We start from the raw sequence: 52,392 nt of genomic DNA on the forward strand, positions 1-52,392 counted from the left end.
CAGCTTAAGTTAACGCTAATGCCCATGGGGAAGGGGCAAAACAAAAAAATCATTTATTATGGGCGACTACAGTAAATTGATACTTGACTGATTAGTAACAAAGATAGTTTTAGTAAAAACACTTTCCATGATGAAAAAAGGTATAAAAACATTTCTTACTATCAGCTTAAGCTTTATTCTTCTACTTACTATTTCGGCATTTATCATCAGTGAGCCCAAACCTGATTTCAACATAAAGAATACGAAACAGATAGAAGCCATCTCCATATCAAAAATAGAAACAGAAAATACAGCATTGGGAAGTTTCAAGAGTGTTATGAATTTTCAGCAAAGCTCCACAAGAAATACCAATAAGGAGTTTTATGGGCAAGAAATTAGAATTAAAGACAATTCCAATATTGATCAGATATTAATTGGAATTTGTAATAACCTCATCTCTAGAATTGAAGTTTTGAATAAGGGTAAGCTTATTGAAACCAAAGAGCTAGGATTCATGAATAAAATGACTTGGGGCGAAATCCAAACCATGAACATTATATTTTATGACCAAAGAGATTCTAAACACCAAGGCAAGAGCAAAATTACAATGCGCTTTTATTCAGGCACAGGCTTCCTTGGTGATATCGGAACTATCAATCTCGATTTAACAAAATATGGAGATGTAAGTGGTGATAAAACAATATCTATATTCTCAAAACCTTTAGATATTGAAACCATTAAAAGCGAACCAGAGTTTTCCAATTTAAGTATTTGGAAAAACTATCAATCTTTCGATTAATAATTCTCTAAAAATACTTGGTCTTAAACCTCAAGGCCACATTCACCAAAGCAATCATTATGGGCACTTCAATGAGTGGTCCAATAACTGCGGCAAAAGCCTCCCCTGAATTCATTCCAAAAATAGCAATCGCCACCGCAATGGCCAATTCGAAATTATTACTGGCTGCAGTAAAAGATAGCGTAGTACTTTTTTCATAATCAGCTCCTACTTTCTTACTCATAAAGAAAGAGAGAAAGAACATGATTAAGAAATAAATGACCAAAGGAATGGCTATCAATACCACATCGAAAGGGATGCTAATGATGAGCTCTCCTTTTAGAGAAAACATCACAAATATGGTGAAAAGAAGGAAGACTAAAGTCAAAGGACTTATTTTGGGAATAAACTTACGCTCATACCAGTCTTTTCCTTTCCAAGAAGTCAATATTTTTCTACTCAAAAAGCCGGCAATAAATGGTATTCCTAAGTAAATAAACACAGATTCCGCAATTTGCAACATGGTGATATTCTCTACGATATCGTTGGTAGGAACTCCAAACCATCCGGGAAGAATCGCAATGAATACATAAGCATAAATAGCAAAGAAGAAGACCTGAAAGATGGAATTAAAAGCTACTAATCCAGCTGCATATTGTCGATCTCCTTTGGCTAAATCATTCCATACGATGACCATAGCAATACAACGGGCTAATCCTATCATAATGATACCATACATATAAGGCAGATTGGAATTGTTTTCTCCGGGAAAAGCTTTAAAAAAGAGGATGGCCAGAACAAACATCAGCACTGGACCAATAATCCAGTTTTGCACTAATGACAAGCCAAGGACTTTATAATCTCTGAAAACATCCCCCAATTCATCATATCGAACTTTTGCTAATGGAGGATACATCATTAGGATGAGCCCGATGGCAATGGGTAAATTGGTAGTGCTATCTTCAGATGGCTTTAAAGACTCCCAAAAGTCAGCTAATCCTGGAAATAAATAACCCGATAATACTCCTATTCCCATGGCTAGAAATATCCAAAGGGTTAGGTAACGGTCTAAAAATTTTAATCTTGATTTTGATGGCATAATGTTTATTTTTTTGTTCAAAGTTAAAGTTCAAGGTTCGAGGTTCAAGGTTCAAGGTTCAAAAATCACAATAACTATTCACTGTGAGTTGTTATCTCATCAGTTTTGCACCAGCCCTAAAGGGAGCCTGATGAGCGATTTTCTCCAATTAATAAATTAACTGTTCACTATTAACTATTAACTGTTAGTTGTTCACTGTTAGTTTCTAACTATTAACTATTTCCTCCTGATAAAACTTTTGGAAACCCACTCTAATCTCTTCTCTTACTCGTTCGAACTCGCTCCAGATAAATTCTTCGCTACCTTCGGCATGACTAGGATCGTCGAAGCCAATATGAAGACGGTGCTTTACTTTTCCAATAAAAGCTGGACAATTTTCGTTGGCCCCACCACAAACGGTGATAACATAATCCCACTCTTGCCCAATAAATTTATCTACTGAGTCAGATGTATGATGACTAATGTCAATACCAATTTCCTTCATGGCCTTTACCGCTTTCTCGTTTAATTTTCCTGAAGCTTCAGTTCCTGCAGAATATACTTCAAGGTTTTTGTCGAATGATTGTAAAAAGCCGTGAGCCATTTGGCTTCTACAGCTGTTTCCTGTACATAAAATTAAAATTCTCATATCAATCACATTTATTATTGTGAGCATCGAAATCCATTAAAAATTCTTGCATGATTTTCTTCAACTCGATTATACTTTCATTATTTAGGCAATATTTAGTATTAACTCCCTCTATATGACCTTGTATTAAACCTGCCTTTTTTAATTCTTTAATGTGCTGGTTAACGGTGGTTCTACTGAGTGGTAAATCATCAGAAATATCTCCACTCACACAAGTATTGGTTTCGGCTAGAAACTGTAAAATCTGTAAGCGAGCAGGATGAGCCAAGGCTTTAAATAGATCTGCCTTTTTCCTTAAATCCTTGCCGAATAATTCTGATTTCTTCTGTACCATTTCAAATGATTTGATGCAAATATATATAATATTCCAAAACGTGACGTATATTTACGTCATAATAATGATTAATTAACATTGGGTGGTGATTTTAATCCTAAATATATATTCTTTTGAATTGAAAAAATCCTAATTGATAATAATTTTATCGTAAGCCCTCTGACCATCACATTCTATTTCAAGGACATAAATGCCTTTTGTGAAATTTGAGGTATTCAGTGAATAAGCCTTCTGAAAAGAGGTTTCCAAAACTATTTTCCCAAGAGGATTGATTAGCTTAATCTTCATTTTTGATGGATACTGCTCAGAAACTTCAATATTTAAAAAATCGGAGCTTGGGTTGGGATAGACTGATACATGCTCTTTCAATAATTGGCTATTTACTCCATTGGCATCACAAGAATCTTTTAGTATTTGATGCTGTTGTAATACTGAATCTATAAAAACAGGTGTGATAGGCTGTATATTTGATATCAATATTTTTTCTGGATTTATCAAAACCAATTGCGGCCAATATTGTATTTGCCAATCGCTATAAACCTCTTCACCTCCTCCGTTTTTTCCACTCACGGCAGGATATATTCCACCATATTCTTCCTCAAAAGCCTGTACTTGTCCATCATAATGTAAAAGGTCGATGGCGAGAACTACCAATTGACTCTCGTTACACCCATACGACTTGTATACCTCACTAATTATAGGAACCAGCTCCCTACATTGGTCGCATGTTGTTCCATAGAAGTCGATACAAACATATTTACCCTCCTCTAAATAGGAATATAGATGATGGGAATTTCCATGAACATCAACCACATTAAAATCTGGAACAGTATCGTTAACTGCAGGTTGAGCAAATGAACTTGCTACGACGAAACAAAAAAGAACAAGGAGATATTGTCTCATAATATTGATTTATGGCAGTTTAAAGAATTTACCAGATTTCAGAATGTTTCCTTCTGAACTTATTGAATAAATATAAGTTCCTCCATACAGTCCCTCAATATCCATTTTTAAAATAGTTTGGCCTTGCCCAAAAACCTTTTCTTGGATTTTCCTTCCAGTTAAATCAAAAACTTTTAGTTTGTATTTATCTGAAGAAGCTTCTTTAATATCAATAGAGATGGTATTGATGCTTGGGTTTGGAAAGACATCTGAGAATAGATTTTCTGCCTGATGGTTTTCTACAATATAACTAGCTTCGTCCATGCTATATTCCACTGTTACAGTAGCAGAATCATTGGGATTCAGCTCATCAAAAAAGGTATATGCTACCATTATATTTCCAAGCTGACCTTTGGGTTTATAATGGGCAGAATAAATATCAATAATTTCGTTACCTGAAATTTCAATGGCATGAACGGATTCAAAAGTGTAGGGTGCATAGCAGGTTTCCCAGCAAAAATAATTCTCAGTACCAGCTATGATTTTCAAGTGTGTTTTCTTGGTATGAACACCCATTGGAGCGTTAGACATATTTTTTACATCGATATCAATATCCACCTCATAAGCATAATAATAGGTAGTGTCGCCTTGAAAAACATAAGTATGCAAACTATCGGCTATCACATCACCTTCCATTAGAATAGTATCATTGTTCACCAAGATATCATTATGGTATAATTCTAAGCTTTGTGAATGGGCTGTTTTGGAAATCAATAAAATCAAAACAGAAAAAATAAATAGATAGTATTTAGTTGAATTTGTCATGATCAATGATTTTTTTGGTGTATTTATTAAAATTAAAGCTTTTTGTTATTCTTAAGGATACAGAAAATTTATTGGCAATTTGAATGCCATTCATATATCGATAAACGGGGATATATCCATTTACTGAAACCGCCAAATCTTGCATTAATGTGTAATTTACTTGAGGAATTAAATATACAACTTGACCTCCTGAGGATTCGACAATTTGGCTATTTTCTCTCTTAGCCTTATCTCTAGATTCGTATTGAATTTGAATCATTGTGTTTAACTTTCTAGAAATATTATAAGAGCCATAAATAGATAATACATAAAGGTTGCCATATTTATAATCAAAGTTTTCCGACTGTATTCTATTGGCATATTCAGCAAATACCTTAGCTGAAAGGGAGTATTTCTCAAACCTCTTCGACATAAATACACTGGCATTATACTTTAGACTTCCTGAGGAGGGTTGTAAGGAAATAGGGAGTTTCACATCGTCAACCTCCTGGTCAAAAACACCAACAGGAAGTTTAATTCCAATACTTGGTGTCACTTCAATCTTTTTGATGACATTTTTTATAGCAGAATATCTTAAGTTAAATTCTGCATCGCCTAATCCATAGCCCGTCATGTCGTTCCATCCCTCCACATTATAAAGCTTAGTTTTATTGATGAAATAACCTATCTGCCCATGAATACTCATTCTATTGGAAAGACCGTATGCCATGTCTATACTCACAAAATTATAAAACATTTGATCTGGAGAAACATCCGCTTTTTTGGAGCCTTCGTAATATTGATCAGAATAGCTATATTTATAGAACGGACTTATTTGAAACATTTTCCTTTGAATACCGGAAACATCACCAAATCCATTGAGGGGATTCCCAGCACCACAGCATTGTGCCTTTACTTCTGAATTGAAAAATATTGGAAGTAATAATGCTAATAATATATAAGGTTTCATAGCGTTTTATTTGAAGGGTAAGATGAGTAGCTTTATCTGCTTTGAATCGCTGTTTTCGCTATTAGAAACTGTACAAGTGATGGTATTGGTTCCGGTACAACAAGTTCCCGCCATATACTCAATTTGCGCTCCAGAACCATTGATTTCTCCATGGTCTGCTTCCCAATTATAAATTAAACTTTGTCCTTCTGCAGTGGCAAATACCTTAGTTACTTGCCATGCATTTAATACAGTATCGTTAGCCATTAAGCTAATCAATTTAACAGCCCCAACCCCTTCAGAAGAGGAATCATCCTTTTCACAAGCCAGAAGAGAACCTATGAACAGAACAAGTAGTAATACTATTTGTCTATTTTTCATTTGTTTGTGTTTTATGCAGAATTTATCACTTTTTTTGCCCTAAAATGATAAATATCAACTCTTTAATGTGCGATCAAATCTTATGAACTAACTCTATATGTAAAGGTTCTTTTTTGTTACTAATCTATTATCAAATTACAATAAACATTGATTTTTTTTGTTTTGCCCCTTCCCCGTGGGGAGCCAAAAAAATCAGATCTCAGTTTTTAAGAACAAATACTTTAGAAAACCTTCTTTTAAATCTAATAATATAATCTTTTTACTGAAACCCCTTGGGGCTGGGGTAATCAGGAAAAATCCAAACAAGCCATTTCCTACTATATAATTTCGTTTTAATTAATTCTATTCAATACCTTGTTTTTAATTTCATTTACAGAGAGATATCCAGCATGTCTGAAAATCTCTTCTCCCTTTTCATTGAGAAATATCTGAGTTGGAATAGAAGCTATTCCATAATACTTCATGAGTTCTAAGTTTTCATTTTCCGATACATTTCGGAATACCACTTGAACTTGATTAGGATATTCTTTTTGAATAGTTTGCATGACGCTTTCCATTCTTCTACATGCTGAACATCCCGTAGAACCAAATTCGAGAAAGGTCATTTGATAATCCAAATTGGACTGGGTATAATTATATAGCGAATCAATAAGATTTTTCCCTGAATGAATGGTTGCGGCAGAGGCTTGCTTTTGCATCATAGAAGAGGCATATTTATTCATTTCATCTTTCGAAGAAAATCCAATAATTAGCAATACAAATAATGCCACAAATACCATCCAAGGAAAAATCTTCTTTATCATCACATTAAATAATTAAAAATAAATCCAACAATCACAATTCCCATGGCTACTACACCCACAAAAACAGCTATCAGTTGCCATTTTAATACTTTCTTTAAGATAATGATTTCTGGTAATGAAAGTGCAATGACCGACATCATAAAAGCCAATGCCGTGCCCAGTGAAACGCCTTTTTCTATCAATACACTTACAATGGGAATAATTCCTGCCGCATTTGAATACATAGGAATCCCCATAAGAATAGCAACTGGTACAGCATACCATTTATCTTTTCCCAAAAGACTTCCTAAGAAATCCTCTGGAACATATCCATGGGCAGCAGCGCCTACTCCAATTCCTATGATGATGTAAATCCAAATTTTGCCAACAATATCTTTTACCGAAGTAAAACCACTCTGTATGCGATCGTTAAATGTCAGCTGCTCTTCCTCTTGTGCTTGCTGATTGGTTTTTACCTTAAAAACCCAATCGGCTACATATTTCTCTAGGCCGAGAGCTCCAATAATCCAACCCGCAAAAATGGCAATTAACAATCCAGTACCCACATATATCACAGCTACCTTCCAACCAAACAAGCCGGCCAAAAGCACTAATGCTACTTCATTAATCATGGGTGCGGCAATCAGGAAACTAAATGTAACACCAAGAGGTACACCTGCTTCCACGAACCCCAAGAATAGAGGAATAGCAGAACAAGAGCAAAAAGGAGTAACAATTCCCAATACCGAAGCCATAATATTCCCTGTGAATAATGACCTACCAGCAAGCATTTTCTTGGTTTTCTCTGCTGAAAAATAGGAGCGCATGATTCCAACCAAAAAGATGATCAAAACCAATAATAACATTACCTTAGGAACTTCGAATATGAAGAACCGAATGGTTTCGGTGAGGTGTTTTCCTGTTTCTAAACCAAATAATTGCTCCGTAATGAAATCTGAAATATTTTGCAGATTTATATAGAGGAGGATCCAAAGTGGCAATAGTACTAAAGGAAGCAACCAGCCATTTGATTTGTTTTGGAGTTGAAGGAGTTTTGCTTTCATTCTAATCAATTAAAAAAGTAAGATAATGCTATAATAAATTCCTATGGCAATAAAAATAACGGCCACGACGCGGCGAAACCAAGTCTCGAAGATTTTTATATTCTTATAGAAACTCCCAAGAGAACCCACGCTAAAGGCAATAAGCCAAGCAAAAATAATGACAGGGATTCCTGTGGCAATGGCAAATATTAAAGGAAGATACAAACCACTGGCGCTACTTATGGTCATTGGAATGAGTAGGCCAAAATACAAGACTCCACTATAAGGGCAAAATGCCAAGGCGAATAAAATCCCTAGAAGTAAAACGCCCCAATAGCTATTTTTAGCTTTTTCTCCAACTTTCTCGTTAAGAGAGCTTAAACCTGGAATATTCAACTTTATTAATCCCAACATAAAAACACCAATTAGTATCATTAATGGGCCTAAAAGTTTCTCTCCCCATTCCTGTAACCAACCCGCTATTTCGAACTGACTGGCTCCAAAGAAAAATACCAATCCAATAGCAAAATAGGAAATCCCTCTCCCTAAAGTATAAACCAAGCCATTGATAAATACTTTTCGCCTGTTTTCGATATCCTTACTAATAAAACCAATGGCTGTTATATTGGTGGCCAAAGGGCAAGGACTTATTGCAGTCATCAAACCTAAAATAAAGGCTGATAATAAAGGGATTTGTGAGTTTTCAAGTATACTATTGAGCAATTCCATGATTACTTAAGCATTTTGTCAACAGTGGACTTAATTTTCTTCTCCAATTTTTCAGGATTTGTTCTTGCATTTAGGAATGCATTTGAAGTTAAATCTACAATGTCATCACCTTTTACAAAAATTAAAGTCTGCGCATTGATTTTATATTTTTCTACCATGGCTTTGTTTTCATCTTCCTCACGGTTGATACTTACGAAACTTACTTTGTCACCATAAGTGTTTTTTAGGGTTTCCCTAGTTGTTTTCTCCACAGCTTCACAAGTGGCACAACGGCGAGTGGCATGGAAATAATAAGCCATCACTTCTGTTTCTCCAACCTTCTGTGTATTGCAATCTTTTTTCTCACCAGTGCTTGCTTTTGAGCAACAAGATGTTTTACTGCTAGCTAAAATATCATTTTTTTTGTCACATTGTGCTGAAATACTCGTGACTCCAACAATAAATAATACGATTAATGTACTTACGATTCTTTTCATTTTTCTAATTTTTGTTTTTTTAAGGAATGTGTTATAAGCTGTCTCTAACGATAATCAGATACATTCGATTTTCAACAAATCTAAGTTTGATTTATACTTTCGACGGCTTCTTGTTTGTTTCAATATTCGTTTAAATCAAGGTTTTAATATTTATTACCACCTAAGCTTTAAGGCGCTGATTATCAAATGATGAAGAAATACCATCTTGCTTCGTGATATCTTTGTGACTTTCTGTCTTAGTGGCTGGTATTTAATATATTGGCTTCCCAAGCCTTCATTCACATTATTTGTTTAATAGTTCTATAATTTCTTTTTTTGAGGGAAGTTTCCCACTCATCACCACTTGCTTGTCTACTACCAATCCTGGAGTTGACATCACTCCATATTGCATAATTTCTACAATATCTTCAACTTTGGATACTTGAGCATCTATGCCCTCCTCGGCTACTACTTCGCGAGTTAGTTTCTCTAGGGTTTTGCATTTTGCACAGCCTGTCCCTAAAATTAAAATTTCTTTATTGGCTGGTTTAATTGTGTTAAAATCCATGATTATATATTTAAAAATCCTTTGAATAATTCTTGTGCTTCTGCCCAGTTTTCTTTGTTTACACAGTATTTTACTTTAGGCGCTTCTATTTTTCCTTGAATGAGTCCTGCATCTTTCAATTCCTTTAAATGCTGTGATAAAGTAGATTTGGCAATGGGTAAATCTTCAGATAAATCTCCACTATAGCAGCAACTTTGTTGCCCAAGCAAACTCATAATATATACCCTAATGGGATGACTGATTGCTTTGGCATATCGTGCTAATTTTCTTTGATCGTCGGTAATAATATCTATTGTCATAAATGGTATTTATTCGTTGTTCGCAAAACTACGAACATAATTTTAAAATCCTAATGGTTTTTGAATAAAAACTATTGTTGTTTAGAATTGGGAAGCATAACTGACTTATTGAGATTCATCATAAAACAAGGAAGTGATAATTTTGATAGAGAAAAACTTGCTCCTTTACTTATTGACCAAAAAAAGCCCGAGTTAAAAAACTCGAGCCCCATTAACACATAATCCCCATCTTCAATTAGGTAAATATAATTTGAGTTCTGTCGCCATCTGCCATCTCATAAAACTGGCCTATGGTAATAATATCTTTTACTTCTTCGTGGAAATCTTCTTTTGTCAGTTTGAACATTTCTACTGCCAATTTGCAAGCAAATATCTCACCTCCACCAGCTGCAATCATCTCCAAAAACTCACTTGGAGGAGGCATATCTAAGGCATCCATCTGCTTTCGCATCATACTCGAAACACCTGCCTCTACTCCTGGTAAGCCTCCCAACATGGTAGGAAGTTTCAAGCCGCCTGGCATTCGCATCGCGGGGTTTCCGGTTGTTCCGGTATAGAGCTTGTCCATATATTTCTTGGTAATACCATCTAAACCAAAAAAGGTGAAAAACATTTTGGTTTCTATTCCTTCCATCACTGCACCATTGGCCATCACCAAACTGGCATATACATCTTCTAATGAGCCTTTAGCACAAATGATTAAGACTTTCTCCAATGGCTTTTTTTCTTGCTTCTCCATTTCTCGTTCTTTTAAATATTAAACACAACTTGTTGGCTTTGGTATTCCAGCATATTTAGAGGACAGCTTTAATGGGCCTCCAGGAAATAGCTTATATAATCCTTTGATATCAACGATTCCAGATTTTCCAACTTTTCTAATGGTTAGTGGTGCTCCTGCCGCATGTTCGTTGCGCAGATATTCCAATACTGCGTAATGGTCATCACTTAAAATAATACCATCTTCTTTGGCTATTTCAGCTGCTATTTCTCTATTCCACTGGGAGGCATCTGCAAAAAAACCATCCTCAGAAAACATTATATCTACTCCTGCTATATTCTTCTTTTCCATTTTAATATATTTTAGTTTGATTCATTTTTATACATATTCTTTGAGATGGAAACCACTAAACCTAAGCTCTTTTGCATGCTAGGATTATTCAGGCTTTTCATTAAACTCCATATTCCCATTTCCGGAGGATTTTCTATATCCACACTATCCACTGCATCTAATGCACGATTCACCAACTTCAATGTTTTTTTATCTGATATCTTCCTAATGATCTGAACCATCTCTGGCAAGTTTCTCTTCACTTCTTCCAAATCTTCAAGGGTCACTTGAGTCACCAGTTCATCTCCTATTTCAGCTATTTTTGTAAAGAATTCGAAATATCCTTTGGCCTCAAAATCGGCTAATAGTTTAGAAAAATCGAGTATGGATTCGGTAAGAATAGGCGTCAGATCTTTTGATAAATCTATAACGGATTCAAAGCCACCCATCATCACATTGAAACTGTTAATATTTCTTAGAAAACTGACCGCTAACTCAGTGAGCTCCTCCGGTCTAATTTCCACTTGGCGCTTGTCCAACTCCAACACGGTGCTATCATACACATCTTTTCCAATGATGGAAACATCACTGATGAGATCTTGTATTGCTTGAGAACTTAGCCTTTGCTGATTTACATAATCGAGCAGAACATCCACTTTCTTATTGAGATCTGTTATTTGTTGATTGATTTCTATATTTGTCATGATGTCCTCCTTGTTAAACCCTATGTTTGCCGGCCATAGTCATATGAGCTTCTATGGGCATTTCTTTTCCTCTCAAAAGAATATGCCAGTAAATCCAACGGAATAATACTTTTCCATAGTGATTGATTTTTGTGTTTTTAAGTAAGCCAAAAGGCCCGATTCCGGGCAAAGGGAAAGTACCAGGCAAGGGTTCTGTATCATAATTAAAGTCTATTAAAGCTCCTTTTCCGTAACCTGTTTCGATATAACAATTGGCATGTCCATCAAACTTAGCCATCAATGGTCTTCCCTCCATAGCGCTCATGAGATTATCAAATAAGATTTCGGCAGCAAAATGAGCAACAGAACCTGCTTTTGAAGTGGGTAAATTGGCAGCATCGCCGAGCACAAAAATATTTTCATGTTTTACAGATTGAAGCGTCTCTTTATTTGTAAGTACAAAATTCATATCATCGCCCAAACCACTACGCTCAATCATCTCGCTTCCCATATTCACTGGGACAATGGTCAACAAATCGAAGTCAATTTCCTTATCATCATAGCTGATGAGTTTCTTGTTCTCATTATCCACTTTTTCTAGATAAAAATCAGGAATGACCTTTATGTTTTTCTCCTCCAATAAATCGCCTAGCATTTTACTGGCAACCGGCTTAGTGAAGGCCCCAGACATAGGAGTAACATAGGTGATATCGACTTCATCACGAATACCTTTTTGGGCAAAAAAAGCTTCCGCCAAACAAACGAATTCTATGGGTGCTACAGGACATTTATAGGGCAGCTCTGAAATACACATGACCAATTTCCCACCTTCCCAATACTTAAGGTGCTTTTGCAAAGCCACTGCTCCTTCTATGGTATAGAAATCGAATATGTCCTTATACCAAAGCTTGTCTTTAAGTCCAGGTGTTTCTTCAGGATAGGTTTGCGTTCCTGTTGCAATAATCAAGAAATCGTAGTTCAGTTGTTTCCCATCTTTTAACAAGACCTTATTCTCCTCACCTATTACTTTATCAACTTCTGAAAAGATAACCTCAATACCTGTTGGGAAGAAATCATATTTAGGTTTTATTACATCGTGTTTATTATAAATATCGAAAGGAATAAATAAAAATCCAGGCTGATAATAATGGGTTTTGTGTTGATCAACAATGGTAATTTTCCATTCATCCCCATCTAATGCCTTCTTCATTTTGTTGGCCATCATGGTTCCCGCTGTTCCTGCACCCAATATAAGTAGTTTCTTCATTTTCTTAGCTTTGTTATTGTGCTAACAAATGTAGGTCGTCCATCACAGGGAAAGTGTCCTATTCATATGATAATTATCATATACTGATATTTATCATAGTTTATATATCTTTGGTTCTTAAACAGAAACCATGGTTTGTCAATGTGAATATTGTGATTTAAAAATGCTTTTCTTCAATTGTATCGATAAGGATCAGGTAGAGCACTACTGCGATTCACGTACAGAAACAGCATATAAAGAAGGGGAGTCTATCATTGTTCAAGATCAGAATATTTCTGATTTTTTATATTTGAAAGAAGGCCTCGTTAAATTATTCAGAACTAATGAACATGGAGATGAGCAGATCATTAGCTTTGGAAAACCCTATGATTTCGTGAGCATACTATCTGTATTTTCAAGTTCAAAGTATAATTATTCGGTTACGGCGCTTCGTCCAAGTGTTATTTGCAGCTTCAAGCTGACTCAAATTACCGATTTAATTCAAAGCAATGGATTATTTGCCATGCACCTGATTCAAACCTTAACCAAATCTTCCGATAGAATCATCATCAACTCCTTAAACCTCCTCCAAAAAAGGCTATATGGGCGCATTGCTCATTTATTACTTTACTTTTCTGATGATATCTTTTTCCAAGATCAATTCGATCTCCCTCTAAGTAGAAAAGAGATTTCTCAATATATTGGTTTGACACAAGAAAATGTAATACGAGCCTTATCTGCCTTGCGCAAAGATGGTACCATACAGGTTTATGGAAAATCGATTTCAATTATTGATAAGGAACGCTTGCTAAGGATGCGAGAGCTGAGTTAATGTCAAGTTTTTATCATAAGTCAAAACCCATCGGGGAAATCACCTAAGCCCATTTACCGGCTAAATATAGAGAGAACCTTTAGTGACAGACTACAGAGAGGCAATATATTTGCCCTGTTTGTTTCGTAACAAGCATTGGAGCTCTTGAGGAAACCAATATTAATTAACCAAAGAATATATTGTTCAAGATTATCTTTGAAACTTCTAAAAGGGTTCCTTTTTTCGTTCTTAATACTTTAATATATATTTGTAAGAATAATATGAAGTATGCCTTTTAGTTTTAATAGAAAAATATGGGTCCTTATAATGTTTCCGCTAATGCTTGGCGGAAGCATTAAAGCCCAGCTTCCTTTGCCCGAAGATTTCTGCCATCATGCCAAATCAGGGTTTAACTATTCACGCACTACTCAGATAGACTATTCTAAACACGATCTTTTTGACATACATTTCTATTATCTAAATCTTGCGCTAGAAACCAATGATACTTATGTTGATGGAAAAACCATCATTCAAGCCACAAGCCTTTCCAATATAGATACTATTCACCTTGAACTCACTCATGAACTCGAAATTTCTAAAATCCTCGTCAACCAATTACCTGCCCAATTTATTCATCAAAATACGGATATCGTAGAGATTATTTGTCCTATTGAGATTCCTCAGGAAAACAACTTTGAAATAGAAATACAATATAACGGCACCGCCATTTCTGATAGAGGAAGAGGATATAACACTGCGAATTCTTATCATGGGACACGAGTAAACTGGACTTTATCGGAGCCCTTTTACTCTAAAGATTGGTGGCCTTGCAAACAAGATTTGGAAGACAAAGCCGATTCGGTTTGGGTATTTGTCACTACCTCGAATAAAAATAAAGTTGGAAGCAATGGATTGCTCACCAATACAGTAGCATTAGAAAATGAGAAAGTAAGATATGAATGGAAAAGTCGTTATCCCATAGCCTATTACCTCATCAGCATTGCTTTGGCTGAGTATATGGAATATAGCTTCTACAGTCCATCACCAGAAGGAAAAGAGGTTTGGATGCTGAATTATCTTTATCCCGATTCTGCCATGTATAAAGCTCAAAAAACGCTGATTGATTGCACCCATGTTCAAATGAACCTTCTGCAAGAAAAGTACGGAAGCTATCCATTCATTGACGAGAAATATGGTCATTGCATTAGTCCAATTGGAGGAGGAATGGAACATCAAACCATGACCACACAAAGGGATTTTCAATTCCACTTAACCATTCACGAAATGGGACATTCTTGGTTTGGGAATCAGGTAACCTGTGCCCAATGGAACGACATCTGGATTAATGAAGGATTTGCCACTTATACCCAATACCTAGGTTTAGAAAATCTTGTAGACCAACAATCTGCTGATGCCTTTAATGCCGCCATGCAATCGGTAGTGATGCGAGAACCAGATGGAAGCGTTTATGTTCCTGATGAATATTTGGAGGATCGTGATCGGATATTTTCAGGTAGATTATCCTATTACAAAGGCGCTGTCATCATACAAATGATCAGGTACCTGTTAGAGGATGATGAGTTGTTTTTTTACGTGCTTCAGGAATTTCAAACTCGTTTTGCTTATCAAACCGCCACTGGAGAAGATTTCAAAGAAGTATTAGAAGAGCTGAGTCAACAAAACTTTGAGGAGTTTTTCAATATTTGGTATTACGGAGAGGGCTATCCCATTTATAATTTCAATTGGCAACAAATTGTTTCAGGGAAACTCAAAATAGAATCTCAGCAAGAAAGCAGCACCCCTAAGACGGAATTCTTCCCCATGAAATACGATATACTCCTCTTTTTTGAGGATGGCACAAATAAAGAAATCCAGGTCAGCCAAGAAAAGCCATTTGAGTCATTTGAGTTTGATTTTGTAAAACGAGTAAGCAATATTCTCCCCAACCCAAGAAGCCAGAATTTAATGGATGTGAAATCGGTAAATACGGGTATGCTTTTGCCAGAAGAGGTTTCGATAGAACCCAATCCCGCCACTTCGGCATTTATTCTTCGCTTTGCCAATGCCAATTTAGAAAGGGAAATAGAAATCTATAATTCCTCCTTGCAAATAATAGAAACGCAAGAGGCACCTCATCAAAACCAATATATAGAATGCCACACTTGGGCCAGAGGAATATATTTTATCAAAGTGAAAAATGATAAAAAAGAAAACCTGAAAAAGTTGGTGAAGTTTTAATATTTACTCTTGAGCAGACTCCTATTCAGAGACTTTAAAAATAAGAAAATCATCGGTTTGTAATTGCGACGAACCTAGAAGCACCTTTGTTTTTTCAGGTAATTCAAAAACCAATGGCTTTCCAAAATTAATGAGCACATGAACTCTGGAACCATTATACATTCTTACAAAATGAATGCAATCCTCCTGAATAGTTAATTTCTCGTAGTCGCCGTATTGCAATGTTGCTTCAGTATTTCTTAAGGCAATTAGTTTTTTATACTTAGAAAGCATGGATTCCTCATCGGTTTCTTGCTGTGCTACATTCAGAGTTTTATAATCTGGATTTATGGGAATCCAACTTTGAGTAGCTGAAAATCCTGCTAGTGTGTCAGTACTCCATTGCATGGGACTGCGCGATTTATCCCGATTGTGTGTATTCGCGATTTCAAGAGCTTCTTCCCTTGTTTTTCCTTCCTGAATGGCCAAGTGATAATGAGTGATTCCTTGCACATCTCTAATTTCTTCAAAAGAATGGGCAATATGGTTTTTCATCCCAATCTCTTCACCAAAGTAAATAAAGGGCACACCTTTGGCAGTCAGCATCAAAACAGCAAGAGCATAAGCTCTTTCGGGATTGCTTTTTGCCAGCCTGCTCTGCATGCGGGGCATATCGTGACTACCAAAAAACAAAGTTGGATCATTGCTCATATTGCTTTCCATACTTTGCAATTCCTCAAAAAGCTTTTGTGCCGAAAACTCGGGGATGCTTCCAAAATTGAAATTAAACACCACATCCAATAATTCTTCTCCTTGATATTGCTTAAGGACTTCTATTTTATCACTTCCTATCTCTCCCACAATAAAGCGATTATCGTATTCATTGACGGTTTCTTTTATGGTCTTCATGGCTTGTTTTACCCCTTTCTGATCGAGATCATAAATATGTCTTTGATTTCCATTTTCATCTATTGGGTTATCGAGGGTAATGCCTTCTGTGCTAAGAAAGTTGATCACATCGAGTCTAAAACCATCCACTCCTAAATCCAACCAAAAACGAAAAACATACTGTACTTCTTCCATCACTTTTGGATTTTGCCAATTCAGATCAGCCATTTCCTTAGCAAACTTATGATAATAGTACTGCTGAGTGATAGAATCGTATTCCCAAGCCTTTCCACCAAAAAAGGATTCCCAATTATTGGGTGAGTCTTTCCAAATATAATAATCACGATAGGGATTGTCTTTGGATTTCCTAGATTCCTGAAACCAATAATGTTCCGTAGAAGTATGATTGACAACAATGTCGATGATGACTTTGATATCACGCTTATGGGCCTCCGCTATAAAAACATTAAAATCGTCTAGATTCCCGTATGTGGTGTCTACTTTTAAATAATCACTGATATCGTATCCATTATCCACTTTTGGTGATTGAAAAAAAGGAGTCAACCAGATGCCTCTTACTCCTAATGAGGCTATATAATCCAATTGAGAAGTCATACCTTTAAAATCGCTGTAGCCATCCTCATCACTATCCTTGAAGCTAGGCATATAGATTTCGTAAAAGACCGTTTCTTTCCACCACTGTTTTTCAATATTGGATTCAGGTGGAGCATGACAAGAGCTCATGATAATCAAGAGTAAAAAACTGGGGATAAGCGTTTTCATTTTAATATTTATTGAATTAGAGTATAATCCTTATCATTCATAACGATAATCAATCACCACAGCATCTGCATAAAGCTTAGTGTCTTTAGCTTCAATTTTTGCATTTATAGGAACCAAAACCAAAACGGCAGCCTCTTCTTTCTTCATGGTAAATGCAAATTCCCCTATGGCACCATTTGAGATAAATGCTCTTTTGGTGGCGTCATAGACTTTCACTTTTTGAGTTCCAACAGAAATGATGACTTCTTTGGCCTCAGCATTTGGATTATAATACAAATAACTTGGGTAGGCTGCTGCCTTATAAAAATCCGTTGCCAATAAATCCAGTTGAAGGATATTTTCAATATTGGTTCTTGAAATAATGGATCCTGCAATTCCCACATGACCACTTCCATAAACACTAAACTGAGAAACCTTTGGGTTCTTATTATTCCAATGCATACCATCACCTATGGCAACAGGAGGTTCAATATGTTCATATTGCTTGTAATGTGCTTTTTTGATGAGGCCTTCGTAAGCTATCACCCCTTTGGTAAACTCTTTTTCTTCAGGAATAGTTTGATGTTCATCAGGAATCTCGTAAGGATAAAATAAGCGAGACGCATTTGCTGCATTTAATATCCACTTCCCAATAGCCTGAGCATAACGCTGATCGTAGCGTACCAGAGGAACCAATGGCCACATCACATCATAGGTATTCATTAAAAATCCAAAACCTCCTTGATCTTCTGTACTACCCACTAAACCAGAAACATCGTATCCATTCCAATTGTCATCTAAAACACCCCAACCTTTACGACAAACTGCTGTACCGTCGAAAGTCCAGTCTAGGATATTGCTAAAATCATAATGAGTACCCTGTTCTGCGTTCATCCTTGCAGCAACATAAGCACCAAAAGGCATTAGTATTTCATAAAAATAATTTTCTTCCTGATTTAAAAGAGATTCCAGGGCGGACTTTGCTCCCTTTAAATACTTAGGATCTTCAAATTTCTGATAAGCAGAATAAAGAACAAAAGCATGACCCGCCGCGGCATCTTGTTGGGTGCAAATCCAATTTTTTGTGGGTTGCATGGTAGAATAATCGAAGAATGAATAGGCGTAATTTCCGTTTAGTGTGGAATCGGCCAGATAAAACTGATTAGCTACAGAGCGGAGAATGGTTTCGAAATCTTGCTGCTCCGGATAGAAATTAGCAACAGCATAAAACATCACATTTGGATATACATCGTACCACCAATCTCTGGCATAGCCACCGCCCAATTGAGCGACTTCAGGACAAGTATTGTTCATCATGATATTCCATTGGGTTTCGCTATTGAAGTAATTCTTCAACATAGCTACATAGTTTTCTCCATTTTGATTGGACTTATCAATGCCCACCAAACTTGCTCCTAATACTGAACCCATACTGGCCAAGGATTCATGGAAAATTCCCTCATAGTTTTCAGGACCTTGTCTCACATCTCCCATAGCGGTATAAATGCCAAAGGTTTCTTGGTCGAAGTTTTTCCTTGAATTGTCTTTCCATACCAAGGGCCAATATTTTCCTGTTTGATTGGTATCATATACTTTAGCGTCGTAATCCTTAGCTAGCTGATTAAAGTCTATTATTTTAAAGGGCAATGGAAGATTAGGCATCTGCTCAATCCGTAAAATAGATTTTTGTGCAACAGGATGAGCTTCCTCAAATGTTGTTACGGTATTACAAGAGCTGAGGAATAAAGCCATTAACATAAACACACTAGTTATTCTGTTCATTCTCATCTTCAAATTGTTTTTGTTGGGTTAGAAGTTGTTTTGCAATAAATATGGAAAGCAGTTGAAGTGTACCAATAATGAGGAGGGCATACCTTAAAGCAATGTCAGCATTGATGTAAAAAGCGAGAACTAAAAAGGTGCCGGCACCAAAAAAGCGCCCTACAAATAGTCCAAATTCATGATTCAAAATATAGGCAAACTCATTTCTGTTCTCGTGTTTTGAAAGTAAGTCAATCACTTTTAGCTGGATAGGGAAATAAGCGATATCAAGGACTGGGCGTGCTATTAAGAGCAAAAACATAAAAATGATAACTCCAAGCTGATTGAATAGAAGGCCGTTGATAAAAGAAGCTAGGAAGAAGAAGATAAGTCCAAAGCTAAAAATGATCAGGCGATGTTTGGGCTGTGAAATTTTACCTAAAATCAACATGACAAAGGCAGCGATTAGAGCCCCAATGGATTGAGCGGTTCCTAAAGCACCCTCCGAAGCGAAAAATTTCATCATAAGCATAGCAGGGGCCGTAACGATAAAGCCTTGAGCTAATCCTTTTAAAACGGCCAACTGCAGCATTTTATTCCAGAGCTTATGAAATTTGAAGAAAAGGAATTTCTCACTTCGTGGTTTCTCGTATTTCCCAAAATGAAATATGATGGAGGCTAAAATGGTAATAGCAAATACCACACCCGTTACCACTCTGTATCCTGTATTTATTCCTTCGTTAGTCGCTTCATTTCCTTTCATTAAATACCAACCAATCATGATGGGCACAATGGATGCGATGATTGTATAAAAAAAAGTTTCTAAACCATAATAGTAATTTCTGGTTTTGTCTTTCGTTGTGGCCAAAACCAGATAATCTCGATTAGCCCAATACAATCCAAATGACATGCCCATTATTAAGCCTGCCCCAACCAAACCAAAATAATTGATTTCATTTAAGGACATCATAAACACCATGGAAACACCACTCAGTAACATCCCAGCAGAGAAAAGCCTTTTGATGTTTATTCGATTCAGTAAAAACCCATTTAAATAGAAAGTGATGGGAATACCTGTGTAAATAGCCAATTGATAGAACATCACCTTAGCCGGGTCATTGGAGTTCCTCATGATATAAGAAGCCACGAAAATATCTATAACGGGTAGCACAAAGGCATAAATCACATTAGTGAGGATTAATATTTTTGTACTCCTCGAAAAATCTCTAAAACCTACTGCTTTTATTTTGATCATTATATATCTAGTTTGGATAATATTTCTTGGATTGAAAAGTTGGCTTTGCATACATATTCATCTGAAGCGCCATAATACATTTGAATGGTATCGCCCTGTGTGATATGACCATTGGTAAAAACTACATTACCAAAAAATCCTGTTTGTTCATATTCTGCCATGGGCTCCATAATGGCTTCTTCAGATCGTGCCAATACAATAGAAGGATCTTGAAGATCTAAAAGAATAGCACCTAAACAATATCTATTATCTTCAGTAGCTCCGTGGTATATTTCCAACCAACCTTTCTCAGTTTTAATAGGTGCTGCTCCAGCTCCTAAACGATGGCTATCGAATTTACCAGCTCGGGTTTTGGCAATACATTTATGATTTCCCCAATGTATTCCATCGGGAGACTGAGCTAACCACATATAATTACCTCCCAATTCTGGGCTGCTTGGACGATGGAGTGCATAGTATTTACCGTCGATTTTTTCTTCGAAAATGGCACAATCTTTATTATGAGGACTAAAAATCATTCCTCTCTTCTCAAAATGCTTCCAATCCTTGGTCGTTCTTAGTCCAACACCCACTCCATTGGCCGAAACCATAGTATAGCTAAGATGATAGGTGTCCTCTATTTTAACCACCCGGCAATCTTCTATTCCATAGGATTCATATTCGCCTTCACCAAAAAGAGAAGCATATCCTTCTGGCTCATAGAAATGAATGCCATCTTTGCTACAAACCAATCGCAGATGAGAGATGGTGGTTAGATAATCTACTCCATCGTAATTTATCACTCTGGCGTCGCTTGCATTTAGCTTGGGGTCTTTAAGATCGAAATGAATGATCTCCACTTTACCCTCCTCGTTGTATATAGGAACAGATAAAACGCCACCTTTTTGAATTGTTCGTTCTGCTACACGAATGAGCAGCCAGGTTTTACCGTCATATTCAAAAACACCTGGATTGAGTAAGCACTCAATGTCCATATTTACTTCGCTTGCTTTTAAATCGCCCGGTGATAAAATTGGATTTTTCTCGTATCGTTTTGCTATGTCGGCCATGTCTTGTTATTTTGAAATGATTATTTTTTTGACTTTAGATAATTCACCTATTTGAATTTTTAATAAATACAGTCCTGATTCCATCTGTTTGGTGTTCAATTGGAATAGCGTTTTATGATTAGTCCATATTCCCTTTAGTAGGGTTCTTCCGGAAAGGTCTATAAACTCATAATTGATTTCTGATTCAGCTAAAGAATGAAGCTCTATATATAAAGCCTCTTTTGCTGGATTTGGAAACACCTTTACATTTTCTAAAACATTCCCCAAATCCCATGTTGATGATACATTATCATAAATATCCATAATATGAGTAGGAGATAGAGGATGATCGAAAAGATAGATTTCATCAAGTCTTCCTCTATAATAAAAATCCTGATCGGGACGGGCTTTCCCAAGGACTAAATCATAGGAAGTGCTGGAGATTTCTCCAGAAAAAGGAATAAAGGAATCCAGTTCACCATTGATATAAATCTCCAAATCAGTTCCACTATACACCATGGCCATATGATACCAGCTATCGTTGTTTAATAGTATTTTGGCATCCAGATCTTTGACCCCATAATTGGTTTTTACCGTAAATCGAAGGATATGATTTGCGATGGATACTTTCCATCGATCGTCCCAATTGCCATGTGAAATGGGATAAGCTTCACCCGCATTTATATTTTGAGCATAAATCCAGGCTGTCAAGGTCAATCCTGCTTTAAAGTTAAGCTGTTCATTGTTGGTAATACGGATGTATGAGGAGGAGCCATTAAAGGCAGCCGCATTTTCAGAGAGGCTATAAACATCTTCTTCATATTGAATATTAAAGGCTGTAGTTTCCTGATGGAATGGACTTTCATCATTTACATTTCCGCTAAATGGCAGATACAGAATAGGCTCTCCTATTTCCAGACTCGATATATCGCGAACCATCACTATTATACTGTCTCTTACTCCTCCATCGCTATCAGAAACCTTGCAATATATTTTATAATCACCAATCATCATGGGAGCTGTCCATTGTATTTCTTCTCCGCTACCCAAAATGCTTCCCTCCTCTGTTATCCATTCAAACACTATTTCATCCCCGTTTTCCTCGTATACTTGGCAATTAATCATGCTGCTTTCTCCTAAATCAATTTTTCCGGGGGAGGCTTTTAAGGATTTAATCTCTGGAATAAATGGAATCCTGTCCTTAACTTCAATAGTTATAGTGGACGAGTCGCTTAATCCTGATTCTGAAACCAGCACACATTTTATATTGTAAAAGCCTGGTACGATTGGGGCTTTTATCGCCAGTATGGATTCTCCATCAATCGACTGGTCATCTATGCTCCAATGATAGCTCAGTTCTGAGGGGTTTTCATCTTGAACCGAACAAAATATCTTTATAGAATCACTAATGACAATAGGGTTTTTTAATGCTTTTAGTGCCTTTATCCTTGGAGGAACATCCGTAATTATTTCCCCATTGTCAAAGTCGATAACAAGCGAATTTGCTAAAGTTTTTTTGCCATCATTTGTCAAGTCAGCATTATTGGGCACATAGACCAAAATAACTGACTTATTTGCTGGAATCGAGATGTCAACAGTTCCAGAAACATTATTTAGCATAAAGGCATTATCTATGCTATTATAAATATCAATGGTTTCTTCTCCCACATCTAGGCTAATTAGGGTGTCATTATCGTAAGGATTCCATATCAAAAAGCTAGGGTAAGCATTGGAGTAAAAATCTGTTTTGCATAAATTTAATTTTAAAACAGCCTCCACATTAGTCAAAGAAACCATGCCGCCTAAATAGCCAACATGAGATGCTCCGTAGAGCGCTAAATTAGTAGGAGCCCATCCGTTTCTCACGGCATCACCAGTAGCAAAAGGGCTCTTATCATTTAGTATTTCTTTCAGGGCCTCATGGGCGATGGAATTATGGGGATCGTTGGCTAGTGCCCACTCTTCACTGTCCTGTTGGTCTGCAGGTAAAAACCCAGGATAAAACAGCCTGCTGGCATTGGCCAGATTGAGTATCCATTTACCGATAGCATCAGCATAATGCTCATCATATCTAACTAAAGGAACCAAGGCCGCTGCATGCTGAAAGCCATTCATGATAAAAGCATAATCGTTTCCGCCATCGTTGGCTTCACCTATGAGTCCTGAGCAATCATAATCGCCCCACTGACCAATAATAGTTCCCCATCCCCTCAGGTTTCCACGGTCAAAACTCCAATTCAGCATTTTTTCAATATCGTAATTCGTTCCTATTTCGGCATTCATTCGCGCCGCAATATAGGTTCCATAGGGGAGTTGGATTTCATAGGAAGGATTCTCGTTCCAGTTATTCAGGAATTCCAGCGCCCATTCGGCACCGATTAAATAGTCTTCGTTTTGCGTTTTCACATAGGCATTATACAGGATCCAAGCAATGGCCCCTGCCGCCTCAGGTTGTTTCACGCCTTCAGTGAGCGGAATCATCTGTTCTAAATTCCAAGCTCTATAATTCATATAGGGGATTTGCCAAGGACTTGAGTTTCCTCCCATTTCTCTAACAGCCTCTAACCACCGATTGGCGATGGTTTCAAACTGATAGTTGAAGGCTCCTGTATTTGGATATAAATCATTTAATTGATAGAAGAAGATATTGGGCATGGTTTCGTACCACCAATCGTTACCACTACTTGCTGAATAGTTGTTTAAATATACATTTTCGTCAGAGCCGAGATTAAAAAAATCTTCGCTCATGAGTACCCAGTTTTTTTCAAACTGATTGCTTTTATCTATTCCAGCTAATGTAGCTCCGATGATAGCAGGCAAATAATTGATTCCTTCGGCTGAGGTTCCCAAGGGTTGACCCACATAAGTCACCATGGCGGCATTCTCATGATTAGGGTAATTAATTCCACTAGCATTAATTCCTACTAGAGGTAAATATTCTCCTGATAAGCTCCTATCAAAAACCAAGGAATCATAGCTCTGTGCCACCTGTTTCCAGTCTCGCATAAGATAAGGCTGAGGAAGGTTTGGCATTTGTTCTATTCTAGGAATAATGATTTGCTGAGCGGCCATATTGCCTACTCCCCAAAAGATAAAAAATAGGAATATGAAGCGTTTTAATAACATGATTATCAGATTTAATTGACATAAAAAGGGTATCTGAAAGATTAATTAACTGATAATAATCATCATACAATCAGATACCCTTTTATTGAAAATTGATTTTTTAAAGTCTAATGAACAGTGAAATAAAAGTTCAAACTTTAAAATATAACAAGCTATCTATTAAGGCTTTTCTAGATTATAGATAGAAGATACCTCAGCACCAGTTAATACTCTGTTGTATAATCTGATATCATCTAATTTACCATTAAAATAACCACCCCAGGCTGCAGGGATAATATGATCATTATCGTAATTAGAATCATCATCGGCATATTTACTTGAACCACATCCAATAGCTAGGTCATGGTCTTCCACTTTAACTAATCCACCAGTAACATCAGTGTATTCTTGTTGTTTAGCTCCATTTACATAAAATATCATGCTTCCTGATTCATAGGTTACAGTAAGATGATACCAAGTTAATACTTCTAATACAGGATCGGTGTCTTTGTCATAAATGCCATCGTCAGTAGAAGCAGTAAAGAAAGATTTATTTACTGATTGAAGTTGATATTTAAATCCATTCCAAGATTGTAATCCCATAAAACGATTGTTTTCTCTAATCTCTGTAGCATTTACCCATAATGAAATGGAGATATTTGCAGGATTTAAAGCTAGGGTATAAGGCACATTAATAAAACCACCTTCATTAAAATAATAGGCATTGTTTTCGTTGCCAAATCTGTCAGTGGTTAGTGCAGGCATTCCTCCACCAAATGCTGCATGGCCAGCACTTAAAACTCCATCATTACCATTACCAGTAAAATCAGTAGCATCGCCATCGAATAACCAATATGCAACAAGTCCATCGGTAGAAACATTCTGTATAAATTTACCTTCAAAAATTGTTTTAGCAGCTTCTAAATTCACTTCAGCGGCATCCATTACGCTTTGAGCAGAAGCACTTGGAACTGCGTTAGCTGCATCTATAGCTGTTTTAAACACCTCTTTTGATCCTACTTCGTAGAAACCTACTGATGTTCCCTCTTGAGCTCCATCATACAAAGCTTCACAATCCACTATTAAAGCAGTTAAAGCAGTCTTATCTCCTGCTGGAGTAACTGGATCGTCATCTTCACTACACCCTGTTACAAAAACGCTAATTGCCATCATTAGAGAAAATAGCATTAAGAAATTCATTGATTTTTTCATAATATACTTGTTTATTAATAAATAATTAATTGAAATTGATTTCAAATTAGTAACCAAAATTTTGAGTTATATTTTTGTTGGTTTCCATTTCTGATTGGGGAATTGGAAACACTTTATGTATTTCATATACGAAATTGTCTTTTTCAGAGAATACGCTTTCTGAGTACTCTTTTCCATATCTAATCACATCAAAATAGCGCATGCATTCAAAGCCTAGCTCCACGCGTCTTTCGTGGCGAATGGCATTACGTAAAGCAATCTGCTCTGTTGTGACTACATCTGGCAATAAACCTTCTGGAATGTTGCCGTAATCTGTAAGTTTATTGTCATACAAATAACTCTCTCTCGCTCTCTTTCTCACCATATTCAATGGGATAAGAGCCTCTGCACAGCGGTTTAATTCACATAAAGCTTCTGCCTGAATAAGCAAAACTTCGGCATAACGAATCACGGTAAAGTTTAAATCAGCATCACTTTTAGAACTTGTAGGTATTTCAGAGAGTGGTTGTAATGATTTCTTCTGGTTATATCCAGTTGATGACCAGGAAGAACTATAGGGTTCCTCGTCAAACCAAAGCTGACCATCTCTACCTAAAGTGTAATCTAATCGAGGATCATAAATACTATCCGCTGTGAGTTCAAATTCATCCACGAAATCCTGAGTAGGTTCGTCGAAACCATATCCATTTTGCTCTCGAGGTGCTAGCCATTGATTCAATCTGTTTCCTAATACAGGATCATAGCCCGATAAATGCTGAATTTGAAATATTTGCTCTTGATTATTATCATACAACACATTGAAGTTATGCTGATAAATAGGCATTAAAGAAAAGCCATAAGCTATAACACTTTTGCTTGCAGTAACAGCCTCCTCCCATTTTTTATTGAATAAATAGGTCTTTGCTAATAAAGCCTTAACAGCTGCAGGATTAGCCCTGCCACGCTCGCTAGAAGGATATACATCTGGATTTTGTATTAATGCAGTCTCCATGTAATTAAAAGCGGTTATAAAATTAGATTCTATATGATTGTATACCAGCTCTTGACTGATATTTGCAACCTGCATGTCTTCAGGTTCTAAGGGCTCTAAAATGAGGGGGATATTACCAAATATATTACATAGATTAAAATAGAAATAAGCTCTAAGAAAGTGTGCTTCTCCTAATATTCTGTTTTTCAGTGCTACATTCATGTCTATAGCAGGAACATACTTGAGGACCATATTACAACGAGAAACGCCTTCATAATAAACACTCCAAATGGTTTCCAGATTTCCATTATCTTCAAAAATTCGGAACTCATCAATAAGCTCTATATCAGCTTGGTCGCCGGGGAATCCTCCTTTTACAGCATCGTCTGAAACCACGTCGGAGAGCACCCATAGGCGATTATCAGAATTGGCAAAAGACAAAGGTTCGTAACAAGCGTTAATAGCCAATTTCGCATGGCTTTCCGTTTGGTAAAACTCTGCAGTGGTATAAAGTCCTTGAGGTTTTTCATCTAAAAACTTATTACAGGATGTCATCATTAAAAAACAAAGTGTGATTATGGTATATATAAATGTTTTCATCTGTGTATCTTTTTAATTAAAAACTCATATTAAATCCTAATGTATAAACTCGTGCCATGGGGTAGGTTCCCCAATCTATGCCTTTAGCCAAATCACCTTCTCCAACAGCATTATCACTGGTTTGCATCTCTGGATCTAACCCGGGGTATTTAGTGAATGTGAATAAATTCTGGACGCTGAGATAAATTCTTAGAGATTTGATAATGGTTTTATTCTTACCTATATCGCTAATGGTATATCCGAGATTTACATTCTTAATTCGCACATAGGAAGCATCAAAAAGGAATCGGGTGGAAGGTTTCTTATTATTTGCAGCTCCTTGCCAAGAGACTCTAGGTTGTGTATCACTAGTTCCTGAGCCTGTCCATCGGTCATCATATACCCTAGTTGTCACATTAAAAGCTCTATAAAATCCTTCTATATCATGTGCCGCCTGCCAGTACACTTCATTTCCAAACACGCCTTCAACAAAAAGGGTAAAATCCCATTTCTTATAGTTTAAACCCATATTAAAGCCCAAAGTATAATCAGGAATTGGGCTTCCTACATGTGCTCTATCATAAGAATCTATAATACCATCGGGGCTACCAGTGGGTCCACTAATATCTTTATATTTAACATCCCCCGGCTTTATATCACTACCTTGATAGGCATGAGTAAAAATATCTGTTTCATCTTGAAAGATGCCTTCCATTTCGTATAAATAAAAAGAGCCCACAGGATGTCCTTCTTCAGTGAGTGTTGCAAATACTCCATTATCAATTCTTCCTGCAGGAATAGGGTTTCCATCGTATAACTCCAGTACTTCATTATTTACATGAGAGAATACAAATGCTAAATCATATTTTACTTTTCCTAGTTGATCTTTATAACTTAATTCAAGTTCTATCCCGTTATTCTTAATTTTGGCAGCATTAACCACTGGAGGAGATGCTTCACCACTGCTAGGAGGAAGTGGTGCATTAATCAGCACATCATCTGATATTTTGTCGAAATAATCAAAGACTACAAATAGTTTATTTCCAAAGAGTCCCAAATCTAAACCAATATCTACTTGAGTTTGACTTTCCCAACGAATATTCTCATTACCATGTTGCGATAAATAATAACCTGACATGGCCGTGGTACCAAAGGGATAATAAGAACCTGATGAAATGATGGATGCATAACTGTAATTTCCAATTTTCTGATTTCCTAAAACCCCTGCACTCATACGGAGTTTTAAGTAGGACAGCATGTCGACATCCTTTAAGAAAGATTCCTTATCCACTCGCCATCCAATAGCAGCAGCAGGGAAAAAGGACCAAGGATAATTAGAACCGAAACGAGAAGAGCCATCCTCACGAACCACGATTTCTGCATAGTATTTCTTTTCATAATCATAAGAGATTCTACCAAAGAAGGACAATAATGCCCAGCTTTCTTGCCAGCCATCAACACGCTGATTGGTGGTGCCATTAGAGAGATATCGCAAACTAGGAATTTGATCTGGAAAATTTTGAGCAGAACCTTGCTGCCCAACAGAGGTGTTTTTTATGGCCTCCATTCCTACCAGTATATTCAAATTATGCTTTTCATTGAATACTTTATCATAAGTTAATGTATTTTTCCAAGTTTGTTCACTGGTTATGAGCGATTGCTGCACCAATGTGTTTGGATTATTAATTCGCCCATCATAACCCCAGTTTTCGTTAAATCTCTTGTCTCCCAAAGACAAATAATCCAAGCCAAAATCTGTTCTGAATGTAAAATGATCATTTATCTTCCAATTGAGAAAAATATTACCCAAGAGACGATGTTCTTTCAATCTCCAATCGTATTTATTGGCAAATCCAACCGGATTATAACCATCTCCCATAAACTGAGCTGCTTCAGGGTAATAATCTACATATTCACCATTATCGTCGTAAATGGAATATAAAGGCGCTCTAAAAAAAGCATAACGAACAACAGAGCCCCCATTTCCGCCATATCCATCTCCAGAACTGCCAACTTTATCAGTGATGGCACTAGATAAGTTAATATTGGTTCCTATTTGTACCTTATCAGACAAATTGCTATTCATGGATGTTCTGAAGGAATACTTATCATATCCTGAATTAATAATAATTCCATCCTGATGAAAATAATTACCCGAAACAATATAATTCATCTTCTCATTACCGCCGCTTACACTTAAACTTGTTGAGGTAATGACCGCAGGCCTAAATATTTCATCCCAATAATTTACATTAGACATGGTGTCAGCCATTTCGGAGCTAATAATAGCTCTTCCGTCATTATTAGCCGCTTCGTTATATAATTCGATATATTGATCCTTATCACACATCTCCGTTAAATTAGTAGCGGTTTGAATACCAGTATAAGAGTCGAAATTTATTCTCATGCCGCCTTCTTTTCCTTTTTTAGTGGTGATCAGTACCACCCCTCCTGAAGCACGAGAGCCATATATGGAAGCAGCGGCCGCATCTTTTAAAATAGATATGGACTCAATTTCACTAGGGATAACAGCGTTGCCGTCAGTGGTTGGGATTCCATCAATAATATACAAAGGCGAATTATCGTTGAATGTACCTGTTCCTCTAATTCTGATAGAGGTTCCGGCACCAGGAGCACCAGAGTTTTGAGTAACACTTACACCTGTGGCCTTTCCTTGTAAGGCCTGTCCAACATCAGCCACCGGGAGGTTGGAGATTTCTTTAGATTTAACAACAGAGACGGCACCAATAATATCTGTTTGTTTCTTTATGCCATAGCCAATGGCGACGGCCTCATCCAAAGTAAAAACAGCCATTTCTAGTATCACATTTATCTCCGTATGACCTGCAATTCCAACAATCTGCTTTTCGAAGCCTATATATGTAAAAACCAGCGTGTCATCAAGACTTGGGACTTCAAGTTCGTAACGTCCATCAATGTCACTAACTGCACCTTGAAAGGTGCCTTTCAATACAACACTTACGCCAATTAAAGTCTCTCCAAGATCATCAGTGATGAGTCCTTTTATAATTGTTTTTTTGGTTTTCTGAACATCCTCCACTTTTGGCATAATCACAATATGGTTATCCAAAATTTCGAAGGATAATCCAGTCCCTTTCAAACCTTGACTTAGAAGTGTGCTTATATCAGATTCTTCTTTGTTAACAGATATATCCTTATTAAGGTCTACCTGGTCGTTTTGATAGAATATTTTATATGTTCCTTTATTTTCAATAAATCGAAATAAATCATTAAGTGTCTGATTATCTGTATCTTTATCATTTTGTGCTAGAGCACTTATAGAGAAGCTAGTTAAATAAACAGTAAAACATAATAACAAAAACCATTTAATGCTCAGGTTTTTAAAAGAATAGAATTTTCTCATAATCAATCATTTAAAAAACAACTTATTTTATAATCACTGTATCGTTATGTATCTCATATTCAAACGGTGTAGGCAATTTGATAACCGCCAGAATGCTATTGATATCGTCTTCGGTAGTAAAGCAACCCGTATAATTGCACTTTCCTACATTTTTATTCTGCAGAATGAAAGTTAGGTTATGGGTTCGCTCAAGTATTTTAAGTATTTCGGTGAATTTTTGGTTCTTGAACACGATTTCTCCATCTTTCCATGCAGAATAGATTTCAATATTGTCTGTTTCTACAAGTTTGATTTCTTGCGTGTTCTTATGGAGAATATATGTTTGATTTACCTTTAATTCTATTTCTGCACCATGATGATACGACAAAGAAATACTACCACGTTCGAGAGAAGTTCTAAAAACATTCTCGTTTGGATAAGCATATACATTAAAGGCTGTCCCCAAAACTCTGATGTCATTTTCTTGGGTATGGACAATAAAAGGTTTGTTGGCATTATGGCTCACATCGAACCAAGCTTCTCCTTCAAGAAAAACTTCACGACTAGCGCCTTCAAAATTTTCTTCGTATTTTAATTTCGAATCGGAGTTAATGAAGACCACAGTTCCATCTGGCAAAATGATGTTTTTAGACGCTCCCTTTGCTACACAAAGTTCTTGATAAATAGGCTCAGCATCACGAATAGAGGAGTTTGAAAAATAATAGATGGCGCTGGCTAAAAATAGCAGGATGCTTGCAGCTGCTGCGTATCTACCTATCTTTTTTAGGAAAATAGTTTTGCCCTTATTCTTTCGCTTGATTTCATTTAAATGTAACCTAGTACTTAATTTATGCCATTCTTCGCTAATAAATTCCTTTGGAAGCTCCTGTTTATGGAATCGTAATTTATGGATCAGCATTTTGGCATCAAGCGCAATCTTCAAATTCTTCGGATTCTGAGAAAACCATTCTTCCCACTTTGCAATATCAGCTTGATTTTTGTTGGTGGCATAATTGACAAAAGAATCATCTAAAATGAAGTCCTCTAATTTATAGTCCATGATGGGCATATTTTTACTAATCATACCCTTTAGAGTCGAAATCTGACGCTTTATACTCACTTAAAAATAAATAAATATTTAAATTACTACAATAGGCCGGATATCAGTATGTTAACAAAGTTAATGTTATTTTGTTTTTGATGTTTCCTTAAAGTTTTTATTGTTCTAGCCAGTAAGTTGGCTACAGATTGTTGCTTGATTGATAAAATCTCACTTATTTCTATATTGGAATAATTACCATAGAATTTCAGATAAATGATCTCTTTCTGGTTTGGACAAAGTTTCGCCAATAGTTCTTTGATGATTTGCTCATTCTCTATTTGAGATTCATGTTCTAAATATATTTCTTCAGGGGAGATATCAAACTGGTGATGGCTAATCTTATTCTCATCCGAATAACAATCGTTTAATAAATCCTTTGGGGAATTTTTTAAAATATTATTTCTTAAAGAAGTAAAGAGATAGGCTTTTACATAAGTCACCTCTTTATTACTCGTTCTCTTTTCCCAAATGTTGGCGAATAAATCTTGAATAGTATCGGCAGCGCTATGATGCTTACTTTCTAATTTTGAACCATAAAAAAACAAATCATCATAGTATTTGTCAAATAGTGTCTTTAAAGCAATCGGATCCCCAAGTTTTATGGCATTCCACAGCTGTTGATCCTCATCAAGTTGAAAATTGACAGTTTTGCCATTTTCGCTTTTTTGGCGTTTGGGTTGCTTCATGATTCAAAGTAGGCCAAAAGATTCATATTTGAGTAAAATATATTTAATGTCAAAATTACACTTTTATCATCAGTAGTCAATGACTCGGTATCTATTAGTTTAAGAAAAATGCGAATTCACTTCAAGATAACCCAGCGCTATCAATTTAATTACAATCGGATTTCCATATTTTATATTTAGACTTTAAATCATTTTATAAAATGATTCGGATGGTTCTTCTTAGGTCTAGATGAACCATGCGCTAATTATTTAAAAATGCAGAATGATTCAGTAATGGACCATGGTAACACAAACTAAAACCCCATTGGAATTCTCCTTGCTCCACTTTCTTTCTTCACAAAATGCTTCATATATGCTCCATCCTCAAAGATAAAAAATAAAATTGTTAATTATTTAGTATTTTAAAATGGGCTAAGTATTAGGAAAGGCCTAAAAATTAAGACTTTTTATGCGGTTAAATATTGTTAATTTTGAATTTTTAAAACTGTTAGGCTTTATTAATTTTTATTTTTGCCGAGCACTAAATACGGCGCAAGCAAACTACACTGATTTTTAGATGGTTAAAATAGGCATATTCGGAAAAAATTTGAAAAGCGAGACTTTTCCCTACATTCAGACTTTATTTAACAAGTTAAGTTCTGTTTATGCGCAAGTTTTTGTTCATGAAGAATTTCATTCTGTCATCGGAAAAAAGATAATGATGCAAAACCCTATTGTTTTTAGCCAACATTCTGAAATTAGAGATGAATTAGATTTCATGATTTCCTTGGGTGGTGATGGAAACATGCTCAGCACGGTTACTTTAGTGCAAGACAGCGGTATTCCTATCATTGGTATTAATTTAGGAAGACTTGGTTTTTTAGCCAGTATTAATAAAGAACATATCAATAAAGCCATCGACTGCTTGGTAGAGAAAAAATATACGCTAGAAAGCAGAAGCCTTATCAAGCTTACTACTCCAAAAGATGTTTTTGGGGAACAAAACTTCGCACTAAACGAAATCAGTATTTATAAGAAACAGCCCAATAGCATGATCTCTGTGATAGTTCATGTGGACGACCAATACCTTAATTCCTATTGGTCTGATGGTTTAATAGTGGCCACTCCCACCGGAAGTACAGCATATTCGCTAAGCACCGGCGGTCCTATTTTACATCCTAAGGCTCATAATTTTGTGATCACACCTATTGCACCTCACAATTTATCTGTTAGGCCTGTCGTTATCCCAGACGATACCATTGTTCGCATGAAAGTAGCGGATAGAGATGGCGGTTTTTACGTGAGTCTCGACAGCAGAACCATTGAATTAGAATCTGGGATTGAACTTCAAATTGAAAAAGAATCTTTTGAAATTCAACTGGTTCGATTACCAGAAGAAAATTTCTTTGGTACCATTAGAGCGAAACTACTTTGGGGTATCGATAAAAGGAATTAAAAATTTAAATAAGAGATCATTGAAAAGTAAAACTAAAATATTAAATAAAAGCCTGCTGTTCTTGAGCTTGATCTGCCTGAGTTTTGGGTCAGTACTAGACCTTAAGGCACAAACCATGGATGTGGGAGTCTTTGGTGGAGGAGTTTATTATTTAGGAGATATTAATCCGAATTTACATTTTGCATCAACACAACCTGCATATGGAGCATTTTTTAGATTCAATTATAAAGAAAGATGGGGTTTTCGATTAGGAGCTTCCAAAGGCAAACTAAAAGCCGATGATAAAGACTTTATGGAAGTTAATGCCCTACAAGCTTATGCTGGTGGAGACTTTGATATCAACGACCCCAACCTCATCTATTACGCAATTAGCAATAGGGGATTGAATTTTGAAACAGATATTACTGAATTAAGCCTAATTGCCGAATTGAACTTCTTTCCATTTTTTGTAGGAAGTAGAAAAAACACATGGACTCCATACATTTTTGCCGGAGCTGCCATGTATTTATATAATCCGAAACCAATAGGTGGCGGAGTAAACTTAAGAGATTTAGGTACCGAAGGACAAGGATTCGCAGGAAGAGAAGCTCCTTATGGAAATACGGCTTTTGCTATTCCTTTTGGCCTTGGTTTAAAAATCAGCTTAGGCAGTAGAATAGGTTTAGGATTTGAATGGGGAATGAGAAAAACCTTCAATGATTATATAGACGATATTAGCACCTCCTATTATATGGATTTATATGGTTATAATCCAGAAGAAGGAATATATTATGCTCCGAATCCTGAAAATCCAGTGGAGATTATTTCGTTTCCCATCACTGATGATGTATACTATTCAGACCCTACTTTTTCCCATAAAAGTGGAGAGAAAAGAGGCAACGAATACAATAAAGATTGGTATGCATTTTATGGCGTCAGCCTCACCTTTAAAATCAATTTGTTAAAAGATGATGGTTGTCGTGATTTTGGAAGGGATTCATATTATTGATTATGTTAAATTTGCGCGATGAATTATAAAGACCAAGTAATAAAAGAAAGATTACCCAAACACATAGCTATCATTATGGATGGCAATGGTAGGTGGGCAAAGCAGAGGGGACGACTGCGCGTATTTGGTCATGAAAACGGGGTAAATGCGGTGCGAAACACGGTGGAAGCGGCAGCCGAAATAGGAGTAGATTACCTCACTCTTTATGCTTTTAGTACCGAAAATTGGAACAGACCCCAAAAAGAAGTAGATGCTTTGATGTCACTTTTAGTTAAAAGTCTCAATAAAGAAACTGCTACATTAAATAAAAATAACATTAAATTAAATGCCATTGGTGACTTAAAAAGCCTTCAGCCCAAAACCTATACGGAATTGATGAAAGCCATAGAAAACACCAAAGAAAATACCCGCACAACTCTTACTTTAGCTTTAAGCTATAGTTCAAGATGGGAAATCACCAATATGGTGAAAAAAATTGCAGAAGAAACTTCCAAAGGAAATTTGGAAGTTGAAAATATTGACGAGAAAATAATATCAAACCACCTTTCTACTAGTCATATCCCAGATCCGGAATTATTGATCCGAACTAGTGGAGAACACCGCATCAGTAACTTTTTATTATGGCAAATAGCCTATTCCGAATTGTATTTTTGCCCTAAACTATGGCCCGACTTTGGAAAAGAAGATTTTTACGAAGCTATAGTCGATTATCAAGGGAGAGAAAGAAGATTTGGAAAAACCAGTGAACAGATAAGCAAATAAACTTATGCAAAGGAATTTTATAACATACAATAATAACAAAACACTCATCTTCATCACCTTTATACTGATGCTGTCAGGATGGAGTGGGCAAGCCAGTGCTCAAATTAATCTGGGACAACAGGTACAAGAGCTCGACTATTCCAGACCTCAGAAATACGAGATTGGAGGAGTGAAAGTGGAAGGCATTGAGTTTCTTGATGAGAAAGCTTTGGTGATGATTTCTGGCTTACAAGTTGGAAATACCATTAATGTTCCTGGTGACGATGTAGCCAAAGCCCTTAAAAAACTTTGGAGCCAAGGCCTCTTTGAAAATATCTCCATCAATATTGAAAAAATTGAAAACAACCGAATTTTCCTAGTCATACAATTGCAGGAAAGAGCTCGATTAACAGGTTTTTCTATCAATGGAGTTAAAAAAGGAGATGTGGATAATATCCGTGAAAAGATAAAGCTTGTGAGTGGCGATGTGGTTACGGAGAACCTTATTATTAGAACGAAGCAAAAAATCCATAAATATTTCGATGAAAAAGGATTTTTAAATGCAGAAGTAGAAATTGAAAAAAAGGCGGACGAAACCAAACCCAATGGAGTTATTTTAACCATCAATATTAAGAAATACTCTAAAGTAAGAATTGCCAAGATCAATATCTACGGAAACGAAGAAGTAAGCACCGATAAGCTAAAAGCTTCCATGAAAGAAACCAAAGAGGTGGGACATATTAAACCCCTCTATAATATGGAGAAACTGGTTTGGAATGTTGTGAAGGATGTTGCCACTCTTCAGATTCCTAAAATCCAAGACGATGCCGAAGCTTATTATAAAGAAAATGTGAAGTTGAGAATCTTCAAATCTTCAAAATATATTGAAAAGAACTATGAAGATGATAAGGCCAACATCATAGCTAAATATAATAAATTAGGGTATCGTGATGCTAAGATTGTTGTGGATTCTATTTACAAAGCCAGCAATAATAAAATCGATATTGATATAAATGTGGAGGAAGGTAATAAATATTACTTCCGAAATGTGAAATGGGTTGGAAATACTGTCTATTCTAATATTGACCTTTCAAACGTTCTTCAAATAAAAAAAGGGGATGTTTATAATAAAGAATTATTAGAAACCAATCTTCAGTTCAATCAAAACGGTCCCGATGTGAGTTCCCTTTATCTTGATAATGGATACTTGTTCTTCTCTGTTGACCCAGTTGAGGTGAGCGTAATGAACGATTCTATTGATTTGGAAATCAGGATTAGAGAAGGTGACCAAGCCACGGTTAAAAATGTGATTGTAAAAGGAAATACCAGAACCAATGACCACGTTATCATTAGAGAACTCAGAACTCGTCCGGGTCAGCTGTTTAGTCGCTCTGCTATTATCCGTACTCAGCGAGAATTGGCTCAGTTGCAGTATTTCGATGCTGAAAAACTAGGTGTTGACGTAAAGCCAAACCCATTAGACGGAACTGTAGATATAGAATATGTAGTTGAAGAAACCTCCTCCGATCAGATTGAGTTATCAGGTGGTTGGGGTTATGGTAGAATCATTGGTACTCTTGGACTTTCTTTCAATAACTTCTCCTTAAGAAATATATTAAAGAAAGATGCATGGCGTCCAATTCCTTCAGGGGATGGTCAGAAATTGAGTCTTCGTTTCCAAACCTATGGTTCTGGTTATATGAGTTATTCTGTTTCTTTCACCGAGCCTTGGTTGGGTGGTAAAAAACCCAATGCTTTTAGTGTGAGTTATTATCACTCAAAATATACCAATCAGTTAGAAAGAAACGACCCAAGATATGGTCAGTTTGTTATTGATGGATTTACCGTAGGTTTAGGTAAACGATTGACTTGGCCTGATGACTTCTTCCAATTATATCAAGGCGTTAAACTTCAAAGCTATAAACTACAGAACTATGGAAATATCTTTAGCGTTGGAGATGGAAATGGAAAATTCAACAATTTCGCGTATAACATTGCCCTATCCCGTAACTCTCTTGATGCTCCTATTTATCCTCGTAATGGTTCGGATGTTGGTGTGAGCTTAGAACTTACTCCTCCTTATAGTATTTTGAATGGTAAAGATTATACTACCATGAGCGAGAACGATAAGTACAAGTGGGTAGAGTACCACAAATGGAAGATTAGAGCGGCATGGTATTCTTCAGTTGTTGGTGACTTAGTGTTGAGCACAAGAGTGAAGTTTGGTTTCTTAGGAGCCTATAATTCTGATATTGGAGTGACTCCTTTCGAGCGTTACTATTTAGGTGGTGATGGGCTTTCTGGATACAATAATATGGATGGTAGAGAGTTAATTAGCTTGAGAGGTTATGGAAACGAAACCTTAACACCAGATTATTATAAGAATACCAATTTAGGTGGTACCATTTACGATAAATTCACCATGGAATTACGTTATCCTGTTTCACTAAACCCAAGTGCGACGATTTACTTCATGGGATTCCTTGAGGCTGGTAACAGTTGGTTGACGTTTGACGATTTCAAACCCTTCCAAGTATACAAGTCTGGTGGATTTGGAGTGAGAGTATTCTTGCCTATGTTTGGTCTTCTTGGACTGGATTGGGCCTATGGTTTCGACGATGTTCCAGGCTTACCAAATGCCAATGGTGGTCAGTTCCATTTCTCCATCAATCAGTCCATCGATTAATTGTGGTATAGTTTTGGTATAATTGAATTAGAAAAACATTAAAACCCAGGAAAAATGAAACGAAATACGATTAAATAATAATTATCATCTATGATAATGATTATTTAGTCTTATGTAGTTCCATCTGACAATTAAAAACAAAAAAAACAACAGATGAAAATATTAAATAAAAACTTCGGTAAGATATTAATTCTAGCACTAGCCCTTATGCTGACTTCAGCTGTTAGTGCTCAAAAGTATGCCTATATTGACTCTGACTATATTTTGAATAATGTTCCAGAGTATCAAGATGCGCAAAACCAAATGGACGAGCTATCAGAAAAATGGCAAAAAGAAATTGAAGGAAAATTCCTTGAAATTGATAACCTCTATAAAAAGTATCAAGCAGATGTAGTATTGCTTCCTGCCGATATGAAGAAGAAGAGAGAAGAGGAAATCATCAGCATGGAAAAAGAAGTAAAAGCCTACCAGCAAGAAAAGTTTGGACAAAGCGGCGAGTTATTCCAGAAACGACAAGAATTGATTAAGCCGCTACAAGACAAAATATATAATGCCATTGAGGAAATTGCAACCACCAAAAACTATGCTTTCATTTTTGACAAAGCCAGTGGAGCAACTATCATGTATGCCAATCCAAAGTTTGATATCAGTGATGATGTATTAGATGAATTAGGATACAGTTTCAATACTCAAAAATAAAAATTTTAATAGCTCAAAATATCTCAAGAAGCCTTCCATTGTGAGGGCTTTTTTCTTGTATTTTTGACAGCTTAATTTTAAAATATGTCTAAAAAAATCATTATTCTCATCAGTACTTTATTCGCATTTTTTGTATTGGCTATAAGTGGCTTGGTTATGTTTTTTATGTTTCAGGAATCGAGTCTGAACTATTTCCTAGGAATGAAAAAAGCAGGCTGGATGAAAGTTCATAATATCTCTGGTGTTTTCGCTGTCATCCTAATTGCCTATCATGTAGCCATACGATGGGAGTGGATAGAAAATGTGATTCTTAGAAAAAAGAAAATGCAATTGAGTAAGGAAATGATAGGAAGAAGAAGAAATAATACTTGGTTCCTACTTTTTTTCTCTCTTACCTTTGCCACTGGCTTCTTAAGCTGGATTATGGGTGGTGATTGTGAATATTGCCTTGAAATTCATGACAAGTTAGGGGTAGTTTTATTTTTAATTTTCTTGGTTCATTTTTATAAACATCGAAAGTCTTTTTCTCGGAAAAGTAAATAGTTTCCTAATTATGTGGTTGCGTATTTATGTGATTACGTGGTCACAATATCATTTAACTGAAGTTTCGCAGGCCTCTTTAAGTAATTAATAATGTATCAGATATGATTTTACAATAGTCCTATATTGTTAGATATCAGATGTTTAAAATATCCATTTTCATTAAACTAAACTTTGAGAAACTTTGTGTTTTCTTTGAGAAACTCTGTGTAATAGCTATTTCACAAAGAGACACCAAGGAGTCACCAAGTAACACTAAGAGTAGATAAATGTACAAAGCACAACCTTACTGGTATTTATGCACTTACTTACAAAGAGCTAAACATCAGTTATTTAAATAAAATCATCCTCCATTCGCTGTAGTAATATTGTTTTCCCTACTTTTGTAACCATATGTGTATTTTGATAAAACCCATACTTCTTTGGTTAAAGAAATCCTTTAAAGCTCTATTTCTATTTTTAGGGCTCATTGGTTTTATCATGCTCATTCTAAGTTTCACCAGCCTGCCATTTTGGGCTGATTATTATTTGGGCATTTCAGCAGATGCTTTAGAGGAGGATCCTGAAGTGATTATAGTACTAGGAGGAAGTGGAATGCCAAGCCCTAATGGGCTCATCAGAAGTTATTATGGGGCAGAAGCTGCTTTAGTTTACGAGAATGCTAAGATTATCATTGCGCTCCCTGGAGATACACTAGATAAGAATAGTTCCATCAGGCTTATGGCCCATGAGATGATCATCAGAGGTGTGGATTCCACTAGAATTGTTTATGAAAACGAAGGTACCAACACCCGATGGGAAGCCTTGAATGTGAAATCCCGATTTTTTCCCAATAGCAATCCTGCTGTTTTATTGGTTAGCTCCCCTGCTCACATGTATCGCAGTGTAAAAACATTTCAAAAAGCTGGATTTACCAATGTGGGAGGATTACCCTCTTTTGGTCGGGCCAACGAAACGTCTTTGGCTTTTGATGCCGCACAACTGGGAGGCTCCAACTCCATGCCCGATGTGGGAAAACAAATCTCTATTCGCTACTCTATTTGGACTCGTTTACATTTGCAAATTTCTGTGTTTCGAGAGTATATGGCCATAGCTTATTACTGGATGATGGGGTGGATTTAGTATCAGAGCAAACTTAACTTCTAGCTCTATTTTAAAAAATAAAAAACGGTCGGCTAATTAAGCTAATCAGCATGGATGATTTACAAGGATTGATAGATTGAAAACTAATTGTTCATGATCATATTATACGCACGGAAAACATTTTCGCGCTAGCGATAAAACTGTCCGCGAATTACGCGAATCTACACGAATTATTTCTATAAGTTACGTAAAAGCTATTGCACAAAAAGCTCAAAGAAGTCACAAATACCACTAAAGGACAACGAAGATGTAATATCTAAGCTGGCTCGGGCTTGCAATCCATAAAAATTACACCACACATTATACACAATTGTTTTTCAACCATTTAAAACTACCACTACAATCAATGTTACACCTTTCCCCTACATTTGAAATGTAACTCTCCCACTCATTTAGCCATTTCCACTGATTTTTGCCTATCAAAACTGGAAATAGAAATGAGACTAAACACTATCGATATTGCTATTATTCTGATGTACTTATTGAGTACCATCCTCATCGGATTATACCTGAGGAAAAGTGCACAGAAGAATAAAGAATCCTATTTGCTGGGAGGAAATAAATTACCTTGGTATATGCTCGGGCTGTCAAATGCTTCGGGCATGTTTGATATTTCCGGAACTATGTGGATTGTGACCATAGGTTTTGTTTATGGATTAAAGAGTATCTGGATTCCTTGGTTATGGCCTGTTTTTAATCAGGTGTTTATGATGGTATTCCTATCTATCTGGCTCAGGCGATCCAATGCCACCACTGGAGCAGAATGGATTTCCACTCGATTTGGAAACAAAAGAGGAGGGAAATTATCTCACACCATCGTCATCGTTTTTGCCTTGATTAGCTGTTTAGGATTTTTAGCTTATGGTTTTATAGGATTAGGGAAATTCGTCCAGATTTTCATTCCATGGGACATCATCGCTCCTTTCATTCCTTTTGAAGTAGCTGCTGAATATGTACCTCATATCTACGGAATTATATTTACTGCTTTTGCTGTTTTCTATACCATTTTAGGTGGTATGACTAGCATAGTATGGACAGATGTAATTCAATATGTGATTATGACTGTATCTGCATTGGTCATAGGAATTATTGCCATGAATGCATTAAGCTCTCACGATTTAATCGTTCCCGAAGGCTGGATGAGTCCATCGTTTGGATGGAAATTAGATTTGGATTGGTCCAATATCATAACAGGGGTGAATGAAAAAATACAATCCGATGGATATTCCCTATTCAGCATCTTCTTTATGATGATGGTATTTAAAGGGATATTAGTGAGTATTGCTGGCCCAGCACCAAATTATGACATGCAAAAGGTATTGAGCACCAAGAGTCCACAAGAAGCTGCAAAAATGAGTGGATTTGTTTCTGTGGTATTAATGCCAGTTCGTTATTTTATGATTACTGGATTTGTGGTTCTGGCCATCCTCTTCTACGACCAATTGGATTTAATGGTGGGGGGAAGATTAGATTTCGAACAAATCCTTCCATCAGCCATTAACGAATTTGTTCCTGTTGGATTTACTGGAATTCTATTGGCTGGATTATTAGCTGCTTTTATGTCCACGTTTGCTGGCACCTTAAATGCTGCCCAAGCCTATATTGTCAACGATATCTATCTGAAATATGTAAACCCAAAAGCCAATAATCAAACCATCAAAAGAACCAATTATATAACGGGAATTACAGTGGTGATTGTGAGTATTGTCTTTGGAATTTATGCTCTCGATGTGAATGCCATCTTGCAATGGATAGTTTCTGCATTATTTGGAGGATATGTCGCTTCAAATATTTTGAAATGGTATTGGTGGCGCTTCAATGGAAATGGATTCTTTTGGGGTATGGTAGCCGGAATCGTTCCAGCATTAATATTCCCTTATATTTTCGAAACACTCGACTTATATTATTTCCCATTCATCCTGCTAATTTCAATAGCTGGTTGTATTATTGGAACCTTTACAGCTCCACCAACAGAAGAAGAAACACTAAAGAATTTCTATAAAACAGTAAGACCTTGGGGATTTTGGAAACCCATTCACGATAAAGTAATAGCAGAAGACCCAAATTTTAAAAGAAACAAAGATTTCAAAAGAGATATGTTCAATATCTTGCTTGGAGTTATCACTCAAACTGCCTTGGTAGCGCTGCCCATGTATATTGTATTAAAACAAACTTGGCCTATCGTCATCCTCAGCATCATCACGCTAATTGGTGGATTTATTATGAAGAGAACCTGGTGGGATCATTTAAAGAATGCTTAATTAAAAAATATTAAATATGACAACAAACGCTAAATTTACCCAGCGATTAAATAAAATCACAAAGGAATATACCGACCTTATTTCAAAGGAAAACGAAAAATTGGAGGAGGGCTATAATGGAATCTATCACCGTTATAAAAACCCTATTCTAACAGCTAAGCATACACCAGTATTTTGGCGCTACGACTTAAATCCGGAAAGCAATCCATATTTAATGGAGCGCTTTAGTATCAATGCCGTTTTTAATGCTGGAGCCATTAAGTTCAATGGAAAGTATTGTTTAGTAGCACGAGTGGAAGGAGCAGATAGAAAATCATTCTTTGCCGTAGCAGAAAGTGAAGATGGAATCAATAATTTCAAATTCTGGGATGAGCCAATCACGCTACCAGAAACAGAAATTCCTGATACCAATGTATATGATATGAGGTTGATAGCCCATGAGGATGGATGGATTTACGGCTTATTTTGTACCGAAAGAAAAGACCCCAATGCACCAAAAGGAGATACTTCTTCTGCTGTGGCCAATTGCGGAATCGCAAGGACAAAAGACTTAAAATTATGGGAGCGCCTACCCGATTTAATCACCTATTCTGGTCAGCAAAGAAATGTGGTTTTACATCCTGAATTCATCAATGCGAAATATGCACTCTATACGCGTCCACAAGATGGCTTTATTGATACCGGCTCAGGTGGAGGAATTGGTTTTGGATACACCGATGATATGTGTAAGGCAGAAATCAAATCTGAAACCATCATCGATGATAAGGTTTACCATACCATTAAAGAAGTGAAAAATGGACAAGGCCCTGTTCCAATAAAAACAGATAAAGGTTGGATACATCTGGCACATGGCGTGAGGAATACTGCCGCTGGATTACGTTATGTTTTATATGTGTTTATGACCGATTTAGAGCAACCAGAAAAGCTGATTCACAAACCTGCAGGCCATTTTATTGCTCCCGATGGTGAAGAAAGAGTGGGCGATGTGAGCAATGTGATTTTCGCCAATGGTTGGATAGCTGATGAAGATGGAAAAGTATTTATCTATTATGCCTCCTCCGACACACGTATGCATGTGGCCACCACAACTGTAGGCCAATTATTAGACTATTGCATAAATACACCAGAGGATGGTTTACGAAGTGCTACTTCTGTTGAAACATTGAAAAACATCATTAGGAATAATAAGAAATAAAGAGCTCCGATAGAGATGAACTTAAAAATAGAACTTGAGCAGGAATTGGTGAATCATTTACTTCCTTTTTGGCTAAACAAAACCAAAGATGAAATAAACGGAGGATTCATGGGTCAGATAAACTACCTGAATGAAATCAACACCAATGCCCCAAAGGCTGCCATCCTCAATTTTCGCATTCTTTGGACCTTTTCTGCGGCCTATAATTTCAAACCAAATCCGGAATATCTTAGATCTGCTGAACAGAGTTTTCTCTACATCAAAGAGCATTTTATAGACCATGAATATGGTGGTACTTTTTGGCTTCTCGATAAAGATGGAGAATCAATAAATGATAGAAAGCAAGCCTATGCACTTTCCTTCGCCATGTATGGATTAAGTGAATATTATAAAGCATCAGGAGATGAAATGGCAAAAGATTTAGCAGTCCAACTCTTTCATGATATCGAAAATCATTTTTACGATACCGAAAACCAAGGTTATATAGAAGCCTTAGCAAGAAACTGGGACCCTTTAGAAGATATGCGATTGAGTGACAAGGATATGAACGCTCCTTTTACCATGAATACGCATTTACATATTCTTGAAGCCTATACCAATCTATACAGGATTTGGCCAAACTCAGACTTAGCCAAGGCTTTAAACAACCTCCTCTTCATTCATAGAGATAGAATTATGGATGACAAAACTCATCATCTTGAACTGTTCTTTAATAGAAAATGGGAATCTCAAAACCAGGTGATTTCTTATGGACATGATATTGAAGCAGCTTGGTTGATGTTAGAAGCAACAAAAGCCTTAAATGATACAGAAATCATTAAAGAATTTGAAACCATCCTCATCAAAATATCCAAAGTGACCATGGAAAAAGGAATTCACGAAGATGGTTCCATTTTATACGAAGGAAATCCAAGTGGGGTGATGGATACAGATCGTCATTGGTGGCCACAATTTGAAGCCATGGTTGGCTTTATGAATGCTTATGAAATCACTAAAGATGAAGCGTATTTAAAGGTGGTAAAGGGTTTATGGCAATTCACCAAATCCCATTTAAAGCATGAAAGTGGAGAATGGTGGTGGAGAGTGAATGAGGAGTACTTACCAAATGTATCGGACGATTTAGTGGGTCCTTGGAAGGGTCCATATCATAATTCTAGAGGAATGATGGAAGTCATCAGGATACTAAGCGCTACTCATACAAACTAATACTATGACAACAATTTCGAACAAACTTATTTTTGCAAAACCAAGCTTTATACTCTTTGTTGTACTGACGGCTTTTCTTTCATCATGTCAATTTGAGGAGATTAAAAATCAAGAATCTTCTACCTATAGTATTTTGCCAGTCAATAAAAATGCTACACAAGAAACTAAAGCCTTATACCATCAACTCAATATGCTATCTAAAGATTATGTTCTAGTTGGGCATCAAGATGATTTGGCTTATGGAGTTAATTGGTGGGACGAGCAAGGCCGCTCCGATGTCAAAGATATAACAGGTTCTTATCCTGCCATTGTGGGCTGGGATATTGGAGGAATTGGTAGAGGATGGCCCATGAACTTGGACTCTATTCCTTTTGATAAAATGCGAAATTATATTCAACAAGCTTATGAACATGGCTCTATAAATACCATCAGCTGGCATACTTACAACCCTGTTACAGATGATGGCTCTTGGACCGACAAAACCATTGCCAATCCTACTCTAAGTCAGATTTTACCAGGTGGAGAATTTCATAATAATTATGTGGAAATGCTAGATTTAGCCGCCGATTTCATTCAAAGTTTAAAATCTAAAGATGGAAATTTAATCCCTATCCTATTTCGTCCATTCCACGAGAATAATGGCAGCTGGTTTTGGTGGGGAGAAATTCATTGTAGTCCTGAGCAATACAAAGAACTATATCAATTTACCATGAAATATCTTATTGAAACCAGAAAGCTCAATAATTTACTTTTTGTATATTCACCCGATAGAGCTTTTACAAACGAGAAGGAATACCTCGACCGTTATCCGGGTGACGATTTTGTGGATGTGATTGGATATGACGATTATTATTCTTTTAAAATTGGAGATACATTGGGTCTTCTTCAACGCCTAGAAGTCATTAGTGATTTTGCAGAAAAGAGAAATAAAATAGCAGCATTTACTGAAACAGGAATTGAAGGTTTAAAAGGTGATAAAATATTTACTGAGGTGTTTTTGCCCATACTTCAGCACAACGAAAAGACCAAGAAAATGGCTTATATCATGTTTTGGAGAAATGCCAATACACATCATTTTTATGTGCCTTATTTGGGTCAAGAAGAGGCAGAAGATTTTAAAGCTTTTAGAAACCACGAAAGCATATTATTTGGTGATGATTTACCCAAAATGTATCAATAAAAAAATTAATGGAGATTAGGAAACCACATATTATCACATTTATTTTATTCTTAGGAATCCTATTCCTCCTATCTTCTTGTCGAACCAAAAACGAGAAACCCAATATTCTACTTATTCTTACCGATGACCAAGGCTATGGCGATTTATCCATGAATGGAAATCCATATCTAGAAACTCCAAATCTAGACCAATTGGCTAGCGAAGGTGCTCATTTTACCAATTTCTATGTCAGCCCAGTATGTGCTCCAACCAGAGCCAGTTTACTCACCGGAAGATATCATCAAAGAACAGGAGTTTCAGGTGTGACTAGAGGTAGAGAAAACATGAAGCTCGATGAAAAAACCATGGCCGATTATCTAAAAGCTGAAGGTTATCAAACGGCTTGCTTTGGGAAATGGCATAATGGAGCTCACTATCCTTATCACCCGAATGGCAGAGGATTCGATGAGTTTTATGGCTTTACTGCTGGCCATCTCTCAAACTATTATCAACCTGTTTTAGAACATAATGGCGAAGAGGTCATTCCTGAAGGATATATCACAGATATCTTAAGTGAGAAAGCCATTGATTTTATCAGGAAATCGGACGAGGAAAATGCCCCCTTCTTTTGCTATTTGGCTTATAACACTCCCCATACTCCTGTTCAAGTGGACGATAAATACTATGACAAATACAAAGCCATGGGACTTCCGGATTTCGATGCTGGAATTTATGGTATGATGGAGAATATTGATGATAACGTAGCTTTGGTATTAAATGAAATTGAAGAACTAAATATAAAGAATCATACCATCGTCATTTTTTTATCGGATAATGGGCCTTTAAATTTTCGCTATAATGCTGGGTTTAAAGGTAGAAAAGGCTCAGTGGATGAAGGAGGAATGAGAGTTCCATGCTTTATCCGCTGGCCTAGCTATATCCAAGCCAAAACTCAAATTACTCAAGTTTCTGCTCACATCGACCTTTTACCTACTTTACTCGAAATGATCAATAGTCAGACTCCTCAAAAAAATAGAATGGATGGAAAAAGTTTAGTCCCACAAATGCTGAGGAATGCAGGAAATGAAGACCGTTTACTGTTTCAAGAATGGTCGGGAAAAAGAAGTGTAAGAAGTCAAGATTATTTAATGGTTGACCAAGAATTATTTCATCTACAATCGGATAGTTGTCAGAAAACCAATATTGCTCTTTTACATCCTGAGCTCATGAAAGAATACCAATCGAAATGGCAAGAATGGTATCAGGAAGTCAACAATAAAGAAAATGAAACAGCAGCCATTCCGGTGGGTCATCGGAAGTTTCCAAAAACCATTCTTCCGGCACACGAATCTGTTTTATTTCCTCCCTTCGAATTCAGGAAAGACAGAAAACTTACCGGAATCGCCTATCATGCAAAATATGGTTGGGCACATGATTGGATTGACTTCTGGACTAAAACAGAGGCCTATGCAGAGTGGAATATAGATATTTTAGAGGAGGGCAATTATCAAGTTACACTTAGTTATAATTGTAAGCCAGAAAATACAGGAACTGTGCTCAATATTTCAGCCGGACAAGCACAATTAGTGACCGAGATTGACGAGCCTTTTGTTTCGGAGGTACATGCTAGTTTCGACCGAATAGAAAGGGCACAAGAAGCACCCACAAAAACCTGGGCCAAGCATCAAGCTGGAATCATTCATTTGGATAAAGGAAAATCCACTTTTCAAGTGAAAACTCAAAACATGACAGGCCCAGAATCTATTGAACTAAAAGAAATACAAGTCACACAAATAGAGCAATAAAATGAAAAAACTCTTTTACTTATTCATACTACTTACTTTGATTTCTTGTCAAAACCAAGAAACACCAAATTCAAATTTTGTAGAAGTCAATGGCCTTGACTTTATTCTCAACCAAGAGCCCTATCATTTTTCTGGTGCCAATTATTGGTTTGGTATGAACCTCGGAGCAGAAAAATCAGGTGACCGAGCAAGACTCATAAGAGAACTCGACCAAATGCAAAAGTTGGGTATCACCAACCTAAGAGTTTTGGCAGCCAGTGAAGCACATGAAGATGCCAAATACTGTGTGCATCCTGCCTTACAAACTGCTCCTGACGTATTTAATGAGGATGTTTTTGGGGGATTAGATTTCCTATTGGCTGAAATGGCTAAACGAGATATGAAAGCGATTATGGTGTTGTCAAATTACTGGACCTGGAGTGGTGGTTTCCCTCAATTCTTAGAATGGACCGGAGCCGATTCTATTCCATATCCTCAAGAACCTCCCTATAGTTGGAGTGTTTTCACCAGCTATTCTTGTGAGTTTTATAAACATCAAAAAGCCCAAGAGCTTTATAAAAACACGGTAGAAGCCATTATCAACCGCAAGAATCACATCACCAATAAAATCTATAAAAACGACCCAACTATAATGACTTGGGAATTGGCCAATGAACCACGAGGATATGACTATCCAGCTGAATACCGACAATGGTTAGCCGATGCTGCTGCTTTTATAAAAAGCCTCGATAAAAATCATTTAGTAGCAGCCGGAAATGAAGGAAGTACCAATAGCAAAAGTGCTGGAGTAGATGTGATTCTCGACAATCAAATTGATGATATCGATTATATCACTTTACATGTTTGGCCACAAAACTGGAGTTGGTTCGACCCAAATCAAGCGGAAGAAAGCTTTCAACCAGCCATGGACTTAGCTAAGGAATATATAGAAACTCACGAAGCTGCAGCTATCAAACTCAACAAACCTATGGTATTAGAAGAATTCGGAATTGCCAGAGATGGAGGAGATTTTCAAGAGCATGCTTCCACTGTCTATCGCGATAAATTCTATCAATATTTCTATGAAGTGGTTTTAGAAAATATTAAATCTGACGGCCCTATCCAAGGCATTAATTTCTGGTCCTACACTGGGGAAGGGAGAGCTCCAAGACCAGGTGAATTTTGGAAAAAAGGCGATCCATTTATTGGTGACCCTCCTCATGAGTTGCAAGGTTGGTATTCGGTATATGATAAAGATGAATCTACCTTGAACATCCTTAGAAATTTCAATAAAGAACTACAAAACATCAAAAAATAATAAATCATGAAATCTAAATCTTTAATTATAGTAGCTGTATTATTTCTGCTGCTTCCTAATCTTCATGCCCAAGGTTTTGAGCATTTCATCACCGCCAAAGGAAATAAATTTATGAACGGGAAAGAACAATTTCGCTTTATCTCTTTTAATATTCCTACCCTGAATTTTGTGGAGGATGAAATGGGTTTTAGGACTGTCTATCCTTATAAATTACCTACAGAATATGAGATTAGAGATGTATTGGAGTCGGTAAAGCAAATGGGAGGTGAAGTAGTCAGAATTTATACTTTACCTGTGAAATATCCTAACTTTCCTGACAGTGTAGCTACTCATATCACTGGTCCTGGAGAGTTTAATGAAGAGGCTTTTAAAGTAAATGATTTGATGCTGAAAATTGCCAATGAGCTAGAAATTCGTATTATCTTTTCCCTGCTCAACAATTGGGATTGGATGGGAGGCGCACCTCAATACGCTGCATTTAGAGATAAGGAATGGGATGATTTTTGGACCGACCCACAACTCATTGCGGACTTTAAAAAAACCATTGAGTTTACACTGAACAGAACCAACACCCTAACAGGACTTAAATACAAGGATGATAAAAGCATTATGTGCTGGGAAACTGGTAATGAACTAGTTTGTCCTCACGAATGGACCGCAGATATAGCAGCATATATCAAAAGCATAGACAATAACCATCTTCTTTTAGATGGATATCACGCCATGGATGAGCGTTTTGTAAGAGAATCTTCCGTAGCTGACCCTAATATTGATTTGATTCATACCCATCATTATGCCCTAGACCCCGATGTCATTTATGGTCATATTCAAAAGAACATAGAAATTATTGATGGCCGAAAGCCTTATATTTTGGGTGAATTTGGTTTTCAAAGCACTAGAGCTATGGACATTCTTATTGATAAGATTATAGCTACTGAGGAGATTTCTGGTGCATTAATTTGGGGATTGAGAGGACATAGAGAACAGGGTGGATTTTATTGGCATTCGGAGCCTCATGGACAAGGTATTTACAAAGCTTATCGTTGGCCTGGATTTAGCTCTGGAACGCTTTATGATGAGGCTAATTTCTTGGAAATGTATCGCAGTAAGATTTACAAAATGCGAAACATGGAAGTTCCAGAATTGGAAAAACCAAAGGCACCAGGATTACTACCTATTCAGGAGGTTTATAGCATCAGCTGGAAAGGTTCAACTGGAGCCAATGCCTATCATGTGGAAAGAGCTGAAACCCCATCAGGACCTTGGACTCGTATTGCTCATCATGTCTCAGATGCTCAACATGCTTACTTTCCTCTTTATAATGATTTCTATGCTCAAATTGGCAAAACCTATTTTTATAGAATTATAGCTATTAATTCAACAGGCTCCTCTCCATCTTCTAATATTATTGGTCCAATAACGGTGAAGGAAAATGCCATTGTGGATAATATGGAGAATATTGGCCAGCAATATTTCTCAAAAGACTTAGAGCTCACTACCGGAAATGACAGGAGATTCAAAGAAAACATAAATCGCTTTAAGGGAAAAGAAGGAAGTGAATTGATATACAGAACTGCAAAAGATTTTAAGGAATTTAGAATTTACAGTTTTGAAGAAACCGATGATATAGGATTGAGTATATGGGTTTCAGAGAACGGAAAAGACTATAAAAAAGTGGATGCCAAGGTTAATGATTATCAAGAAAAAGAGAGTAAATATGATTATTTACATCCGCTCTATTATCACGGAAATATAGAGGCTAAAGAAGACATCCATTATCTAAAAGTATTGTTTGAAGGTGAGGCTGAATTGGTGAGAGCTGAACTTATATTTAACTAGAGAAGTAACTTTTGTTTTTAGAAAGGTGCCATACATTTTGTGATGGTACCTTTTTTTATTCTTATTATTGTATTTATGAAAAACATCAATAGCACCAGAAAATTAAATAACGGAGTAGAAATCCCATTATTCGGATTGGGTGTATTTCGTTCGGAAAATGGAGGAGAAGTAGAAAATGCCATCCAATACGCATTTGAGGAGGGCTACCGATTGATAGATACGGCTGCCATTTATAAAAATGAAGAAGGAGTGGGACAAGCCATCTTAGATTCAAAACTAAAGAGAGAAGATATATTCCTAACTTCTAAAGTATGGAATGAAGACCAGGGTTATGAATCTACCCTAAAGGCTTTTGAGAAATCATTAGAGCGACTTCAAACCGATTATCTGGATTTATATTTGATTCATTGGCCTGTAGCAGAGAAATATATCGACACCTGGAAAGCCATGGAAAAACTCTATAAAGAGGGAAGAATAAAAGCCATTGGAGTGAGTAATTTCAATCAGCATCATCTGGAGGATATTTACAAAATAGCCGAAATTACTCCTATGGTCAATCAGATAGAGTTGCATCCTGAATTGGCGCAACCTGAGTTGGTTAAGTTTTGTGAGTCTCATGGGACTTTATTACAAGGCTGGAGCCCGTTGATGAGAGCTAAGATATTAGATATTACTATTTTGCAGGAATTGTCTAAAAAGTACCGAAAGAATATTGTTCAAGTGGTTTTGAGATGGCATCTGCAAAAAGGGTTTCTTTTAATTCCGAAATCCTCACAAAAAGAGCGCATTCAATCCAATGCCAATATTTTCGATTTTGAAATCAGTTTGGAAGATATGGGGAAAATAGATTTGCTGAATTGTGAGAATAGGACTGGGCCGGACCCTGAGAATTTTGATTTTTAGGCTTAGGAAACCTAAAGGATGATAGCCCCAAGGTACGCTGGGGATAGCGTCCTTGAATTTGTTACTCC

The 52,392-nt window shown here is 36.6% G+C and carries 45 protein-coding genes; 18 read left to right on the top strand and 27 right to left on the bottom strand.

Annotated features, from left to right (window positions below):
* The first annotated feature begins 127 nt into the window (after positions 1-127).
* Positions 128-778, top strand: coding sequence for a hypothetical protein (locus HNS38_RS09895; RefSeq protein ID WP_172284718.1), 651 nt, complete (start codon positions 128-130; stop codon positions 776-778).
* Between the two features lie 7 nt (positions 779-785).
* Here the strand turns inward: HNS38_RS09895 and arsB are convergent, their stop codons facing one another.
* The 17 genes from arsB to HNS38_RS09980 form a co-directional block, all read right to left on the bottom strand.
* A complete protein-coding gene (arsB, locus tag HNS38_RS09900; RefSeq protein ID WP_172284717.1) occupies positions 786-1,856 on the bottom strand; it encodes an ACR3 family arsenite efflux transporter in 1,071 nt (356 codons plus the stop codon).
* 205 nt (positions 1,857-2,061) lie between these two features.
* Positions 2,062-2,484, bottom strand: a complete 423-nt coding sequence (locus HNS38_RS09905; protein WP_172284716.1) for an arsenate reductase ArsC — start codon at positions 2,482-2,484, stop codon at positions 2,062-2,064.
* Position 2,485: 1 nt separating this feature from the next.
* A complete protein-coding gene (locus HNS38_RS09910; RefSeq protein ID WP_172284715.1) occupies positions 2,486-2,818 on the bottom strand; it encodes a helix-turn-helix transcriptional regulator in 333 nt (110 codons plus the stop codon).
* 129 nt (positions 2,819-2,947) lie between these two features.
* Positions 2,948-3,721 (bottom strand): T9SS type A sorting domain-containing protein, encoded by a 774-nt coding sequence (locus HNS38_RS09915; protein WP_172284714.1) that lies wholly within the window; start codon positions 3,719-3,721, stop codon positions 2,948-2,950.
* Between the two features lie 9 nt (positions 3,722-3,730).
* Positions 3,731-4,525, bottom strand: coding sequence for a T9SS type A sorting domain-containing protein (locus HNS38_RS09920; RefSeq protein ID WP_172284713.1), 795 nt, complete (start codon positions 4,523-4,525; stop codon positions 3,731-3,733).
* Positions 4,509-5,474 (bottom strand): hypothetical protein, encoded by a 966-nt coding sequence (locus HNS38_RS09925; protein WP_172284712.1) that lies wholly within the window; start codon positions 5,472-5,474, stop codon positions 4,509-4,511. Before HNS38_RS09925 ends, HNS38_RS09920 begins: the two co-directional genes overlap by 17 nt.
* A 6-nt stretch (positions 5,475-5,480) precedes the next feature.
* A complete protein-coding gene (locus HNS38_RS09930) occupies positions 5,481-5,834 on the bottom strand; it encodes a hypothetical protein (RefSeq protein ID WP_172284711.1) in 354 nt (117 codons plus the stop codon).
* 332 nt (positions 5,835-6,166) lie between these two features.
* Entirely contained in the window at positions 6,167-6,637 is a 471-nt protein-coding gene (locus HNS38_RS09935; RefSeq protein WP_172283387.1) for a co-chaperone YbbN, read from the bottom strand.
* A complete protein-coding gene (locus HNS38_RS09940) occupies positions 6,637-7,680 on the bottom strand; it encodes a permease (protein ID WP_172283385.1) in 1,044 nt (347 codons plus the stop codon). The genes HNS38_RS09935 and HNS38_RS09940 overlap by 1 nt, the downstream gene beginning before the upstream one ends.
* Positions 7,681-7,689: 9 nt before the next feature.
* Positions 7,690-8,388 carry an aromatic aminobenezylarsenical efflux permease ArsG family transporter gene (locus HNS38_RS09945; protein WP_172283383.1) on the bottom strand — a complete coding sequence of 233 codons (699 nt, stop codon included), beginning with the start codon at positions 8,386-8,388 and terminating at the stop codon, positions 7,690-7,692.
* A 2-nt stretch (positions 8,389-8,390) separates the two neighbouring features.
* On the bottom strand, positions 8,391-8,864 hold the full coding sequence (locus HNS38_RS09950; protein WP_172283381.1) for a nitrophenyl compound nitroreductase subunit ArsF family protein: 474 nt from the start codon (positions 8,862-8,864) through the stop codon (positions 8,391-8,393).
* A gap of 283 nt (positions 8,865-9,147) precedes the next feature.
* Positions 9,148-9,411, bottom strand: a complete 264-nt coding sequence (locus HNS38_RS09955) for a thioredoxin family protein (protein ID WP_172283379.1) — start codon at positions 9,409-9,411, stop codon at positions 9,148-9,150.
* A 2-nt stretch (positions 9,412-9,413) separates the two neighbouring features.
* Positions 9,414-9,710: a helix-turn-helix transcriptional regulator gene (locus HNS38_RS09960; protein WP_172283377.1), complete on the bottom strand. Its 297-nt coding sequence runs from the start codon at positions 9,708-9,710 to the stop codon at positions 9,414-9,416.
* A 235-nt stretch (positions 9,711-9,945) separates the two neighbouring features.
* Positions 9,946-10,449 (bottom strand): DsrE/DsrF/DrsH-like family protein, encoded by a 504-nt coding sequence (locus tag HNS38_RS09965; RefSeq protein ID WP_172346383.1) that lies wholly within the window; start codon positions 10,447-10,449, stop codon positions 9,946-9,948.
* An 18-nt stretch (positions 10,450-10,467) separates the two neighbouring features.
* Positions 10,468-10,779: a TusE/DsrC/DsvC family sulfur relay protein gene (locus HNS38_RS09970; RefSeq protein WP_172283373.1), complete on the bottom strand. Its 312-nt coding sequence runs from the start codon at positions 10,777-10,779 to the stop codon at positions 10,468-10,470.
* Between the two features lie 11 nt (positions 10,780-10,790).
* A complete protein-coding gene (locus tag HNS38_RS09975; protein WP_172283360.1) occupies positions 10,791-11,462 on the bottom strand; it encodes a DUF1641 domain-containing protein in 672 nt (223 codons plus the stop codon).
* A 13-nt stretch (positions 11,463-11,475) separates the two neighbouring features.
* Positions 11,476-12,708, bottom strand: a complete 1,233-nt coding sequence (locus tag HNS38_RS09980) for an NAD(P)/FAD-dependent oxidoreductase (RefSeq protein WP_172283358.1) — start codon at positions 12,706-12,708, stop codon at positions 11,476-11,478.
* Positions 12,709-12,838: 130 nt separating this feature from the next.
* Here HNS38_RS09980 and HNS38_RS09985 point away from each other — a divergent pair, with 130 nt between their 5' ends.
* Both HNS38_RS09985 and HNS38_RS09990 read left to right on the top strand, forming a co-directional pair.
* Positions 12,839-13,519 (top strand): Crp/Fnr family transcriptional regulator, encoded by a 681-nt coding sequence (locus HNS38_RS09985; RefSeq protein WP_172283356.1) that lies wholly within the window; start codon positions 12,839-12,841, stop codon positions 13,517-13,519.
* A 306-nt stretch (positions 13,520-13,825) separates the two neighbouring features.
* A complete protein-coding gene (locus HNS38_RS09990; RefSeq protein WP_172283354.1) occupies positions 13,826-15,736 on the top strand; it encodes a M1 family aminopeptidase in 1,911 nt (636 codons plus the stop codon).
* A 21-nt stretch (positions 15,737-15,757) separates the two neighbouring features.
* On the opposite strand, the gene HNS38_RS09995 is transcribed toward HNS38_RS09990, so the two are convergent.
* From HNS38_RS09995 to HNS38_RS10040, 10 genes are all read right to left on the bottom strand, one after another.
* Positions 15,758-17,386 carry an alpha-glucosidase gene (locus HNS38_RS09995; protein ID WP_172283352.1) on the bottom strand — a complete coding sequence of 543 codons (1,629 nt, stop codon included), beginning with the start codon at positions 17,384-17,386 and terminating at the stop codon, positions 15,758-15,760.
* Positions 17,387-17,419: 33 nt separating this feature from the next.
* On the bottom strand, positions 17,420-19,153 hold the full coding sequence (locus HNS38_RS10000) for a hypothetical protein (protein WP_216663685.1): 1,734 nt from the start codon (positions 19,151-19,153) through the stop codon (positions 17,420-17,422).
* Positions 19,131-20,381 (bottom strand): MFS transporter, encoded by a 1,251-nt coding sequence (locus HNS38_RS10005; protein ID WP_172283350.1) that lies wholly within the window; start codon positions 20,379-20,381, stop codon positions 19,131-19,133. The genes HNS38_RS10000 and HNS38_RS10005 overlap by 23 nt, the downstream gene beginning before the upstream one ends.
* On the bottom strand, positions 20,381-21,430 hold the full coding sequence (locus HNS38_RS10010; RefSeq protein ID WP_172283348.1) for a glycoside hydrolase family 130 protein: 1,050 nt from the start codon (positions 21,428-21,430) through the stop codon (positions 20,381-20,383). The genes HNS38_RS10005 and HNS38_RS10010 overlap by 1 nt, the downstream gene beginning before the upstream one ends.
* Positions 21,431-21,436: 6 nt before the next feature.
* Entirely contained in the window at positions 21,437-24,535 is a 3,099-nt protein-coding gene (locus HNS38_RS10015) for a LamG-like jellyroll fold domain-containing protein (RefSeq protein WP_172283346.1), read from the bottom strand.
* 159 nt (positions 24,536-24,694) lie between these two features.
* Positions 24,695-25,726: a LamG-like jellyroll fold domain-containing protein gene (locus HNS38_RS10020; RefSeq protein WP_172283344.1), complete on the bottom strand. Its 1,032-nt coding sequence runs from the start codon at positions 25,724-25,726 to the stop codon at positions 24,695-24,697.
* A 46-nt stretch (positions 25,727-25,772) separates the two neighbouring features.
* On the bottom strand, positions 25,773-27,296 hold the full coding sequence (locus tag HNS38_RS10025; RefSeq protein WP_172283342.1) for a RagB/SusD family nutrient uptake outer membrane protein: 1,524 nt from the start codon (positions 27,294-27,296) through the stop codon (positions 25,773-25,775).
* Positions 27,297-27,312: 16 nt separating this feature from the next.
* Positions 27,313-30,660 carry a TonB-dependent receptor gene (locus HNS38_RS10030; protein ID WP_172346384.1) on the bottom strand — a complete coding sequence of 1,116 codons (3,348 nt, stop codon included), beginning with the start codon at positions 30,658-30,660 and terminating at the stop codon, positions 27,313-27,315.
* Positions 30,661-30,682: 22 nt separating this feature from the next.
* A complete protein-coding gene (locus HNS38_RS10035) occupies positions 30,683-31,699 on the bottom strand; it encodes a FecR family protein (protein ID WP_172346385.1) in 1,017 nt (338 codons plus the stop codon).
* An 86-nt stretch (positions 31,700-31,785) separates the two neighbouring features.
* Complete coding sequence (locus HNS38_RS10040) at positions 31,786-32,427, bottom strand: RNA polymerase sigma factor (protein ID WP_172283335.1); 642 nt, start codon at positions 32,425-32,427, stop codon at positions 31,786-31,788.
* A gap of 556 nt (positions 32,428-32,983) precedes the next feature.
* Here HNS38_RS10040 and HNS38_RS10045 point away from each other — a divergent pair.
* From HNS38_RS10045 to HNS38_RS10115, 15 genes are all read left to right on the top strand, one after another.
* Positions 32,984-33,862 carry an NAD kinase gene (locus tag HNS38_RS10045; protein WP_253916298.1) on the top strand — a complete coding sequence of 293 codons (879 nt, stop codon included), beginning with the start codon at positions 32,984-32,986 and terminating at the stop codon, positions 33,860-33,862.
* Between the two features lie 19 nt (positions 33,863-33,881).
* Positions 33,882-34,850: a DUF6089 family protein gene (locus HNS38_RS10050; RefSeq protein ID WP_172279982.1), complete on the top strand. Its 969-nt coding sequence runs from the start codon at positions 33,882-33,884 to the stop codon at positions 34,848-34,850.
* An 18-nt stretch (positions 34,851-34,868) separates the two neighbouring features.
* Positions 34,869-35,612, top strand: a complete 744-nt coding sequence (locus HNS38_RS10055) for an isoprenyl transferase (RefSeq protein WP_172279980.1) — start codon at positions 34,869-34,871, stop codon at positions 35,610-35,612.
* 4 nt (positions 35,613-35,616) lie between these two features.
* Complete coding sequence (locus HNS38_RS10060; protein ID WP_172279978.1) at positions 35,617-38,277, top strand: outer membrane protein assembly factor; 2,661 nt, start codon at positions 35,617-35,619, stop codon at positions 38,275-38,277.
* A 153-nt stretch (positions 38,278-38,430) separates the two neighbouring features.
* On the top strand, positions 38,431-38,976 hold the full coding sequence (locus HNS38_RS10065; protein WP_172279976.1) for an OmpH family outer membrane protein: 546 nt from the start codon (positions 38,431-38,433) through the stop codon (positions 38,974-38,976).
* Positions 38,977-39,060: 84 nt separating this feature from the next.
* Entirely contained in the window at positions 39,061-39,519 is a 459-nt protein-coding gene (locus HNS38_RS10070; protein ID WP_172279974.1) for a DUF4405 domain-containing protein, read from the top strand.
* Positions 39,520-39,996: 477 nt separating this feature from the next.
* Positions 39,997-40,638, top strand: coding sequence for a YdcF family protein (locus HNS38_RS10075; RefSeq protein WP_216663686.1), 642 nt, complete (start codon positions 39,997-39,999; stop codon positions 40,636-40,638).
* 458 nt (positions 40,639-41,096) lie between these two features.
* The gene (locus tag HNS38_RS10080; RefSeq protein ID WP_172279970.1) at positions 41,097-42,920 is read left to right on the top strand and encodes a sodium:solute symporter family protein; all 1,824 of its coding nucleotides are present in this window, start codon (positions 41,097-41,099) and stop codon (positions 42,918-42,920) included.
* 16 nt (positions 42,921-42,936) lie between these two features.
* A complete protein-coding gene (locus tag HNS38_RS10085; RefSeq protein WP_172279968.1) occupies positions 42,937-44,115 on the top strand; it encodes a glycosidase in 1,179 nt (392 codons plus the stop codon).
* Positions 44,116-44,130: 15 nt separating this feature from the next.
* On the top strand, positions 44,131-45,321 hold the full coding sequence (locus tag HNS38_RS10090) for an AGE family epimerase/isomerase (protein WP_172346386.1): 1,191 nt from the start codon (positions 44,131-44,133) through the stop codon (positions 45,319-45,321).
* A 4-nt stretch (positions 45,322-45,325) separates the two neighbouring features.
* Complete coding sequence (locus HNS38_RS10095) at positions 45,326-46,501, top strand: glycoside hydrolase family 26 protein (protein WP_172346387.1); 1,176 nt, start codon at positions 45,326-45,328, stop codon at positions 46,499-46,501.
* An 8-nt stretch (positions 46,502-46,509) separates the two neighbouring features.
* On the top strand, positions 46,510-48,285 hold the full coding sequence (locus HNS38_RS10100; protein WP_172279962.1) for an arylsulfatase: 1,776 nt from the start codon (positions 46,510-46,512) through the stop codon (positions 48,283-48,285).
* 1 nt (position 48,286) lies between these two features.
* Positions 48,287-49,582: a cellulase family glycosylhydrolase gene (locus HNS38_RS10105; RefSeq protein ID WP_172279960.1), complete on the top strand. Its 1,296-nt coding sequence runs from the start codon at positions 48,287-48,289 to the stop codon at positions 49,580-49,582.
* A gap of 6 nt (positions 49,583-49,588) precedes the next feature.
* Entirely contained in the window at positions 49,589-51,421 is a 1,833-nt protein-coding gene (locus HNS38_RS10110) for a hypothetical protein (protein WP_172346388.1), read from the top strand.
* 75 nt (positions 51,422-51,496) lie between these two features.
* Complete coding sequence (locus tag HNS38_RS10115) at positions 51,497-52,324, top strand: aldo/keto reductase (RefSeq protein ID WP_172346389.1); 828 nt, start codon at positions 51,497-51,499, stop codon at positions 52,322-52,324.
* The last annotated feature ends 68 nt before the right edge of the window (positions 52,325-52,392 follow it).

The organism is Lentimicrobium sp. L6, assembly GCF_013166655.1.
GTDB lineage: Bacteria > Bacteroidota > Bacteroidia > Bacteroidales > UBA12170 > UBA12170.

Bases quoted from the DNA above. Each gene is read 5' to 3' on its own strand.
- HNS38_RS09895 (WP_172284718.1), top strand. From the start codon at position 128: ATGATGAAAAAAGGTATAAAAACATTTCTTACTATCAGCTTAAGCTTT.
- arsB (WP_172284717.1), bottom strand. From the start codon at position 1,856: ATGCCATCAAAATCAAGATTAAAATTTTTAGACCGTTACCTAACCCTT.
- HNS38_RS09905 (WP_172284716.1), bottom strand. From the start codon at position 2,484: ATGAGAATTTTAATTTTATGTACAGGAAACAGCTGTAGAAGCCAAATG.
- HNS38_RS09910 (WP_172284715.1), bottom strand. From the start codon at position 2,818: ATGGTACAGAAGAAATCAGAATTATTCGGCAAGGATTTAAGGAAAAAG.
- HNS38_RS09915 (WP_172284714.1), bottom strand. From the start codon at position 3,721: ATGAGACAATATCTCCTTGTTCTTTTTTGTTTCGTCGTAGCAAGTTCA.
- HNS38_RS09920 (WP_172284713.1), bottom strand. From the start codon at position 4,525: ATGACAAATTCAACTAAATACTATCTATTTATTTTTTCTGTTTTGATT.
- HNS38_RS09925 (WP_172284712.1), bottom strand. From the start codon at position 5,474: ATGAAACCTTATATATTATTAGCATTATTACTTCCAATATTTTTCAAT.
- HNS38_RS09930 (WP_172284711.1), bottom strand. From the start codon at position 5,834: ATGAAAAATAGACAAATAGTATTACTACTTGTTCTGTTCATAGGTTCT.
- HNS38_RS09935 (WP_172283387.1), bottom strand. From the start codon at position 6,637: ATGATAAAGAAGATTTTTCCTTGGATGGTATTTGTGGCATTATTTGTA.
- HNS38_RS09940 (WP_172283385.1), bottom strand. From the start codon at position 7,680: ATGAAAGCAAAACTCCTTCAACTCCAAAACAAATCAAATGGCTGGTTG.
- HNS38_RS09945 (WP_172283383.1), bottom strand. From the start codon at position 8,388: ATGGAATTGCTCAATAGTATACTTGAAAACTCACAAATCCCTTTATTA.
- HNS38_RS09950 (WP_172283381.1), bottom strand. From the start codon at position 8,864: ATGAAAAGAATCGTAAGTACATTAATCGTATTATTTATTGTTGGAGTC.
- HNS38_RS09955 (WP_172283379.1), bottom strand. From the start codon at position 9,411: ATGGATTTTAACACAATTAAACCAGCCAATAAAGAAATTTTAATTTTA.
- HNS38_RS09960 (WP_172283377.1), bottom strand. From the start codon at position 9,710: ATGACAATAGATATTATTACCGACGATCAAAGAAAATTAGCACGATAT.
- HNS38_RS09965 (WP_172346383.1), bottom strand. From the start codon at position 10,449: ATGGAGAAGCAAGAAAAAAAGCCATTGGAGAAAGTCTTAATCATTTGT.
- HNS38_RS09970 (WP_172283373.1), bottom strand. From the start codon at position 10,779: ATGGAAAAGAAGAATATAGCAGGAGTAGATATAATGTTTTCTGAGGAT.
- HNS38_RS09975 (WP_172283360.1), bottom strand. From the start codon at position 11,462: ATGACAAATATAGAAATCAATCAACAAATAACAGATCTCAATAAGAAA.
- HNS38_RS09980 (WP_172283358.1), bottom strand. From the start codon at position 12,708: ATGAAGAAACTACTTATATTGGGTGCAGGAACAGCGGGAACCATGATG.
- HNS38_RS09985 (WP_172283356.1), top strand. From the start codon at position 12,839: ATGGTTTGTCAATGTGAATATTGTGATTTAAAAATGCTTTTCTTCAAT.
- HNS38_RS09990 (WP_172283354.1), top strand. From the start codon at position 13,826: ATGTTTCCGCTAATGCTTGGCGGAAGCATTAAAGCCCAGCTTCCTTTG.
- HNS38_RS09995 (WP_172283352.1), bottom strand. From the start codon at position 17,386: ATGAAAACGCTTATCCCCAGTTTTTTACTCTTGATTATCATGAGCTCT.
- HNS38_RS10000 (WP_216663685.1), bottom strand. From the start codon at position 19,153: ATGAGAATGAACAGAATAACTAGTGTGTTTATGTTAATGGCTTTATTC.
- HNS38_RS10005 (WP_172283350.1), bottom strand. From the start codon at position 20,381: ATGATCAAAATAAAAGCAGTAGGTTTTAGAGATTTTTCGAGGAGTACA.
- HNS38_RS10010 (WP_172283348.1), bottom strand. From the start codon at position 21,430: ATGGCCGACATAGCAAAACGATACGAGAAAAATCCAATTTTATCACCG.
- HNS38_RS10015 (WP_172283346.1), bottom strand. From the start codon at position 24,535: ATGTTATTAAAACGCTTCATATTCCTATTTTTTATCTTTTGGGGAGTA.
- HNS38_RS10020 (WP_172283344.1), bottom strand. From the start codon at position 25,726: ATGAAAAAATCAATGAATTTCTTAATGCTATTTTCTCTAATGATGGCA.
- HNS38_RS10025 (WP_172283342.1), bottom strand. From the start codon at position 27,296: ATGAAAACATTTATATATACCATAATCACACTTTGTTTTTTAATGATG.
- HNS38_RS10030 (WP_172346384.1), bottom strand. From the start codon at position 30,660: ATGAGAAAATTCTATTCTTTTAAAAACCTGAGCATTAAATGGTTTTTG.
- HNS38_RS10035 (WP_172346385.1), bottom strand. From the start codon at position 31,699: ATGGACTATAAATTAGAGGACTTCATTTTAGATGATTCTTTTGTCAAT.
- HNS38_RS10040 (WP_172283335.1), bottom strand. From the start codon at position 32,427: ATGAAGCAACCCAAACGCCAAAAAAGCGAAAATGGCAAAACTGTCAAT.
- HNS38_RS10045 (WP_253916298.1), top strand. From the start codon at position 32,984: ATGGTTAAAATAGGCATATTCGGAAAAAATTTGAAAAGCGAGACTTTT.
- HNS38_RS10055 (WP_172279980.1), top strand. From the start codon at position 34,869: ATGAATTATAAAGACCAAGTAATAAAAGAAAGATTACCCAAACACATA.
- HNS38_RS10060 (WP_172279978.1), top strand. From the start codon at position 35,617: ATGCAAAGGAATTTTATAACATACAATAATAACAAAACACTCATCTTC.
- HNS38_RS10065 (WP_172279976.1), top strand. From the start codon at position 38,431: ATGAAAATATTAAATAAAAACTTCGGTAAGATATTAATTCTAGCACTA.
- HNS38_RS10070 (WP_172279974.1), top strand. From the start codon at position 39,061: ATGTCTAAAAAAATCATTATTCTCATCAGTACTTTATTCGCATTTTTT.
- HNS38_RS10075 (WP_216663686.1), top strand. From the start codon at position 39,997: ATGCTCATTCTAAGTTTCACCAGCCTGCCATTTTGGGCTGATTATTAT.
- HNS38_RS10080 (WP_172279970.1), top strand. From the start codon at position 41,097: ATGAGACTAAACACTATCGATATTGCTATTATTCTGATGTACTTATTG.
- HNS38_RS10085 (WP_172279968.1), top strand. From the start codon at position 42,937: ATGACAACAAACGCTAAATTTACCCAGCGATTAAATAAAATCACAAAG.
- HNS38_RS10090 (WP_172346386.1), top strand. From the start codon at position 44,131: ATGAACTTAAAAATAGAACTTGAGCAGGAATTGGTGAATCATTTACTT.
- HNS38_RS10095 (WP_172346387.1), top strand. From the start codon at position 45,326: ATGACAACAATTTCGAACAAACTTATTTTTGCAAAACCAAGCTTTATA.
- HNS38_RS10100 (WP_172279962.1), top strand. From the start codon at position 46,510: ATGGAGATTAGGAAACCACATATTATCACATTTATTTTATTCTTAGGA.
- HNS38_RS10105 (WP_172279960.1), top strand. From the start codon at position 48,287: ATGAAAAAACTCTTTTACTTATTCATACTACTTACTTTGATTTCTTGT.
- HNS38_RS10110 (WP_172346388.1), top strand. From the start codon at position 49,589: ATGAAATCTAAATCTTTAATTATAGTAGCTGTATTATTTCTGCTGCTT.
- HNS38_RS10115 (WP_172346389.1), top strand. From the start codon at position 51,497: ATGAAAAACATCAATAGCACCAGAAAATTAAATAACGGAGTAGAAATC.